Origin of the sequence: Flavobacterium sp. FlaQc-48 (genome assembly GCF_044007335.1) — a bacterium.
In the GTDB taxonomy this organism is placed as follows: Bacteria; Bacteroidota; Bacteroidia; order Flavobacteriales; family Flavobacteriaceae; genus Flavobacterium.
Window position 1 is genome coordinate 1 of record NZ_JBIPCR010000007.1, and the last position, 57,671, is coordinate 57,671.

Genomic DNA, 57,671 nt, shown 5'->3' on the forward strand with positions numbered 1-57,671 from the left:
ATGGTTCAGACTTATCCAGCAAAGAATATGCAGCACCACGTAATGAAACGGAAGAACAGTTAGCTGTAATCTGGCAGGAAATATTAGGGATTGATAAAGTAGGAATTCATGATAATTTCTTTGAATTGGGCGGTCATAGTTTATTGGTTATAAAATTAGTTTCCCTTATTAATGAGGTATTCTCTACAGATATCAGTATTAATATGGTCTTTGAATACTCAACGATTTCTGAGTTTGTTGATAATATGCATTCAGTGAATCATTTTAAAAATAGTCTTATGGTTCCTTTGCAAGAAAAAGGAACTCTAAACGCTATATATCTAACTCCACCAGGGAGCGGAACAGTTAATTGCTATATTGAACTGACAAAACGATTAGGAAAAGATCAACCTGTTTATGCATTTCAATGTTCAGGATTATATGGAGAAGCCCCAATTTCAAAATCTATCGAAGAAATGGCCTCAGGGTTTATTACAGAAATGCAAAAAAAGGATCCGCATGGTCCTTATCGACTTGGAGGATATTCATTTGGAGCGACCGTAGCTTATGAAATGGCAGTGCAATTACGAAATGGCGGATTTCACGTCGAAGAACTAGTGATTTTTGATGGAAGAGTTTCATTTGAAGATAATAGTAAAATTGATGAAGACAAATTATTTCGGGAATTTTTAGAAAACCAAACAGAGGTATTTGGGGAAGACTTTAATTTTTCAGATTTAGCTCTTGAAGATAAATCTAAAGAAGAACAACTCGAAGCAGTGAGTAAATTGCTAAGGGAGTCAGAATTTAAACTAAGAGAGAAGGAAGTAAAAGGACGTTTAGAAGTTAATTTCTACAATGAAAATTGTTCCTATTTATACAAGGTAGAAGAAAAACTAAATACAAAAGTTATTTTGTTTAAAACAACATATGCAGATTTGGATGGAAAAATAGTTTTTAACGATGATGATGTTTATGGATTTGACTATGGGTGGAATAACTATACTAATAAAGAAGTAATAGTACATTCAATATCTACAACCCATGATGCAATTTTAAATAGAGAAAATGTTGAGCAAATCGCATGTATCTTAAAACAGTAAGTAATAATAATTAAGCAGATAATTTAAAAAAGTAAAAATACATGGAATTTGGAATTATGTTTTTCGCTAGTAGTGAAGATTCCTTATCGGGAAATATTTATGATTTGGTAAAAAAGTGCGCCATTTATGGTGATGAAAATAATTTCTCATCTATTTGGGTTCCGGAACGTCACTTTACAGAATTTGGAGGAATATTTAATAATCCGGCAGTACTTCAAGCAGCTCTGGCAAGTATAACCACAAGAATAAGACTAAATAGTGGAAGTGTAGTTATGGCACTTCACGATCCCATACGTGTGGCAGAAGAATGGGCAATGGTTGATAATTTATCTAATGGACGTATTGGATTATCAGTGGCTTCAGGATGGAATCCAGATGATTTTGTTTTTTTCTCACAAAATTATAAAGACAAACATAAGGTAATGTATGAAGGAATATCTACAGTTAAAAAGTTATGGAGAGGAGAATCTATAGAGCGATTAAGTGGTAATGGGAAAAAGGTAGATGTCAAAATATATCCATCTACAGTCCAAAAAGAAGTGCCATTTTATCTAACGGTAAGCGCAAATTCTGAAGGATTTAAAAATGCAGGAAAATTAGGATTTAATATCCTGACTTCAGTTCTAGATCAAACAGTGGAAGAGTTGTCAGAAAAAATAAACCTCTATAGACAAGCACGTAGAGAAAACGGTTTTGATCCTAAAACAGGTAAAGTTACTTTGATGTTGCACACATTTATTGGGTTAGATAATGAAGCTATAAAAGAGGAAGCAAGAAAACCATACTGTAATTTTTTAAAACGAAATAAAAAATTATTTGAAGGAATGGCCTATAATAGAGATAGTGGTTTTTCATTGGATTCTTTGTCAGAAGAAGATCTGGATGATTTTTTGAATTTTCTATATGAAAGATTTGCTAATACCAAAGGATTAATAGGCAGTAAAGAAGCGTGCATGGATATGGTGCGAAAAACAGAAGAGGCAGGAGTAGATGAAATAGCCTGCTTGCTTGATTTTGGTCCGCCATCTGATAGAATATTGGAAAATTTAAAGTACATAACTGAATTAAAGCAATCCTGCTAAAATATTCGGTAATGTATTAGACATGTTGGTGGTCAATTCTTAGATCTTGCAGCTGCAGATCAGGAATTAATATAGTATCGCACCAACAAAAAAAGAACCTTCGGGTTGTTTTTTTGTTCTCCAATTGTGTCTGTAGTGCAGACACAATTGGATTGATGCCGGAGTAGCTGTTGTTTTTAGTAATGCAGAGCTAACTTTAAAACCAAATTAGGAAAACCTTACTAGTAATAATAAATAAGTAAATAATTTAAATAATTTAAAAAAATGGATAAAAGTCAAATCGAAAGCTATAAAGAGAATGGTTATATTATACTTGAAAAAATGTTTACTCCCGAGGAAGTGAATAAATACAAGAATGAAATATCTTATTTTGAAGATAAAAAAAAATTACCAAATGTTATTTGTGAGGATAATAAAATCCGTTCCATATTTGCGCCTCATATGGATTCTCAAGTATATGCAGACTTATACAAAGACTCAAGGTTATTGAATGTAGCCCAAAAATTAGTAAAAGAAAATTTATATTTATATCAATATAAATTAAACCTTAAAGAGCCATTTTTAGGAAAATGGTGGGAGTGGCATCAGGATTATCCCTATTGGCACTTCGATGATGGAGTGGCATCTCCAGATATGACTTCTGCAATGATTTATTTAGATGATGCAAAATCGTTTCAAGGTCCTTTAATGGTTATTCCGGGGTCACATAAAGAAGGTATAGCAAAATTTAAAGAGAAAGGGACTCTTGATAAAAATGATATATTAAATTCACTTAGTTCAAACTTAAAATTTACTGTTGATGATAGCATTGTTAAGGCATATGCAGACCAAAACGGTATTGAGGTTTTAGAACTTAAAGCCGGATCAGTTGTTTTTTTTCATCCCAATTTGTTTCATGCTTCTACAGGTAATCTTTCTCCCTATGAGAGAGATACGGTCATAATAACTTATAATAGTATTAATAACTTACCGTTTTCAGAAAATAAGAGACCCGATTATATTTGCTCTACGGATACCACTGTTTTGACTGAAAATGAATTAATTGTGTAATTTATAATTTATCTTTATTCCAGAAAAACAATATAGATTAATGAAACAGCTGTAATACTGCCCTTACAGCTGTTTTTTTAAATAATTTGATAATTTAATTTAGATTAAAAGATTTAATGACAATGAACAATAGAGCAATAGATCTGCCACCTTTGATGTTTTTAAGAGAATTACTGTTCTATTAATTTGTAGTAATATTTTCTAAGAATAAATTAACCCAGTGGTTGGATCAAAGTTATTAAAAACAATATAGTTCTTTATTAGATCATTTAGAGTGTTAATAGTTTCAAAGCCCTTTTGACTTTCAAAATACGAAACTGGAAATAACTTTTTATGGAACGGAGAAAGAAGCTCCAAAAGCTTACAGCCTAATGTGCAATCTTTTTAAATGATTTAAAAAAAAAGAGAGGATTTTAAATGCTCTCTTTTTTTAATTTCTTAAATACGAGTTGTACTTAAAGTACTTTTTGATATTCCAAAGTTCCCAATTGATCTGTTGTTATTATTCTTTTTTTGGAATCAAAATAATCAATTTTAAAAGGTATCGTAAAAAGTCCGGAAATAATAGTAAGCTCATCATTGTTTTTAGATAGCTTCCATTTTCCGTCATGGGTTTTATCGCCAACAATACTTTGAAAACGGTTATTTTCTTGAAAGACCTGATATACCTGATCTGTTTTATAATATTCTGTAATATCTTTATCTTTCCCTCTTTGTGTCCATTTCACTAGTTTCCATTTTCCAATGAGTTCGGTTGATGTTTGTGAATAAGACGTAAGGCCATAAATGAAAAACAAAAAAAAGATAAATTTTCTCATTATATTGTATTTTAATATGAAATCTAATTTAAGCTTTTTTTTTAATAAAATTACATTGTACAAGACGTCCATAATAACATAGCAATACACATCTCACTACCTATAATGAAATAAGATTTATTTAGGCTGATTTCGATAAACATACCCGGGATTATGGATTTAGATTTTTTTTAAAATTTATTAAAGTGACTGGCATCATTAAAATAGCCGCCTCAGGAATTAGAAATGAGGCGGCTTTTTTGTTTCTCCTGACGGAATGGTTTAAAAATTAGCCCATTCTAAATTTAGCATAAACTCCAGTTTTTATCCAGAAATTCATCTTCTCCAGGCTCCTCTGTCTTATAAGCAATTGCTTCTGGAATAGACGTCTTAAGTATGTTGACATGTACAATGGTATTTTCCTTAATGCTGTCAAGCTGTGTCAAAACCTCTTCGAGCTCTTCGAGACTGCTGACTTCAAAACCTTTACCTCCAAATACATCAACGAGTTTCGCATATTTCCAAGGGTGCATTTCGTTGTAATCATAAACGTTGTTTAAATCGGGAACGCTATATTCTACCTTGTCTGCCCCACGAAACGGATTTGGATTAACGAGCATTTGTTCAATACCATAAATACCATTATCCAAAACAAAAACAATGGTGTCGTGTTTCAGTTTATTCTGTGTAGATATGGCCTGACAGGTTTCCTGAAAAGCACCATCCCCAACAAATACTACCGGCCTTTTATCAGGTCTGGCACATTTTATTCCGGTTGCTGCCGGAACAGAATAACCTATGGAAAGCCACGATGCCTGTGCTATAAATCCGTTAGGTTCTGCAATACGAATGCCCTGGGCGCCCAATAAGGGGAAACCCGCATCGGCAACCACTATATGTCTCTCGTCTATAAAATTATTGATTCTCTTAAAAAATGTATCATAAGTAAGTGCCGGTTTCCCTTTTTTCATTATCCTGTCATCCGCTACAAAAAATGATTCAGGCAGCTTCTTTGCATCATACATTTCATAAGCACTAAATTTAACTTTGGTAAGCTCATCTTTCAGGAATATCATAAAATCTCTTAGCGATACATTGGCCACATAAGAAGCGCCAATCCTTACACCGCTGTGATTGGCAAGTACAGTATCTTCTTTCCAGACATCAAACCCTCCCAGGTTTTTGCCGGTGGTCCATACGCCAAGGCCAATTTTTAGCTGGGCTTTTTCGAATTGTTCCTTGACATCTTTTGGCGATGCCTTGCCATTAAAAACACCTTTGAACTTAGGATGGTTTTCGGATACGATTGATTTCCCGAGTATAGAGGTCACAAATTCGGTATCGGTACTTTCGATCAGGTCCAGGAATTCCTTTTGAATACCGTAGCGCTGGATCTCAATACCGCCCCAGAAAATAATTTCTTTTCCGCTTGCCATTGCAGCTACTCTTTGAGCAGCCTTGCGTGCACTTGCTTGACATTTAGAGGCCTCTCTTTCTGCCAGTGGAGTAACAGGCGGATTGCATTCCATTCGCCATACATCTTCAAAAACCTCAAGATAAACCGGTCTTCCATATAAAATACAGGCATTCAGCACTGCATCAATTTTATAAGGAGCATCTGATGAACCTGTGATTTGTTCTGCTGCAACGGTAACGTTTCGAAACACATTAATGTTACTGTACATATCACCTGTCATATGGGATGCCAGCATGCCCTGAACAAGACTTCTTTGCTGGTCCTTGTTAGTCGGAGCTCCATTAATGACAAGCACGGGACAGTGCTCTACATAAGAACCTGCAACGGAATTGAGCAGCGTAAAAGCTCCCACACCATACGTTACCGCTACTGCAGCGAAACCGTTTTGACGTGCATAGGCATCAGTACAATGTCCGGCGTTTATTTCATTTGTGTCGTTAACGATTTTAATTTTTGCATTTTTGTCTTCGTGAATCGTATTTAAAAAAGGAGCGGTATAATTGCCTGCAATTCCAAATAAATGCGTAAGTCCTAATTGTTCCAGACGTATTTGCAGGTATTTTGCAACGGAGATTTTTTTCTGTGACATCTTAAATTGGGTTATTCAGGTTACCAGTATTTTCGTTGACTTCGAGTGCAGTGCGTATTCCGGACTCGATGGCGCCTTCAATCCATGCATGTTTCAGGGAAGTATGCTCTCCGGCAAAATGTGCTTTTCCATTCCATTCGGTTGAGATGATATGACGCTGCAATAATTGTAACTGTCCAGGATTAAATATTGCCGCTTCACCATAAGCATACGGGTCTCGCATCCAGCTTTGTGTTGCGGCACCAATTAATTTTCCGGCTTTGTCTTTGCGGTTCCTGATGCTCGAGCTAATTACAGCAAGGTCGATAATGCGCTGCTGTTCCTTCTTGTCATCGGAGTGCATGATGGCCAGGTTTTTAAGTGCATAAAAGTACCTGTCGTCGTCATCCATAGAATCCCAGCGGCTTGCTTCGTCAGACCAGCAATAAGATGCCAGCACGACACCATGTCCTTTACTTCCCAAATCATTGCTCGGATAATAGGTGAAACGGTTTGAAAAATCAGTAATCGTACCACCGCCAACAATATTATAAGGTGCTTCCTGCCACCATTTCTCACGAAATTCCAGCAATATTTTAGTAGCAGAATCGTAGTGCAGTTCGCGGATTGCTTTTCTTTTAAGCTGCTTGAATTGTGGCGTTACGTACACATGTCTTAATGCCGAAAAGGGTATGGTGACAATCACTTCATCAAATTCCAGGTCACTGACCGGCGTTTTTAATGCTTTGAATCCTGCGTCTTCATAAAACTGAAAGTCGCGCTGCACTTCAATATCGACCTCTATCTTTACCTTGTCGTTAATGAGCGTCATTTTGGTCATCCTGCAATCAAAATAGGTGTTTTCTTCGAGACCGTGAGCTTTAAAGAATGCATTTGGCAGCATGTCGCTTCCGCCGACAATTTCTAGAAACCGAGTAGAATCCTTGATGATATTTTGCTCAATAAAACTCTGGATGAAATCATAGGCCATCCGGGACTCCAGATTTTGCATAACCCCAATCATCTCGATGGCATTCTCTGAATACATCGAATTTTCCTTTAAGAAACGTCGCATCGAATATTCTCCGTAACGCTCGATCAGCAAAGGCCAGTTTTTCTCTGGATCTTCTGCAATAAAAGCCTTAAGCGGATTAATAAGATTGGCCATTAACTGGTCGGCACGCATGTTTTCACTGCTGCCCAGATGAAAGTCCAGTAGTTTGTTGACATCGACAATCGTAGTTTTATTTTTTGGGATATATTCATTTTGGACAACACGTTTGCGGTTAACGTAGAAAAGTGAATTTCTGGTAACCTCCGGCTCTGGTTTAGTGGGGTCTGCCTGATGTGCGATTGCCTGTTCCTTATCGACAGACAGATAATAAAAAGGCTCAGTTTTGAGTCCGAGTTTATCAATGTATTTGAGCACCATCTGGTGTATGGTCGGGATGCGCATCGCACCGGCTTCGCCATAAACACTGTCGTCTTCAAAATATTTTTTGTTTTTAGAATTCCTGAAAGTCTTGATCCTGCCACCAACACGGGTGTTTGATTCGACTATTGTAACATTATGGCCGGCCTGTTTTAACAGACCTGCGGCTACCATTCCGGCCATTCCTGCACCAATAATTAATACGTCTTTTGGTTTATCCGTACGAGGGATTCCCTCGTCAATGTATTTTAAGTATTGCTGGACAATAAGGTCGTTGTCTTCGTCGAGTAAGCCGTGTAAATAGTTTTCCATGATCAGGTGATTTAGTTATTGGTTTATTCTTTTTGCGAATGAAATTCTTAACAAATAAAGTCAGTAAAATCCGAATTTTTAAGCGTAATTCTACCTGTTTTTATATTGTAGAACAGAGGATTTTTAATTCTACAGATCAAAAGCACTGTTTTTTGTATAACAGCCATCTTATTTTATTCTTTTATTCAGTTTAAGTTTTTCAATCCATAACGAGCAGAATTACTCTTCTGTTTAATTGTCTGTTTGTTATTGGAAGATTTGGAACCAAAGGATTGCTTTCTCCTTTGCTGAATAAGTGCATGCGATGAGATTCAATGCCTTTATTTTTCAAATATTCTTCTACTGCCTGAGCTCTTTTCATTCCTATTTCCAGATTGTGGGCTTCATCACCAATGTCGCAGGTATATCCTGTAATAGTAAGTTCTGTAGTTTTATCTCGTTTAAGAATTTCCGCAATTTTATCTAGTCTTGAACCAAGTTCTGCAGTTACATCTGTGCTGCCGACTTTTTCAAAAGGCAGAGGTTTCTCAATAATTTTTCGTTCAGCAGTTGTTATTTTATTTTGTACTGCGGTATTTTTTGGAGTCTCCTGTACAGGAGGATATATATCTTGAGACTCTGCATATTTTAGCTGAGGTTCATCTTTCACAATCTGAAGTGGTTCGTGTTTTTCTTTATATAATGAAAAACCTAATTTTACCTGTAGACCCGCTGCAAAATAGCGGCTTTCGTGTACAGTTTTTTTATTTCCAATTATACCTTGTGCCTGAATATTGTCGATTCCATTAGGGGTATAGGAGACAATATTTTGATCCACAGTATTTCTGGCCATATCAGAAAGGCCGTAATCAAGATATATCCCGGTGTAAAGTTTTGTTTTTTCTTTTAGTGTAAAAGACAGACCCGTTTCCAGACTCAGCAAAAATGAGGTCGGCAGACTTACGGAAGTTTTGTCCTGCCAATTATTGACTGTACCTAATCCATGGGCGGGCAGTTCGTCAACCAGAAGATTTAAATCAGGGTAATAACCGCTTAACTGCAGTTGTTCAGCAGAAGCTTTTACATTTTGCTTTCCCGGAAATAAAACTTTAGCGCCTGCAGCTATGTACCACTCCGACTGGGTGGAAACAGCAGCTCTGTACTGCACAAGTAATGGAATAGAAGCAGAGATGAAGCTCTGGCTTTCTTTATATTTTGATGATGTTACACGATATTCAAAAGCAGCGGTTTGGTCATCAACTTCATAATTTGAAATAATGGTTCCGTCATTCAATTCAAAACTATTCTGGCTGTAAGCAGCATCAATTCCTGTTGAAATCCCCCAGTTCTTGCTAAAGAAATAGGTGTAACCAAGACCAAAGCCAGCGCCAATTTTTGGTTTTCCATTTCCTGAAGTACTGTTATAACGAATTCCAGATGGTCCTCCGTTAATTTTAATATTAAATTCCTGGGCATTTATAAAGGCATTTGCCAGTATTATTGTTGCCAGTGTGATTTTAATTTTCATTTTTTTTATTTAAAATTAATCTCATTTTTTACTTAACCAGTATGTTGATTGTTTTCTGCTCGCCGTTACTAAGTTTAAGCATAATAACATATACACCTGCCTGATTGGGAGCAGTAATTTGATTTTTGGTTTTTACATTATAAATAGTCTGCACTAATTTTCCTGTACTATCAAAAATGGTCATCTGTGCTCCATTTAATTGAGATTCGTTAAAATCGCATTCAAAAGTAAACTCGTTTAGCGGCTTGACTGGATTGGGATAAATTCTAATTTTTTTAGAAAATGTTATTCCCGTTAAATCAAGCGGACATGATTTTATTGATTTTCCATCTTTATCCGTGGCAATCACATAATAAGATCCATTTAAGGGTTGGGTTTCACTGTAATACTGGCGGTTTGCTCCAGAGACGGCATTTCCGTTTTTATACCACTGCCAAAAGACAAAATTTGTGCTTTTGTTATTAGAGAATAATACATCTTCCCATTTTTGAGAAATAAGTCCAGATTGGGTGACCTCAAGGGGTTTAGTCAGCACAGCAGCTGGATTATGATTTTGATCACCGTTTTGATAAGCCGTAACAGAGGTACTCCCGGAATTTATAATCTGAAGATTTGCTTCGGAAATTAATCCAATTACAGGATTTGCTATAGTATACGAAATTAGCAGTCCGCTGCTGGATGATGCGTTTAAGTTTACTTTATCATCATTATTACAGCCAAATTCTAAAGATTGATTCCAGGTAATGACCTGATCTGCCTTCATAATTTCAAATTCAGTGCCGGTAAATGTTATAATGTAATCTGGTCCGGCATTTATACTGCCGATAGTAATATTATATTTTCCGGCATTTTCTCCAATTTCCCTTGATAAAGACCCGGAAATAATAGCGTTGGTATCTCCGTTTGCAAATCCCGAAACAGTATAATTAAAATCCGGATCAACATTGCCATATATTTTAGTTTGATGGGCTAAGGCAGTAATATAAAGTATATACTGTTTGGTAGTAAAACTAATTTCGTCGCCATAGTTAATAAAACCAGCAGCATTTATGGCATAAGTTCTAACATAGTAAGTAGTATTGCCTTTAAGTCCCGATAAAGAACTACTGTAAGTTCCCAATGAGCTTCCTGTATTAATTTTATTATCGGTTATCAATGGCATAGAATGCAGTGCATATACAAATCCTCTTTCGGTTAGACATTGTCCGTTATCATTATTTACATCAGAAGAAGCAGTTCCCGAAAGCATAACACTGTCAATGGTAATGTTTGATACTGCTAAGGTCTTAAGACTAACCGGCTCTAAAGGTTGTAATATCACGATTGTTTCATTTGTAGTACAGCTGTTTGCGTCTGTAATTGTCACGGTATAAGAGCCTGCGGTTAATTGTGCTGCAGTATTTGAGTTTCCGCCAAAGGGTGCCCAGGAATATGTATAAGGACTTATTCCTCCTGCAACATTTACGGTAGCAGATCCATTGTTGCCATTATAACAAGAAACGTTGTTTTGTGATTTTACTGTTGTTAGTGAATCAGGCTGTGTTATGTTGAAGGATTGCGTTGTCGAACAATTGTTGGCGTCTTTTATCGTCACAATGTAAGTTCCCGCTGATAATGCTGTAGCAGTTGCCGAAGTTTGAATTGGATTTGTATTCCAGCTATACGTATAAGTTCCTGTTCCGCCGGAAACATTTACTGTTGCAGAACCCGTCGCAGAACCATTGCAACTCACATCGGTTTGAGTAGGAGTTGCTCTTAGCGCTGTAGGTTCTGTTATGATAAAGGATTGCGTTGTCGAACAATTGTTGGTATCTTTTACAGTCACGATGTAAGTTCCTGCTGATAATGCTGTTGCTGTTGCCGAAGTCTGAACCGGAATTGTATTCCAGCTATAAGAATAACTTCCTGTTCCGCCGGAAACATTTACCGTTGCCGAACCCGTCGCAGATCCGTTACAGGTCACATCAGTTTGAGTAGGAATTACAGTCAGCACTGTAGGTTCTGTTATGGTGAAAGATTCTGTTGTCAAACAATTGTTCGCATCTTTTATGGTCACAATATAAGTTCCCGCTGATAATGCTGTAGCAGTTGCCGAAGTCTGAACCGGAATTGTATTCCAGCTATAGGAATAACTTCCTGTTCCGCCGGAAACATTTACCGTTGCCGAACCCGTCGCAGATCCGTTACAAGTCACATCGGTTTGAGTAGGAGTTACCGTCAAGGCTGTAGGTTCTATTATGGTGAAGGATTCTGTTGTTGAGCAATTATTGGCATCTTTTATGGTCACAATATAAGTTCCTGCTGATAATGCTGTAGCAGTTGCCGAAGTCTGAACCGGAATTGTATTCCAGCTATACGAATAAGTTCCTGTACCACCGGAAACATTTACCGTTGCCGAACCCGTCGCAGAACCATTGCAACTCACATCGGTTTGAGTAGGAGTTACACTTAGCGCTGTTGGTTCTGTTATGGTAAAGGATTGTGTTGTCGAACAATTGTTGGCATCTTTTACAGTCACGATGTAAGTTCCTGCTGATAATGCTGTTGCTGTTGCCGAAGTCTGAACCGGAATTGTATTCCAGCTATAAGAATAACTTCCTGTTCCGCCGGAAACACTCACTGTTGCCGAACCCGTCGCAGAACCATTGCAACTCACATCGGTTTGAGTAGGAGTTACCGTCAAGGCTGTAGGTTCTATTATGGTGAAGGATTCTGTTGTCGAACAATTATTTGCATCTTTTATGGTCACAATATAAGTTCCTGCTGATAATGCTGTAGCAGTTGCCGAAGTCTGAACCGGAATTGTATTCCAGCTATACGAATAAGTTCCTGTACCACCGGAAACATTTACCGTTGCAGAACCCGTCTCAGAACCATTGCAACTCACATCGGTTTGAGTGGGAGTTACAGTCAGCGCTGTCGGTTCTGTTATGGTGAAAGACTGCGTTGTCGAACAATTATTTGCATCTTTTATGGTCACAATATAAGTTCCTGCTGATAATACTGTAGCAGTTGCCGAAGTCTGAACCGGAATTGTATTCCAGCTATACGAATAAGTTCCTGTACCACCGGAAACATTTACCGTTGCCGAACCCGTCGCAGAACCATTGCAACTCACATCGGTTTGAGTAGGAGTTACTCTTAGCGCTGTAGGCTCTGTTATGGTGAAAGATTCTGTTGTCGAACAATTGTTCGCATCTTTTATGGTCACAATGTAAGTTCCCGCTGATAATGCTGTAGCAGTTGCCGAAGTCTGAACCGGAATTGTATTCCAGCTGTAAGAATAACTTCCTGTTCCGCCGGAAACATTTACCGTTGCAGAACCCGTCGCAGATCCGTTACAAGTCACATCGGTTTGAGTAGGAGTTACCGTCAAGGCTGTAGGTTCTATTATGATGAAGGATTCTGTTGTCGAACAATTATTTGCATCTTTTATGGTCACAATATAAGTTCCTGCTGATAATGCTGTAGCAGTTGCCGAAGTCTGAACCGGAATTGTATTCCAGCTATACGAATAACTTCCTGTTCCGCCGGAAACATTTACCGTTGCAGAACCCGTCTCAGAACCATTACAATTCACATCGGTTTGAGTAGGAGTTACACTTAGCGCTGTCGGTTCTGTTATAGTGAAAGACTGCGTTGTAGAACAATTGTTGGCATCTTTTATGGTCACAATATAAGTTCCTGCTGATAATGCTGTAGCAGTTGCCGAAGTCTGAACCGGAATTGTATTCCAGCTATACGTATAAGTTCCTGTTCCGCCGGAAACATTTACCGTTGCAGAACCCGTCGCAGATCCGTTACAAGTCACATCAGTTTGAGTGGGAGTTACCGTCAAGGCTGTAGGTTCTGTTATGGTGAAGGATTGTGTTTTTATTGTATTAAGGGCATCTGTTACTGTTACCGTATAAGTGCCTGCCGTTAGATTGCTGGCAGTTGCAGTAGTCTGTATAGGATTTGTATTCCAACTGTAAGAATAGCTTGCTGTACCACCAGTTACATTGACAGTCGCCGAACCATTATTATCACCATTACAGCTCAAATTGGTTTGTGCTCCGGCAGAAGTAACAAGTGGTAGCACTTGACTTTCATAAGCACCAATATCGATAATACCAGCGTTAGCATAATCAAGCACCCTTGGATTGCCGGCAAGATCTTTAGTATTGAAGTCTAGTCCATTATAAAGACTGTTAGACCCCTTATTTACAACGGGACTGTTTGCTTTTAAAGCATAATTACCAGCGTTAGAGGGTGCATTACTGTAAGCGTTTGGACTTACAAATAAAGGATCGATGGAACCATTAATAGTGTTATTCGCTAAATTTGCATTTACCCCCTGCACGAGGCTATAAACAATAACGGGGGTAGCAGAAATACCATTGGGGGAAATACCGTGACTATTGCCATACATAATGCTATTTCGCATAGCAACGTTGGCGGTGAGCATAAAAATAGTTCCATCACTGCTGGCATTACCACTAAATACAGTATTGAGAAAAATAATGGTATATGCCATATTATCACCTATAAAGACAGCGCCTCCATTACGTGTAGCCTTATTACCAGTAATCTGTACGTTTTTAAATGCAGGAGTAACAGAATTTAATAAATTGATAGCCCCGCCATCTGATGAAGCGCTGTTGCCACTGAATGTAACTCTGTCAAAAATAGAGGTATTACCGTAGCGTATAGTAACGGCTCCCCCGAAGGTAGCTGTGTTATTTTTAAATACCGCATCCTGTATGGAAGCATTGGATCCCGTGAGTAATGCAAGTGCACCTCCAGAGTTTGCCATGTTGGATATAAATTCAAGATTGGCCAGTACCGGAGCTGCAGACGCCAGATGCATACCACCACCAAAAGATCTGGTTACCGCATTACCATTCGTTGTTATTAAAGTACCGGATCCGTTGGCATAGCCTCCTGTAATAGTAAAACCATTCAGTTCGGCAGTGCCCGCTTCACCTGTCATGACTACAACGTGATAAGCATTGTCTGCAGCAGTATTCAGCGTACCCAGGTCGCCACTTAATATGGTTTTGTTGGCGGTGAGCGTAAGATCACGGTTGGCAAGGGTTTTTTCTGTTCCTGCAAAACCGCCATATATTTTTACATCGGCCTGCATTAAAAATGTTATGTCTCTGTTATCTGCGCTGCTGAAATCAGCTGCATATTTAGGATAATAAGTTCCACCCGCTACCCAAATCTGTTTTACAGTTCCGGCAGTGCTTGTATTTAGTGTTTGTGCCATACGTAAAGCTTCACCCAGATTGGTAACTGCATTCGTCCAGCTGCTGCCTGTACCTGTGCCGGTAGCATTAGTATTTACATATATAATGCCCTCTGTATTTAATCTCTGGTATTCATAAGCGCCAATGTCAATAGCACTCAAATTATTATAATTATATACACGAGGGTTGCCTGCCAAATCTTTAGACGACGCGGTTAAACCAGAGTAAAGGCTGTTGCTGCCTGCATCTATACCGACACTGCCAGAGCTTAATCGAAAATCACCGCCACTGAAAGGAGCGGTGGTATAACTGGGCGCATTTACAAAAGATACTTCTGATGAACCGTCAAGAATATGATGGTTCGCATCTGCAGCTATACCTTGCACGAGGCTATAAACAACAGTATTGGGATCAGAACCGCCGGTGCTCAATATACCATGGCTATTGCCATACATAATGCAATTTCGCATATCAATATTGGCTGAATTCGTAAAAATAGTACCATTAGTACCATCAGGACTAGCATTACCACTAAGTACTGTATTGAGAAAAGTAACAGTATAACCTGAGTTATTACTTATATATACACCTCCTCCTTTAGCTAAACTGAAACCTGTAACACTATTACCTGTAATCTGTACATTTTTAAATACAGGAGCAACGGAAGATGATAGTGCCATAGCCCCGCCATAGATGGAAGCCGTGTTGCCACTAAAGATAACCCTGTCAAAAACAGAAGTATTACCGTTGCTTATATAAACAGCTCCCCCATAAGTTGCTGTGTTGTATTTAAATACCACATCATTTACGGAAGCATTCGCTCCATTGAATAATGCAAGTGCCCCTCCATACAATCCCGTGTTGTATATAAATTCAAGATTGGCAAGTACCGGAGATGCAGACACTAGCTGCATACCAGCACCATAAGGTCTGGCTACCATATTACCATTTATTATTAAATTACCGGATCCGCTGCCGGTAAAACCTCCTGTAATAGTAAAACCATTCAGCTCAGCAGAACCAGCAGCACCTGCCATTACTACCACATGATAAGCATAGGCTACAGCCTCCGGCAGAAAGCCACTTAATGTTGTTTTGTTAGTGGTAAGTGTAAGATCACGGCTTGCCAGAGCAGTTTCTGTTCCGGCAAAACCGCCATATATTTTTACATTTGCCTGCATTAAAAAAGTCTTATCTTTGGCATTTGAGCTGCTAAAATCGGCTGCGTATTTAGGATAATAGGTTCCGCCAGCTACCCAAATTTGTTTAATAGAAGTATTAGTAACAGCCTCTAGCAATGCATCGGCGAGTTCACCGGTAGCGCTGGCCCAGCTGCTTCCGTCGCCGGCAGCACCTTTTTTAACGTAAACAACGCCATCAGCATTGGGAGTAATAGCATATATAGGTAAAACGCGACTGACAGGCACTTTATGTAGTATTGCTGGATCATAGTTGTTTTTAATAGAGTCTTTTAATCCAAATCGATCATAGGCAACATCATTATTCCAACCCATATCATAATTGTATGCGGAGATTGGAATAGTAATCAAAGTATCGTTGGATAAACCTGAATTATTAGTTTTCCAAGCCGGTATAAAAGTATTTGTATTTGAATCCGGAGCTGTTATTTTAGCCTGAATCTGAACAATGACAAATAAAAAAAGTAATAAGGAGTAAAGTTTTCTCATAAAAACTACGTTTTGAAGCACAATAAAGTGTATTTAGTGCTGCAAAAGTATAGTTGAAAATTTAACAATTTGGCTTTATAAATACGAAGCAAATTGAAGAAGTAAAATTAAATTGTTAAAATTATTATTTGTAATAATTTGATTTTCAATGTTTTGATAGTGTATGCGAAAAATAAAGAATAAAAAACAGGAATGCAATTATTTGACAATTGTCAAACATTATTTTTCAGATGTGTTACGAATTTGGCTACGAACCCGACTCAGGGTTTCGAGATTAATACCTAAAAAGGAAGCAATATACTTTAAAGGAATGCGTGTTGAAAGATGTTTATACGTTTTTAGAAAATATTCGTATTTTGTTTCGGCTTTACTTAATCTTCCCATTAAAGCTCTAATTTCGGCATCAGAATAGTATTTTTCGTAAAAACGTCGAGCCGTTATATTAAATTCGGGTTCAATATCGTACAAATGCTGTAAGTCTGAGTGCTTCATACCCAGAAGGGACGAATTTTCAATGGCTTCCATATTTTCGTAACTTGGAATTTGTAATATGAAACTATGAATTGAGGCTACCAACTCATTTTCTACTGTAATCCAGGTTGTAATTTCTCTATTAGAATCTTGTACATAACCCCGAATAGCCCCTTTATTCACAAAATAAATCATATCGCAAATCTCTCCCGCCTTATGCAATTTTCGGCCTTTTCTTAGCTCAAGTGGATAGGTGTTTTCGATAAGAAATTTTTGAGAACCCGCACTAATAGGATAAACACTGTTGAACACGTATAAAAGTGTAGCAGCTTCCTCGGGAGTGCTATGGCGTACGTAATGATTCAATTGATTCATAATTGGCTTAAAAACGTTATCGGTTCGTATGGGTTTCTTATTAGGCAAATGTATAATTCTAGTTAAGAAAAGCAACCCAAATGTTAAAAAAAACTTTTAGTTAAATTAGTTGAAATTGCTATCGTAATAAAAGCTGCGGATAATCTTCTTTTAACTAAAAAGCTTAAAAATTCATAAACAAGAAACATCCAGCAATCCACAAAAAAAGGAGTTAAAATATTTTTATTAATACTTTAACTCGTTTATTGTTATTACGAAAAACTAAATTGAACTGCTTTAAAAGTCTTGCCTTCCAATAATGATAATAATCTCTATCCGTTTATCTCCATTGATTTGGTACTAGATAGAAAAAAAACTAAATAAACAGCCGTTTAATGTATTTTAAATCAATGTTTTTCACTCTTGTAGATACAGTATTGATCAATTTTTAAAAACCACTTTGCCACGATTTTGCTAAAAAACTGAAAAAGGTCTAAATCGAAATAATAAGCACCTTGCCTGCCTTAAGTTTTTGTGGCAAAAAAGACAGCATTCTACGAGGAGAAAGTCCTTGCCTGTGAATCAGTCGCACATTCTGGATTTTTCATACACTTTATGCTCATTATTAGATGCTTGAGATTATAGAATTGGAATTATTCTTTTTAAAAAATTATTTTTTAAAGTATAATTTAGCATTTTAAAATGTATATTATTTAGTCAATTGATATCCAATTACTGTTTTATTTAAAGTGGGTACTATCAATAAGTTTTCATTTGCAATATATTCAATGTCGGCAGTAATGATTTTTTCTTTGCTTAAATCCATAATTAGTTTTTTATTCCCTTCTGAATCGATATGAAAAAGCTGTCCTTGCCAGGCTCCGGAAACTATATATCCGTTTTCGCCGTCACTAACAATACCATCTAAATTAGCAATGCCATTAAAAATTTCATGAGACTTTTTAGTCCGTTTGTTTATAGCAAAAGCGGTTTGGTTTTTCATATTCAGCACTAAAACATCATCTTTTGTACACCATAATCCGTTTGGCTTAGAAAGAATATCAGAGTTAAGCCATACTTTTATTTTCCCATTTGATATTTTATAAATCTTATTATCAAAACAATCAGAAATGTAAATATCTCCGTTGGTATCGGATGCTATGTCATTCAAGAATTTGGCAGAATCAACTTTGTATATTTTTTCTATTTTAGCGGTATTGGTATTTATCTGAATCACTCTGTTAATGTCTGCAACGTACAATTTGTTTTTATATAAGCCCATGCCTTGTGGGTTATCTAATCCATCGACCCATTTCAGTAGCTCTATTTCTCCATTTGTTTTAATTCTCGAAATAAATCCATTTCCATCTTTAGCAAGGTATTCACCATTGATATTTGAAATGTAGATAATCTTTTTCGGAGGATCATAAAGTGCCGATTCTGGTTTAAGAAACAAGGAATCCGACTCCCACACTTTTGTGATTTTTTGACTAAAAACGATGACAGGAATTAATCCAACAAATATCAAGAGACTATTTTTTTTCATTATTCGATATTTAAATGGTAGCACTATATTCTGTGGTTACCTTTTGTTATGGAAATTGTTGAAATTTTATTTTGAAAACTAAGGTTGAATCTTCTATTTAGATATTTTAGAATAATCTGTCAATCCCAATTTATTTCCGAACGGGTCTTTGAACTCAACAGAAAGTCCGGTCGTAATCTCGAACGGCTCACTTAAAAACTCAATTCCTTTTTGTTTTAGGTCTTCGTAAGCATCTTTAACATTGTCAACGGTGAACCAAATTGCTGGTTTCGCATTTTGGATAGTGGTGACAATAATTGCAGGTTCATTACTGCCAACTTTAAAAGCAGTCATACCTTTATCAGCAAAGTCAAACTTGATACCAAGCCCAAGCTTGTTTTTATAGAACTCCTTTGCCACGTCAAGATTGTCGACAGGCAGAAAGAAATTATCGTAGTCGTTAATGATGCTCATAATTTTTTGATTTTATTTGTGAAAGGGTATGCCCAGTTTTGTAAATTCTTCCTGTCCCTTTGCGATGATGGAAAAAGTGTTTGTTGGCTTTGATTATCCTTGCAATCTAACTTGTATCGACGAAATGGTCTAAAAGAAGCATTCCAGATTTCTCACCAATATAGTTCGAAACAGGTTTTAACCGGTTTTATTTTTACTAATTTACTGATTTGCTTTGTATTTTTAATTCAAGTTAGCCTTATCATTTTCCGATCTGAATTATTTTAGAAACGATATTACTTTTTGTTTCATTTTTTTCATCTGGCTGAGAACCCCCAACAGCAAGTTTAACTTTCCCGTCATATTGTTTCAAATTTCCTTCGGCAGTAACATACGACAGGTCCTTAGAAGAAAGATTAAAGGTGATTGTTTTGCTTTCGCCTGATTTTAGGTTAAGCCTTTCAAATCCTTTTAACGTTTTTATTGGTGCTTTTACAGCTGAATTTTGGTTTATTACGTATAATTGGGCGACTTCTTCACCTTCAGTTTTACCGGTATTGGTGATTCTTACAGAGACTGAAATATTTTCATTTCTTTTTATTTTCGAAGAAATATTCAATTGATCATATTTGAATGAAGTGTAGCTCAGACCATACCCGAAACCGTAAAGAGGACTTCCCTTGAAATAACGATACGTTTTGTTATCCATGTTGTAATCAACAAAAGCCGGTAAGTCTGAATCGCTACTGTAAAAAGTGACAGGCAACCTTCCGGCAGGATTATAATCTCCAAAAAGAATATCAGCAACTGCAGTTCCTGCTGCCTGACCTCCGTACCATGCATTAAGTACGGCAGGAATATTTTCTGCTTCCCATGGAACGGCAATTGCACTGCCGGTCATCATAACAAAAACAACTGTTTTTCCTGATGTTTTTAGCGCTTTCATCAATTGGGTTTGTACTTCCGGGAGCAGGATAGAGGTGCGGTCGCCTCCCGAGAATCCGGGAAAGTTCACAGGCATTTCTTCTCCTTCAAGCTGCGGAGATATTCCGCCCACAAAAATAAAGGCGTCTGCATCTTTATTACGATCTACTAAGGTTATAAAATTAGTTTTTTCAAAATTTCCGGCATTTAACGCTACGTTTGCTTTTCCTTCTCCCTGCCAGTATTCTAAAACTAAATGATAAACCGTATCCTTTTTGGTCATTAATTTAAATGTTTTTTCTCCCCATCTGTTTTTTTTCCATGCGTTTATTACTTCTTTCCCATCGATTAAAAAACGATATCCATCATCAGCATTGACTTCAAAAGTAACGGAACCATCATGTTCGGCCTTAAAATCAGTGGTATAACGGGCAGAAAAATGGTTTGCTTTAATAGTATTAAAGACAGTTTCGCCTTCCTGCCAAAAGTTATTTATTTCTGATTCTGTTCTTAACGCGGCCGGATTTCCAGACAAATCAACATTGTCATAATATTGTGCTTTAAAACCTTGCTTTCCTTCGTAAGAATATTGATTTTTAAGATCTTTATATACTAATAAAGTGTCATTAGTAAAATTAATGGCTTTTTCATAAATGACTTCTGTGTTTTTACCCAGTTTTTCTTTAATCCCTTGTAAAACAGTTGTCAATTTACTTGGAGTTCCGTTATAATTCCCTAAAATAGAAATTGAATTATCTGCATTAGGCCCCAGAACCACAATCTTTTTTAACTTTTTACTCAATGGCAGGATGTTTTTTTCATTTTTCAGCAGGACTATTGATTGTCTGGCCATTTTTAAGGCGTGATTGCTATGTTCAGTGCTTTCGAGAACAGAATCCGGAGTTTGGGCATATTGTACCATTGAAGCAGGATCAAACATTCCAAGTCTGAAACGGATCATAAAAAGGCGTTTTACAGAAATATCAATTTGGTCTTCACTTATTTTTCCGTTTTTTACAGCCTGAACCAGAGCTTTATAAGCATCTGTGCCACAGTCAATATCTGTACCATGAAAAACAGCATCGGCTGAAGCTGATTCTGCATCGGGATGCGTTTTATGATTCTTAAAAAAGTCGTCAATTGCCCAGCAGTCTGAGGTTACATAGCCATCAAACTTCCATTGGTTACGAAGAATATCCGTCATAAGGATGTCACTGGCACAACAAGGCTGTGTTCTAAAAGCATTGTAAGCGCACATAACTCCGGCCACTTTTGACTCGGTCACTAATTTTTGAAATGCAGGAAGATAGGTATCCCACAGTTCATAAGGAGTTACATCAACATCAAAGGTATGACGCAAAGATTCGGGTCCGCTATGTACGGCATAGTGTTTTGCACAAGCAGCAGCTTTTAAATATTTGGGATCATCTCCCTGAAGCCCCTTCACAAATGAATCACCTAACATACTTGTCAGATAAGGATCCTCACCGTATGTTTCCTGTCCGCGTCCCCAACGTGGGTCACGAAAAATATTAATGTTGGGTGTCCAGTATGTTAATCCCAGATAACGCTCGTTTGTCCGGTTTAGCTTAACGGCCTTGTTGTAAATTGCTCTTCCTTCCAGTGCTGAATAATCAGCCATTTTGTAAAGAGAATTTCTATCAAATGTTGCCGCCATCGCAATTGCCTGAGGATAAACAGTGGTTTTAAAAGGAGTCCGTGCTACACCATGTAATGTTTCATTCCACCAGTCATAAGCTGGTATTCCAAGCCTCGAAATTGCAGGGGAAGAATTCAGCATCTGAGAAACCTTTTCTTCCAGTGTTAAATGTTTTACAAGATCATTTACCCGTTCTTCAAAAGTTAATTTAGGGTTCTGAAATAAAAAATTTGCTGTTTTTTCTTGTCCATAACAATAAGAAGTTATGATCAGCGCGATTATGTAAGTAATTTTTTTGGGTACCATTTGCTTTTTCTTTAGTGATTATTAAAGTACTGAATTTGATTTATTTCTATAATTTAAAAACAACCGATTGTGTAAAGAAATACTATTTTTCTGAAAGTAAAAAATAATGTTTCAAAAATAATTAAAGAAGATTTCGGTGTATCAAAATATTTATGGTGCAAGTGATGCAATAGGCTTAATTTTTAAAGAATCTTCTATTATATCACTAAAATAATTACATTTACTAATTATAGTATTTTAATTTATGGAAGAGCACAAGCATGTAACGATTTATGATATTGCCAAGAAACTGAATCTTGCTACATCAACAATTTCAAGAGCTTTAAAAGATCACCATAGTCTAAGTGATAAGACAATAAAAAAAGTAAAGCAGACTGCCAGAGAAATGGGGTTTGTTCCTAATACTTTAGCGGCTGGTTTGCGTGGTAATAAGTCTAAAACTATCGGTATTTTAATCCCAACAGTTACACAGCCTTTTTTATCCTCTCTAATCAGCGGTATCGAGATTGCAGCCCGTAAATCAGAATATTCGGTTATTATTATGCAGTCGCATGACTCTTATGAGGTCGAAGTAGATCTGGCTAAATCCTTATATAGTAACCGTGTAAGCGGGGTTATCTGTTCTCTGGCAATGGAGACAAAAGATACTTCCCATTTTAAGCAGTTTTCCAATAATAATATTCCGCTTGTATTTGTTGACAGGGTTCCCAGGGATTATGACACTTTTCGGGTTGTAATTAATAATCACCTGGCCGGTTACAAGGCAACTAAACATTTAATAGAACAAGGATGCAAGAGAATAGCCCACTTAACTGCCGGGTCAGAATTTGGCACTCTTTATAATGAAAGAAAAAGAGGTTATATTGATGCCTTACTAGAGCATGATTTGCCTATTGATGAGAATCTAATCATCAGCTTAAAACAAATGACCTATGAAGAAGGGGTAAAGGCCTGTAATCATTTATTTGATCTGAAAGAAGCGCCGGATGGCCTGTTTGCTCCTGGAGATATTCTGGCGGTAAGTGCTGTTCAGACGGCTAAAAAAAGAGGTATTAAAGTACCCGAAGAGTTTGCAGTTATAGGATTTAACAATGACCCAATCTCAGAAATAATTGAACCTAACATTTCGACTATAACCCATCCTGCGGAGAAAATGGGTAAGGCTGCTGCCGAGTTAATTATTAAAAATCTAAAATCTGTCAAAGATGAGGACGAGGATGCAAAAGAAATTACTTTTTTGAATACGCAAGTATTAATTCGTGAGTCCTCAAGGAAAATTTAAGCAGCATTTTTATATCTAAAAAAAACCTGTTAATATAATTTATATTAGCAGGTTTTTTTTTGCCAAATATCCCAATGATCTAAATATTGAAGGATGATTTAATATGCCAAAGCAGTAAGTAAAATATTTTTTTATTTTTTTATTGTATAATTTTTGTATTTTAGCACAACCGATTGCGATTCTTGTAATATTTTTAATAACATATTTTTTTAGTATTTTTTCTACTGATAGGTTTGTTTTAAATAGGAATAAGTGATTTATGTTTAAAATTGAATGCAAAAAAAGATAAAATTAAATGACCAGCCTAAAAAAGACTTTTTTAAGATTAGTAGCACTATTTTTTATGATTTCCTGGACTGCATCAGCACAAAAGGATTATAAATTATGGCTTCAATACGATACGATACAAAACGCTTCAATTGCTTTAGAATACAAAAACAATCTTCAGGGAATTGTTTCTTTGGGACGTTCTCAAACTTCGACTATTTCTATAACTGAATTAGAAAAGGGAATATCGGGTATGCTCGGATATAAACCGGAAATTCGATCAGCAATCAGTGGAGCAAATAATTTAATTGTGGGTTCTCAAACTGCCTTAGATGCTGATTTGAAAAAAGTGCTTGCATCTGATTTCGATAAAATAAACAACGAAGGTTTTATCATTAAATCCATTTCATTAAAAAATAAAAAACAGATTGTCATTACTGGTAAAAATGATGTAGCTGTTTTATATGGTGTTTATAGTTTTTTAAGATTAATACAAACGAATAAATCGGTCACAAGTTTAAAAATTGTTGACTCGCCAAAAACGAATATCAGAATCTTAAACCATTGGGATAATTTAGACAGAACAGTAGAACGCGGTTACGCCGGATTCTCCTTGTGGAATTGGCAAAAACTACCTGATTTTATCGATCAGCGATATATTGATTACGCCCGTGCAAATGCTTCAATAGGAATAAACGGAACGGTTTTGACGAATGTAAATGCAAATGCTTTGATCCTAACGCCACAATATTTAGAAAAAGTGGAAGCGTTGGCGAATGTATTTCGGCCTTACGGAATAAAAGTATATTTAACCGCAAGATTTTCAGCACCAATAGAAATTGGAGGTTTAAAAACAGCCGATCCAAAAGATGTGGCAGTTGCCAATTGGTGGAAAGATAAAGCAAAAGAAATCTATAAAAGAATTCCTGATTTTGGAGGATTTTTGGTAAAAGCCAATTCAGAAGGTCAGCCCGGACCTCAGAATTATGGCCGGGATCATGTCGACGGTGCCAATATGCTGGCCGATGCCGTAGCGCCTTTTGGTGGCGTAATTATGTGGAGGGCATTTGTATATTCTGAGCATGATGCTAATGATCGTGCAAAACAGGCTTATGCTGAATTTCAGCCTTATGACGGAAAATTTAAAGACAACGTAATTGTTCAGGTAAAAAACGGAGCGATAGATTTTCAGCCCAGAGAACCTTTTCATCCATTATTTGGAACAATGAAAAAAACGCCAATAATGATGGAGTTTCAGATTACGCAGGAATATTTGGGTTTTAGCACGCATTTGGTTTATTTACCAAAATTGTTTCAGGAAGTTTTAGCATCAGATACGTATCAAAAGGGTAAAGGGTCTACGGTTGCCAAAGTAATTGACGGATCTTTAAGTCCGCACAAACTTACCGGAATTGCCGGGGTTTCGAACATAGGTAATGATCTCAACTGGACCGGACATCCTTTTGCGCAGGCCAATTGGTACGGCTTTGGGAGATTGGCCTGGGATCCCTATTTAGATTCAGAAGTTATTGCTGACGAATGGTTACAAGCTACATTTTCAAACGATGAAAATTTTATAAAACCGGTTAAACAAATGATGCTGCAATCACGTGAAGCGGTGGTTAATTATATGACACCGCTTGGTTTGCATCATATTATGGACACCGGACATCACTATGGCCCGGGCCCGTGGGTTTCTAATTTATCAAGACCGGAATGGAATCCCACTTATTATCACAAAGCAGATAAAAACGGAATTGGTTTCGACCGATCAAAAACCGGAACAAATGCCACGGCACAATATGCACCAGAAGTAGAAAAAGTTTTTGACAATCCCCAAACTTGTCCTGAACAGGATTTATTATGGTTTCATCATGTTTCGTGGGATTATAAACTCAAAAACGGTCAGACACTCTGGAATGGTATGGCTCTAAAATATCAGGAAGGTGTCAGTCAGGTTCAGGAAATGCAAAATATCTGGAATAAAACTGAAAGATATGTTGATGGCGAACGATTTAAAGAAGTGCAAATGCTATTAGAAATTCAGTATAAAGAAGCAAAATGGTGGCGTGATGCCTGTTTGCTGTATTTTCAGCAATATTCAGGTAAAGAATTGCCTGTAGGAGTGGAGAAGCCAACACAAACATTAGAGTATTTCAAATCATTAAAATTTCCGTTTGCCCCTGGAAATTAATTATATAATAAGAAAATAAAATGAGTACAAAAACAGCCATTGTAACCGGAGGAAATTCGGGTTTGGGTTTTGCAACCGCAAAGAAATTATGTGATAACGGAATCAAGACGTATATCATTGGAAGATCAAAAGAAAAAACAGAAGAAGCCTGTAGGGAAATTGGAGAAAATGCTATTCCGGTTCTATATGATCTAAATGATATCGCCGGAATTCCTGCTATGATTGAAACCATAACTAAAAATAATCAGATTGATATTTTGGTGAATAATGCCGGAATCAATCTAAAAAAAGAATTTCTGGATGTAACTGATGAAGATTTTCTATCGATCATTCATACCAATCTTTTGAGTGTTTTTGCAGTAAGCAGAGAAGTTGTAAAAAACATGAAAGTAAATGGAGGAGGAAGTATCGTAAACATTAGTTCAATGGCATCACAATATGGGATTCCGAAAGTCATTGCATATTCGGCAAGCAAAGGAGCAATAGAATCTATGACAAGGGCGATGGCAGTAGAATTAGCACCGTTTGGTGTTCGTGTAAATTGTATTGCACCTGGTTTTATCAAAACAAAAATGTCTTCTACAGCGCTTGATAATGATCCGGAACGAAAAAATAAAGTACTTTCCAGAACGCCAATGGGATTTTTGGGAGAACCCTCTGATATTGCAGATGCCGTTTATTATTTCGCTTTAAACGAATCAAAATATACAACCGGAACTATTTTGCCTGTCGATGGCGGAAACAGTATTGGTTTCTAATTTTAAATCATCGATCATGATAAAAATGCAGCAAGCAATGCGATGGTTTGGTCCTCAGGACAGCGTTACTTTAATGGATATTAAACAGGCAGGAGCAACCGGAATTGTAACGGCTTTGCATCAAATTCCGGTTGGAGAAATCTGGACTGTTTCAGCGATCAAAGAAAGGCAACAGGTAATAAAACAAGCCGGATTAGAGTGGACAGTCGTAGAAAGTCTTCCGGTCCATGAAGAAATAAAAAGAGCCACCGGAAAGTATTTGCAATACATAGAGAATTATAAAATGAGTATAAAGAATCTTTCAGATTGCGGTATTAAAGTGATTACATATAATTTTATGCCCATTTTAGACTGGGTTCGAACGAATCATAATTTTATTAATGAAGACGGAAGTAAAGCTCTTTTATACGATCAGGTTGCTTTTACCTATTTTGATGTTTATCTTTTAAAAAGACCAAATGCTGAAAATGATTATTCAGAAAGAGAGAAAGAAAATGCGCTGAAATTTGGCAACCAACTTTCGGAAGAAGAGAAAGCATTACTTTTTAAAAATGTATTATTGGGATTACCGGGAAGTAAGATCAATTTTACGGCAGAACAAATTCTGTCATTATTACAGGATTATGCTGATATAGATAATGCGAAACTAAGAGAAAACCTCATTTATTTTTTAACACAAATAGCTCCAATTGCTTCAGAATATGGTGCGAAATTGGCGATCCATCCTGATGATCCGCCATTTTCGGTTTTGGGCTTGCCAAGGATAGTTTCTACCGAAGATGATCTAAAAGCTATTTTTGAAGCAGTTCCATTCAATTTAAATGGTTTGTGTTATTGTACGGGTTCTTTAGGAGCGAATCCGGATAATAATCTGGAGAAAATTATAGCGGATTATGGAGACCGAATTCACTTTTTGCATCTTAGAAATACCTTCCGCGAAAGCAAAACTATTTTCAGGGAGTCAGAACATTTAAAAGGCGATACTAAGATGGAAGTTATTGTAGAAAAGCTTCTGTTGTTAATGAACAAAACAAAAGTAAGTTTACCCATGCGTCCGGATCATGGTTTCCTGCATTCGGTTGATGAAACCAAAGAAACTTATCCTGGATATTCTCTTGTGGGAAGATTAAAAGGTCTTGCTGAATTACGAGGTTTAGAAATGGGAATTGCTTATAAATTAACCCAATTGTCAGCCGAATAGAAAAAAATCTAACTATTAACCTAAAACCATAAAAATGAAATTTACTAATTATTATTTACTGCTGCTGTCTCTGATACTATTAAGCAGTTGTAATGCGAAAAAACAAGAAGTAAAAACAGCCTCTTTGAAAGATAGCTATAAAGATGATTTTTATATCGGGACAGCTTTGAGTGCAGATCAAATCGAGGAAAAAGATGCTAAAGTAGATTCGTTAGTCAAAAAAGAATTTAATGCTATAACAGCAGAAAACATTATGAAGTCGATGTTTGTACATCCTGCTCCAAATAAATATGACTTTAACCTGGCAGATAAATTTGTAGCCTATGGCGAAAAAAACAAGATGTTTATTCATGGTCACACTCTGATCTGGCACAGTCAATTGGCTCCGTGGATGGAAAAAATTAAAGACAGTACAGAGATGAAAGCTTTCATGAAAGAGCATATCACTACAATTGTTACTAAATATAAAGGAAGAATTAATTCCTGGGATGTTGTTAACGAAGCTTTAAACGAAGATGGTACTTTGAGAAAGTCTGTTTTTTTGAATACACTTGGAGAGAGATATCTTGTTGATGCTTTTAAACTAGCTGCTGCTGCAGATCCCAAAGTCGATTTGTATTATAATGATTATAATATCGAAGAACCGGCCAAAAGAGAGGGAGCTATTAAGTTGATAAAAAAAATAAAAGCAGCAGGCGGAAAAATTGACGGCGTTGGTATTCAGGGACATTGGCGACTTGCAAGCCCTTCTTTAGATGAAATCGAAAAAAGTATTCTGGCCTATTCTGAGCTTGGTATTAAAGTGGCGATTACTGAACTTGATATTACAGTGCTTCCAAATCCATGGGATTTAAAAGGAGCAGATGTGAATCAGAATTTTGAAGGAAGTGCAAAAATGAATCCTTATCCGGAAAAACTTCCAGATTCTATTCAGGTTAAACTTGCGGATCGTTATGCTTCAATCTTCAAGCTATTCTTAAAGCATAAAGATAAAATCAGCCGTGTGACATTTTGGGGAGTTCACGACGGACAATCCTGGTTGAATGACTGGCCTATAAAAGGACGTACAAATTATCCATTATTGTTCGATACCAGACTGCAGCCTAAAAAAGCATACAATAGTGTTCTGCAATTAAAAGAAATAAAAGAATAATTTTCGAGGTCAAAACGAGCTGTTTTTTACGAATTGTTTTACAATCGGTTGTTTTTAAAATTATTCTAATAATAAAGCAGAGTATATTTGCATAATATGTTTTTTTAGCTAATTTTACACAACCGATTGTTTGAAATGAAAAGGCTTATTTTAAAACATTAGATCAAATAAAAGGAACCGGCAAAATGATAAAATAAATTCTTATTATTATAAAATCAAAAGTTGTTTTTGATTTTAAATTAACCAAAATAACCACAAACCAATAATGAATTACATTTCTCAAAAATTATCCATTAAAGAAAAAATCGGATACAGCTTAGGCGATCTGGCAGCAAATTTAGTTTTCCAGACCCTAATGACCTATCTGGCTTATTTTTATACGGATATCTACGGATTATCGCCAACCGATTCTTCCATAATAATGCTCGTGGTGGGATTAATTGCAGCCTTTATTTTTAACCCTATTATTGGTGTTTTGGCAGACAGGACGAGTACCAAATGGGGAAAGTTCAGGCCCTGGATTTTAATTACTGCAATACCCTTAGGTTTTATTGCGCTATTAGCTTTTACGACTCCTGATTTTTCTTATCACGGAAAAGTAATATATGCCATCGTCACTTATACTTTATTATTGCTTTTTTATGCCGGTAACAATTTGCCTTATTCCGCTTTAAGCGGAGTCATTACAGGTGATATGCGTGAACGAAATAGTATGTCGTCGTATCGTTTTGTGGCGGTTATGTTTGCACAGTTTTTTGTTCAGGTTTTCATGCTGGGTATCATTAAAAGTGCCGGAAACGGAGATAAAGCGGTGGGGATCGAAAAAGTGATGACCGTACTGGCTATAATAGGAACAATCATGTTGTTAATCACATTTTTAACAACTAAAGAACGTATTATTCCAAAGCCAGAACAAAAGTCAAGTATTAAGGAAGATTTAAACGATTTAAAGAAAAATACGCCATGGCTGATCATGCTTGCTCTTACGACTTTGGTTTTTATAACCCTGGCAATGAAAGGCGGTTCGTATGTGTATTATTTTGAAAACTATGTCAATAAAGAACAGTTGGCTCTTTTTATTCAGCCCATTTTAGAAGTCTTGTCTAATATTGGATTAAATTATTTTGGAAGCGATCCCGTGTCAGCTGGATTTGGATTGTTTAATGCCGGTGGTATTATCTTTATGATTGTCGGAATTACATTGTCTAAAAACCTTGCTGATAAATACGGAAAGCGAAATGTATTCAGATTGTTTTTATTTATTTCGACCCTGTTTGTACTTGCATTTTATTTCTTTCCACCTCAATCCATCAGTTTGATGTTTTTCTCCCAAATCCTGCACGGATTTTTCTACGGAATCACAATTCCAATTCTGTGGGCAATGATTGCAGATGTTGCGGATTACTCAGAATGGCTAAATAATCGTCGTGCCACAGCAATCATATTTTCGGCCATGATGGTGGGTTTAAAAGCGGGTTTGAGTATAGGAGGAGCCTTGACGACTTTGTTTTTAGGATATTTTCATTATGTACCAAACTCCGCAACACAAACAGATATCGCGATAAATGGAATAAAATTATTGGTGAGTATTTTTCCTGCTATTCCATTTTTGGTTGGGGTTGTCTTGTTATTTTTCTATAAAATCAATAAGAAAATGGAAGTAGAAATAGAAACCGATTTAAAAGAAAGAAGAACTTAATTATTTAAAATAAACCTAAAAACAACTATGCCTGAAGATAGTATTGAACAAATTAATTTTGAAGAAATTAATAAATTAGCCATTTCGAAACCTTTAGTATCACATATTTATACGGCTGATCCATCAGCGCATGTATTCAACGGTAATATTTATATTTATCCTTCGCATGATATTGATGCCGGGATTCCATTTAATGATAATGGCGATCATTTTGGTATGGAAGATTATCATGTATTCTCGATGAAAGATATTCAATCAGAAGTGGTAGATAATGGTGTTGCTTTGCATGTAGATGAAGTTGCCTGGGCAGAAAAACAAATGTGGGCACCAGACGCGGCTTGCAAAAATGGAAAGTATTATTTGTATTTCCCGGCGAAACGTGCCAACGGGATTTTCCAGATTGGTGTTGCTGTAAGCGATTCTCCGGTTGGGCCTTTTTTACCGGAACCCGATGCCATAAAAGGAAGTTACAGTATTGATCCGGCTGTTTTCGAGGATGAAGATGGAAAGCATTATATCTATTTTGGCGGAATTTGGGGCGGACAGCTTCAAAAATACCGCGGAAATCAATACAATGAAGATTATGAGGAACCAACGGGTAATGAACCTGCTTTAGGTCCCATTGTTTCCTTATTGAGAGAGGATATGCTGGAGTTTGCCGAAGAACCAAAAGAAATCAAAATTCTGGATGAAAAAGGAGAGGTTTTGTTGGCAGGAGATAATGACCGTCGTTTTTTTGAAGCTTCCTGGGTGCACAAATACAATGATAAATATTACTTCTCGTATTCTACCGGAGACACTCATTTTATTTGCTATGCGACAGGCGATAATCCATACGGGCCATTTACCTATCAGGGACGAATCCTGAATCCTGTTGTAGGGTGGACTTCACATCATTCGATTTGTAAGGTGGATAATGATTGGTATCTATTTTACCACGATTCAAGTTTGTCAAAAGGAGTAACGCATTTAAGAAGTATGAAAATGACTAAAATTGATTATCTCGAAGATGGTACAATTGTAACTATAGATCCTTATGGTATAAGGAGAGTGATCGATTAAGATTTCAGTTTATTGTGAAGATAATAGTAATATGCTAAAATTTTTTTTTCTATGGAAAGGGGAGATGAAAAAGGAAAAAATAGTACCAGCCAATATAGCAGAAGCCCAATAGAAATTGATTGTGTAATCTTTAATTTTGAAGGTGAAAGTCTGAAAGTCTTGCTGGTCAAGCATAAAGACGGTCAGGGAAATTTAAACTTTGAACTCGCTAATGATTACATAAAAGAAGGGGAAACCATTTCGAGTACCGCACAAAATATTTTAAAAAAGTATATTGGTATTGATAATTTCTTTTTCGAACAATTGAAAGCTTTTGGTTATCCGTCTCCATCATCCTCTCAGGAAGACATTTCTATAGGATATTATGCGATGGTAAAAAAAGATATCGAAGAAGACGTAGAAAAGGATAGTTTTAACCCGAATGTTGCATGGATTGGTATTAACGAAATTGCTGGTTTAAGCGATAAACACAAAGTAATTTTAGATTATAGTTTGAAAGAATTGCGAAAGAATATTTGCAAAAGTGCCATTGGATTTAATTTATTACCGGAGAAATTTACTTTATTACAAGTCATACATCTTTATGAAGAAATCCTCGGAATAGAAATCAATAAATCTAATTTTCGAAGAAAGATACTGCAAATGGATTTAGTGCATGATTCAAATGAAAAAGAAGAAGCTGTTTCGCACAGGGCTGCTAAATTTTACAGGATCAATTTAAAACAGCAAGAAATGCTATCGCAAAGAGAACTTAATTTTAATTTTTAAAGAACTGATGAAGATGAACTTAGATTTAACGTTTAATTGATATTTTGAGCGATAAAGGGAATGCCGGGGATGTTTTTATAATTTTTTTAATAAGATAGAAAAGCTAACATTTTTATTATAAAAGGTGTTTTTTTATAAAAGATGTTTGCTTATATTAGCATACCAGAACAGAACAGTATGATAAGCGAAAATATAGAGAGATTTGTCTTTACCATAAATCACGAAAGTGACATTCCGAAATACCAGCAATTGGTCAATGGAATCAATAATGCCATTGCAGAAAATATTTTGCAGAAAGGAGATTTGCTGCCGTCAGTAAATAGTATTTGCAAAACGAATCAGTTGTCGAGAGATACGGTTTTTAAAGCATATTCTATTTTAAAAGACCAAAACAGCATTGATTCTGTGCCCAACAAAGGCTATTATGTATCGGGCGAAACCAGAAAAGTGCTTTTGGTATTGGATACTTTTAAGGCGTATAAAGAGGTTTTGTACCATTCGTTTGTGAACAATTTGGGAGATAATGTGATTACGGATGTACAGTTTCATCATTATAATATTGATGTTTTTAAAACGATCATAAATAATAGCGTTGGGAAGTATTATAAATATGTGGTGATGAATTTTGATCACAAAGAGGTGTCGCCCACTTTGTCTGTAATTGCAAATGAAAAGCTGTTGCTCATTGATTGGAATACTCATACGAAGAAGCAAAATAATTATGTTTTTCAGGATTTCGGGAAAGCTTTTTATAAGGCTTTGGAAGAGGCGGCCGATTTGTTTAGAAAGTATAAAAACATACAGTTTATTTATCCGGATTATACGAATCATCCGAAAGAAACACTGGATTTTTTTAAGAGGTTTTGTACCGATTTTAAATTTGAATATGAAGTTATTACAGATGCAAAGAAGTTCAATATCGAAAAAGGAATTGCATATATCAGTGTGAGCGATCGAATTCTGGGACACTTTCTGGAACAATGCAAAGAGAAAGATTTAGAGCCCGGAACAGATGTTGGTTTTTTGTCTTACAACGAAACACCAATGAAGAAATTTATATACAAAGGCATTTCAGTTATTTCGACTGATTTCAAGGAATTGGGAACAAAAGCGGCAGGATTTATCACGAACGATGAGGTAGTTCAGTGTTATGTGCCAACAAGTTTAATAATAAGAGAATCATTATAAGTTATGTATTATATAGGATATGATATTGGAAGTTCTTCGGTCAAGGTTGCTTTGGTCGAAGCCGAAACAGGAAAAAAAATAATCGTTTTGCACGAACCGCAAAACGAAATGGAAATCGTGGCATTGCATCCGGATTGGGCAGAACAGGATCCTGAAATCTGGTGGCAGCACATTTGTGTGGCAACCAAAAGAGCCATTCGCGAAGCTAATATCGAAGCTTCAAAAATTCAGGGAATCGGAATTTCATACCAAATGCACGGATTGGTGATTGTAGATAAAGACGGAAATGCACTTCGAAATTCTATTATTTGGTGTGACAGCCGTGCCGTTGAAATTGGCAATACCGCTTTCGCCGAAATAGGACAGGAAAAATGTATGGAGCATTTATTGAATTCTCCGGGAAATTTTACCGCATCAAAACTAAAATGGGTTAAGGAAAACGAACCTGAAATTTACAATCAGGTGTACAAATACATGCTGCCTGGAGATTATATCGCCTATAAATTGACGGGAGAAATCACCACCACAAAAAATGGTTTGTCTGAAGGTATGCTTTGGGATTATAAAGAGAACAAAGTAGCTGACTGGCTGTTGGATTATTACGGGATTGATTCCTCATTAACGCCTGATATTGTAGAAAATTTTACCAGTCAGGGTATATTAAACGAAAAAGGAGCAAAAGAAACAGGATTGCCAATAGGTATTCCGGTGGTGTACAGAGCGGGAGATCAGCCCAATAATGCCTTATCGTTAAACGTATTGAATCCGGGAGAAGTGGCTGCAACAGGCGGAACTTCGGGTGTTTTTTATGCAGTTGGAGAAATGTCTTCAGGAAAAAGTACAAGGGTAAACAATTTCGTGCACGTGAATTACGAATTAGAAACACCACGAATTGGTAAATTATTAAACATCAACGGAGCCGGAATTCAGTATCGATGGCTGCGAAATAATATGGGCGATGAAACCTATGAATCAATGAACCGAAAAGCATCGAAAATTGGAGTTGGTTCAGATGGAGTAGTGGTGATCCCGTTTGGAAATGGTGCTGAACGTATGTTTAATAATAAAAACATTGGAACGCACTTTTTGAACCTGAATTTAAATATTCATAATAATGCACATTTGTTCAGAGCTGCCCTGGAAGGGATTGCTTTTTCGTTTGTGTACGGAATGGAATGTTTAAAAGAGGATAATGCCACAATAAATGTGATTAGAGCGGGGAATGATAATTTATTTCGTTCAGAGATTTTCTCTAATACGGTTGCAACATTAATTGGGCATGAAATCGAAATTTACAATACAACAGGAGCCGTAGGAGCAGCAAGAGCTGTAGGTTTAAAAGATGGTGATTACAATAAATTTGGTTCAAGCATCACCACCAACGATCACGTTATGACTTTTTTACCTCTTAAAAATGCAGAACCCTACGAGAAGGCGTATCAAAAATGGAAACAAGAATTAGAATTTATATTAACACATAAAAAATAAAAAAATGATAGTTTTAGGCAATAAAGAATACTACAAAGGTATTGGTCAGATTAAATTTGAAGGAAAGGATTCTGATAATCCATTAGCATTTAAATATTACAATCCGGATCAGGTTGTAGCAGGAAAAACCATGCGCGAACACTTTAGATTCGCCATCGCATACTGGCATACCTTCTGCGGACAAGGAAGCGATCCTTTTGGTCCGGGAACACAAAAATTTGCATGGGATCAATCCTCAGACCCAATTCAGGCAGCGAAAGATAAAGCCGATGCCGCTTTTGAATTTATCAGCAAAATGGGCTTTGATTATTTCTGTTTTCACGATTATGATTTAATTGCTGAAGGGCCAACTTTTGCCGAATCAGAAAGACGTTTGGCAACGATTACAGAATATTTAAAAGAGAAAAAAGCAGCGTCAGGAATTAAATTGCTTTGGGGAACTTCAAATTGTTTCTCCAACCCAAGATTCATGAACGGAGCTGCCACAAATCCTGATTTTAATGTAGTAGCAAGAGCAGGAGGACAAGTAAAACTGGCTCTGGATGCGACAATTGCTTTAGACGGAGAAAACTATGTGTTCTGGGGCGGACGTGAAGGATATATGTCTTTGCTAAACACTGATATGGGAAGAGAATTAGACCATATGGCACAATTCCTGACGATGTCAAGAGATTACGCAAGATCACAAGGTTTTAAAGGAACTTTCTTTATTGAGCCAAAACCAATGGAACCCTCAAAACACCAATACGATTTTGACTCGGCAACAGCCATTGGGTTTTTAAAAGAGTACGGTTTAGATAAAGATTTCAAAATCAATATCGAAGTCAACCATGCAACATTGGCACAGCATACTTTTCAGCATGAATTAGAAGTAGCCGCAAAAGCCGGAATGTTAGGAAGTATCGATGCCAATAGAGGAGATTATCAAAATGGCTGGGATACAGACCAGTTCCCGAACAACATTCAGGAAACTACAGAAGCCATGTTGGTATTCCTGAAAGCAGGAGGATTACAAGGCGGAGGAGTGAACTTCGATGCTAAAATCAGAAGAAATTCAACAGATTTGGAGGATGTTTTCCTGGCGCATATTGGCGGAGCTGATACTTTTGCAAGAGCATTATTGACGGCTGATAAAATCATTACTTCTTCTCCTTACGAAAAACTGAGAAAAGAAAGATACAGCTCATTTGATTCCGGAAAAGGAAAAGATTTTGCTGACGGAAAATTAAACCTGAAGGATTTGTACGCGATCGCAAATGAAAATGGAGAATTAAATCTTCAAAGTGGAAAACAAGAATTGTTTGAAAATATTATTAATCAGTATATCTAGCACAAGAAGACCTAACAGGTTTTTAAAACCTGTTAGGTCTTGTTTTTTTAAAGAGTAAGCAAAAATCATCACTAAGAAATTATTATATTGATGTGATAGCTATAGAAAGTGAATCTCTTTAATCCTTTTTTAAAAGATATTATTTTTTCTTGAGATCAAAACTATGAGAATGTGTATTAAGATTGTGATTGAATTTTAAACGTATGAATTCTGGAATAGATTAGGGTTAGTTACTATTTTTTTAATTCAGAAATTTAAAACAAAGTCATTTTAATAAAATAAGGAATAGGTTATTTTTATTAATGTTTTTTGAAGAATAAAATCGAGATACACATTTTTGCTTACTACCCTACAGGAAATCTTTGTAAAAGTCTTAAGCTTTGACAAAGATAATTATGCATATTCTTAGTTTTCAACTACTAAACTTTACTACTAACCAATAAACTTAAATTAACCAATATGAAATTTTTTATTGATACCGCTAATTTAGAAGATATTAAAGAAGCTCAGGCCTTAGGCGTTCTGGATGGCGTTACGACGAATCCGTCCTTAATGGCTAAAGAAGGCATAACCGGAAAAGACAATATTTTAAAACATTACTTAGACATTTGTACTATTGTAGATGGCGATGTTTCAGCAGAAGTAATTTCGACAGATTTTGAAGGAATGATCAGAGAAGGTGAAGAATTGGCAGCTTTGCATCCGCAGATCGTGGTCAAATTACCTATGATTGCAGATGGTGTAAAAGCCTGTAAATATTTCTCTTCTAAAGGCATCAGAACCAATGTTACCTTAGTATTCTCGGCAGGGCAAGCTTTGTTAGCGGCAAAAGCCGGAGCAACGTATGTATCGCCTTTTCTGGGAAGACTGGATGATATTTCGACAGACGGCATGCATTTAATTGCTGAAATCAGAGAAATTTATGACAACTATGATTATCAGACCCAAATACTTTCAGCCTCCATCAGGCATACCATGCATATTGTAAACTGTGCAAAAGTAGGATCAGATGTAATGACAGGACCGCTTTCTGCGATTAAGGGATTGTTGAAACATCCTTTGACAGACATTGGTTTAAACCAATTTATCGAAGATGCCAAAAAGATGAAATTATAAATTTATAATAATGAGTACTGTATCGTTTTTTACAGTGAAATATTATAATAAAGAAGCCTTAAAAACCTCCTTTCAATACAATTTTGAAAGGAGGTTTTTTGTAATACAGGAACAACCGATTGCTTATTGGGTTTAATTTTATAATTATTTTTAAGAACGTCGCTTATTTGTTATGTTATTTTTTAAGCAACCAGTTGTATTTTTCTGCTTTTTAACAATACTTATATTTCAATAATGACCATTTTCTGCGCATAATAGGTTTTTTGTTTTTTTTATGATTTTTTTAATAAACAGTAACTAACGTCTTTAACTTTTTAAATTTTTGTTTAAAACAAGTCTATTGTATGTGAATAATTTATTTTTTTAGTACTAAAAATATAGAGAATGTTTTTTATGGCAATCTTTTTTTAGTAATTCGTAAATAAAAACATAAACAACCGATTGTGTATTAATTGTTTTTTTTATATTTGTTACTAATACACTTATTAACTAACCAAAAAAAAATTAACTATCTAAATCAATTTTTATGACTAACTTTTTTGTTACAAGTAAATTGAAGCATCAAAAATGCTTTTATTTTTTGATCTTAATGTTTGCGCTGTCGCTCCATTCGGGTGCACAGACAAAAGTTACCGGAACCGTATCAGATGCCAATGGTCCAATTCCTGGTGCTAATGTAAATTTGAAAGGAACAAAAACTGGGGTAAGTACCGGTTTTGACGGTACTTATTCTATCGATGCGCCTTCTAATGGTATTCTTGTTTTTAGTTTTATAGGTTTAAAAAACAAAGAAATAGCCTTAAACGGACAAACTCAGGTGAGTGTAAAACTAGAAGAAGATGCGGGTATTCTAAAAGAAGTAGTTGTTATTGGATATGGAACGCAAAGAAAAGAGGCCGTAACAGGATCTGTAGCATCTATTGGAGGAAGCGAATTGAATGAAGTACCGGCTGCCAACGTAACTCAGGCACTGCAAGGAAGACTTGCGGGTGTAGATTTAACGCAGACTTCGACAAAACCGGGAGCTGCTATGCAAATTCGTATACGTGGTACCAGATCTTTAACCGGAAGTAATGACCCATTAATCGTTTTAGACGGAGTTCCGTTTGCAGGTTCTATCGGAGATATAAATCCTGTAGATATCAAATCTGTAGACGTTTTAAAAGATGCATCGGCAACAGCAATTTATGGTTCGCGTGGTGCAAACGGGGTAATATTAATTACAAGTAATAAAGGACGTAAAAATCAAAAAGCGACATTTACTTATAACGGGTTCAGTGGTATCAAACAGGTTTTTGGTAAATACGATATGATGGATGGTGCCAAATTTGCGGCACTTCGCGATTATTCCACTTTATATACAGATGGTATTGATGAATCAAGAGATACCAATACAGACTGGCAGAAGTCGCTTTACGGCGCTGGTGAAATGGTTAGTCATGACTTAAGTGTTTCCGGGGGTACGGAGCGTGGAGCATATAATGCAGGTTTGGGTTATTATAAAGAAGAATCTGTTTTGCCTGGCCAGAAATACGAGCGTTACAGTATTAGAGCAGGTTTAGATCAGCAGTTAGGTGGAGCTTTTCGTATGGGATTTAATACCAATAGTAACTATGCTGTTACTAACGGAGATAACATAGGTACAGGAACAGTTTTAGGTACTTCTCCGTTAGCCAATCCTTACAATCCTGATGGATCCCTGAAAAGAACCGTTAGAATGGGAGCAGATGAAAACTGGGTGTATACCAGAGAATCCATTAATAATTTAGGAGAATCGTATGTAAACCAAACCAGAGCTTTTAGTTCATATAATAATATTTTTGCCGAGGTAAAAATACCGGGAGTCGAAGGCTTGAAATATCGTATGAATACCGGTTTAAATTTACGTTTGTCTAACAGCGGTTATTATGAAGGACAAGGAGTATTTGATGTAAATTCTACTACTATTTCTAATGCCTCTATCAGCAATACATTATCGACACAATGGCTTATCGAAAATCTGATCACATACGATAAAACTTTTGCTGAAAAACATACTGTAAATTTTGTTGGATTATATTCGAATGAGCAGTTTACAGGAAATACTTCTCAAGTGTCAAGAAACGGAATTACTTCGGATGCATTTCAGTTTTATAACTTAGGCCAGAGTGAAGAAGAAGCAGTAATAAACCCTGCCAATCAGGATTACACGCAATGGGGATTAAGTTCTTATATGGCCAGAGCGATGTATTCATACGACAATAAATATTTTATTTCCGGAACAATACGTTCAGATGGTTCATCAAGATTAGCCAAAGGGAACAAATGGGTAACATATCCCGCTGTTTCTGCAGGATGGACAATTTCAAATGAATCTTTTATGAAAAAAGTTTCATGGGTTAATTTAGTGAAGTTACGCGCAGGATACGGAGAAACATCCAATCAGGCCGTAGATCCATACCAAACTTTGGGAGCTTTAAGTACAAGGCCATATAATTTTGGAACAACAAATTCCACCGGTGTATATGTTACAACATTGCCTAATCCGGATTTAGGATGGGAATATTCAACCACATGGAATTACGGATTGGATTTTGCATTTTTGAACAATCGTTTGTCAGGAACAATCGAATATTATAAAACAAATACAAAAGATTTGCTGCAAAGAGTAAATCTTCCGGCAACAGCAGGAGTTAGCAGTTATGTTGGCAATGTTGGTGAAACTGAAAACAAAGGTTATGAAATAGCTTTAAACGGAGTTATCCTTGATAATCCAAAAGGGTTGAGCTGGAGCGTTGGGGTTAATTTATATGCCAATCAAAACAAGTTAGTAAAACTGGCTTCGGGAGCACAAAGAGACGAGTCAAATTCCTGGTTTGTAGGTTATAATATCAATTCTATTTATGATTACGAAAAAGTAGGTATATGGCAGGAAGGTGATCCGTATATGTCTACATTAGAACCGGGACCAACGGGTATCAACCAACAGGGAACCGTAGTAGGATCTATCAAAGTTAAATATACAGGAGATTTTAATCCTGATGGTACACCTACACGAGCTATTAACGCAAGTGACAGACAAATAATCGAAACAGACCCGGATTTTCAGGGAGGTTTCAATACCAATCTAACCTATAAAGGTTTCGATTTTTCTGCTGTTGGAGCATTCAAAAGCGGCGGTGTATTAATCAGTACACTTTATGGCGGTAATAGTTACTTAAACCTTTTAAATGGCCGAAGAAGTAATGTTGATGTAGATTATTGGACACCGGAAAACAGAGACGCTGAATTCCCTAATCCAAGAGGAATTAGAAGCGGGGATAACCCAAAATACATGTCAACAATGGGGTATTTTGATGCCTCTTACGTAAAAATCAGAGCTTTAACACTTGGGTATACTTTAGATCAGGAATTTATGAGAAATTTAGGTATCGAAAAACTGAGACTTTATTTTACGGCTCAAAATCCTTTTGTATTCTTTTCTCCTTACAACAGAAAATCTGGAATGGATCCTGAAACAAATTCTTTTGGAGATGAAAATCAGGCAGTAAATTCATACCAACGCAGGTTTTTGGTTATTGGAACAAATACACCTTCAACCAGAAACTTTTTATTCGGACTTAATTTAACATTTTAATCAAGAAGAACCATGAAACGACATATTTTTAAAAATTTAATTATAGGATCAGTAGTTTTGTTCTCCTTTGCGGGCTGCTCTGATATTTTGGAAGAAAAACCACATGATTTTTATGAGCCTGGTTATTTTAAAACGGAACAGGGAGTTTTACAGGGATTAACCTCGCATTATGCACATTTGCGCTGGATATACGGACAGGCGTATTATTACAATTCTGTTCAGACCGGTACAGATGAAAATACATATGGTCAGCAAGCCGACGGAAATTTTAAAGATCATGATTTATCAGGAGTTGGTGTTATAAATGCCACCTCGAGCAGAGCCGATGTTGTATGGAATAATTCATATAACGATATCAATACAGCAAGCGGAATTATTGAAAATGCGGCTGCAGTAGGCATAGCAAATAGTCTAATTGCGGAATCTAAATTCTTCAGAGCTTTTGATTATTTCTTATTAGTACAGACCTTTGGAGGAGTGCCTTTAGATTTAGGTGCTGGCGAACTAAAATTTAACAGTAAGCCGTCGCGATCTTCAAAACGAAATACGGTAACTGAGGTGTATACTAAGGCTATTTTTCCAGATTTAGTGGCAGCAGTAAATGAATTACCCGATGCTCCCAGATTAACGGGTACTGCAACTAAAACTTTAGCCCGCTTAATGCTGTCAAAAGCGTACCTGACATACGGATGGTGGTTAGAAAATCCAAAAAATATACCAACGTATCCTGAAACTCCAAGAACAGATCCTGATGGACACAATGCACAGTGGTATTTTCAACAGGCTTATAATTTAGCTTTAGAGGGGATAAATAATCCCGGATCATATGCATTATTGCCCTATTACTATGACGTAAATTTAGGATCTAATGACCGTAATAAAGAATTAATGCTTTACGCAGACCATACAGAGGAAAGCGAATATTATAACGGTGCAAGCCTTACTTACGGAAGCGGAGGTTCACCGGATAATTTTGCAGGCTGGATGGGAACATTTAACTATACAGCTATTAGAAGTAAAAATGCTGCCGGAGCTTCAGTTTCTACAGTACAGCGTGCAGCTGATCAGTTTCTGGGCCGTCCATGGGTAAGAATGGTACCGCCAATTGAAATCTTCACCAAAACGTTTGCTGATAAAACAAATGATTCAAGATATGATGGAACCTTTGCAGCTGTTTACCATGGAAATTGGAACTTGATTGGAACTGGATTAACCGATGTTCCAACATTGTATAATGCCAATGGATTACCAGTAAAGCCAGGGGATGCTATTATCACTTTTCTTAACGACGAACCGTCTACACCTATTGTATATCCTTCGGGAGCAGGCGATAATGGTATAGGTGCAGGGGTTTTACCAGGCAGGGCTGATTATGTAATTTCTCCGTTAGGAATAAGCCGAATAGTATATCCGGGTTTATGGAAATTAGGACCATATCGTACCGATAATGCCGGAGGATTAGGACAGCCTAATGCCGGGAGCACCAGACCATTTCCGGTGGCTAAATTTTCAGAACTTTATTTTGTAGCTGCAGAAGCTGCAGTAAAGGGAGCTACTGGTTCTATGACGGCCAGAGATCTTATAAATGTAATAAGAGCACGTGCAGGGAAATGGCGTTGGGATAATAACCGTAAAGTAGCAAAAAGTGCAGATAACAGTGCCTTGCTGACAAGTACAACTCCTGCTATAATTGACATTAATTATATTTTAGCAGAACGTTCACGCGAATATTATGGTGAAGGTTATCGCTGGTATGATTTAGTAAGAACTCAAAAGTGGAACGAACTTGCGGGAACCTATTCAATAGGAGGATCAAATTACGGTCAGCATACACCACAGGTCGTTACAAGAACGATAGAACCGCATCATTATTTGCGACCAATACCGCAAGGCCAGTTAGATGGTATGGAAATGTCAGATGCTGATAAGAAAACGTACCAAAATCCAGGCTATTAATATTATACTAGAAGCAAATTTTACCGCAATTGTAAGTGTTGATTTTACAGAAGAACTTCTGTAAGTTGGTTTATAAATTTGCTTTAGTAAGAAGCCGGGGGATAATTCCCTCGGCTTTTAATTATGAATTCAGTTAGAATATTTAAGAGATATTAATCATAAATGGACAATTACAAATGAAGCTTTCAAAAATAAATTTCTTACTATCGTTGTTGTTTCTTTTTAGTTTTAAAGCAGTAGCAGCCGGCGATACGTTAATAAAAAAGCAAAATAAAAAACCACCTGTTTTTTCGAATGTTATTTATCAGGGAGATGATCCCATTTATAAAAAGAATCCATTGAAATCAGATGAATTTTATTCTCCGGTTTTACAGGGATGTTATCCGGATCCCGCTATAACCAGAAAGGGAGATGATTATTATATGGTATGTTCGTCATTTGCCATGTTTCCGGGAGTACCTATTTTTCATTCTAAAGATTTAGTGAATTGGACTGACCTCGGAGGGGTATTAAATAACGTTTCAGAATTTAATCCGCATGACACCGGTATCAGTCAGGGTGTATATGCCCCTGGTATTACTTATAATCCGCACAATGATACTTTCTATATGATTGTGACAGCATTTTCAGGAGGTTTGGGCAATATTATAGTAAAAACAAAAGATCCTCTGAAAGGATGGGGAAGTCCTGTAAAGTTAGCTTTTGACGGAATAGATCCCTGCATTTTTTTTGATGATAACGGAAAAGGATATGTAGTACATAATGATGCTCCGGATAAAGGAAAAGAATTGTATCAGGGCCATCGTGTAATTAAAGTTTGGGAATATGATGTTGAAAATGATAAAGTGATTCCGGGTACTGACAAAATTATAGTGGATGGAGGTGTAGACCTTTCTAAAAAACCAATATGGATTGAGGCACCTCATTTGTATAAAAAAGACGGACGTTATTATTTAATGTGTGCCGAAGGCGGTACAGGAGGTAACCATAGTGAAGTTATTTTTGTGAGTGACAGCCCAAAAGGACCTTTTAAACCCGCATCAAATAACCCGATTCTTACACAACGATATTTCCCAAAAGACAGAGCTGATAAAGTAGACTGGGCCGGACATGCAGACCTGGTATTAGGTCCGGATAATAAGTATTATGGCGTGTTTTTAGGTATCAGGCCAAATGATAAGGACAGAGTAAATACAGGGCGTGAAACCTTTATGCTGCCTGTAGACTGGTCAGGAGTTTTTCCGGTGTTTGAAAACGGATTAGTTCCTTTGGAACCAAAAATTAAAATGCCCAAAGGAGTTACTGAAAATAAAACCGGCAAAGATGGATTTTTTCCTAACGGAAATTTTACGTTTACCGAAAATTTTACGGCTCAAAAATTAGATTATAGATGGATTGGACTCAGAGGGCCGCGTGAAAGTTTTGCGTCAGTAACTAAAAAAGGATTGGAAATCAAACCCTTTGAAGTAAATATCAAAGAATTGAAACCAACATCTACACTTTTTTACAGACAACAGCATAATACTTTTTCATTTTCAGCAGCAATTGATTACAAACCAGCATCTGAAAAAGATTTGGCTGGTATTGTATGTTTACAAAACGAGCACTTTAATTATGTTTTTGGTGTAACAAAAAAAGGAAAAGACACCTATATCTTGTTAGAAAGAACAGAAAAAGGACAATCAAAAATTGTAGCAAGTGCTAAAATTGATATGAAGAAAAACATTCGTCTTCAGGTAAAAGCAGCAGGTGACAGTTATGAGTTTAGTTATGCTCTAAACGGGGGCGGTTTTGTAAACTTAGGCGCACCAGTTTCCGGAGATATTCTTTCAACAAATGTAGCAGGAGGTTTTACAGGAGCATTGGTAGGATTATATGCCACAGCTGCAAATGATGCTCAGCCGCAGTAAGACATTAGAGAAATGAATGTTTATCAAACCGTCACAGCTTTAAAGTATACATATTAAAAAAACTTTCATATTTGAGTTTATGAAACTGTAAGTCTAACAATAATGTACTATTTGCCAAATTCTAAATCAGTATAATAAAAATAGTTAACCATGATTCGATGCAATTTGAACTTTTACAGACTAATAGTAATGCTGTTCTTAGTGATCAATGCATTTGGCCAGTCAATTAAAAAAAGTGACTATAAAAGCCCTTCTGAGTATGTTTTACATCAACAAGAAGAGAAAGCTTTTACAATTGCTTCTACTGGTAAATCAGCATCAATTTTTGTTGATTCAAAAGATTGGAAAGGTGTTATTCGTGCAGCTAAAGATTTAGGAAATGATATTGGCAAGGTAACCGGTACAGCTTCTATGGTTCTTGAAAATGCCAGACCGCAAAACAACTCCATTGTTATAGGAACCATTGGTAAAAGTGTTATTATTGATAAATTAATTGCAGCAAAAAAAATTGATGTTTCTGAAATAAAAGGACAATGGGAATCCTTTTTAATTCAAACAGTAGAGGGTCAGTTAATAGTTGCAGGCAGCGATAAAAGAGGTACCATCTATGGAATTTATGATATTTCGGAAAAAATTGGAGTGTCGCCGTGGTATTTTTGGGCTGATGTTCCAATTCAAAAAACAGAACAGCTTTACGTAAAACAGGGCAGATACATTCAAAGTTCACCAAAAGTAAAATATCGCGGAATCTTTATCAATGATGAAGAGCCTTCATTTGGTCAGTGGGCAAGAGCAGCCTATGGTGGAATCAATTCTAAAATGTATGCTAATATTTTTGAATTGCTGCTCCGCTTAAAAGCCAATTATTTATGGCCGGCAATGTGGGGAAAATCGTTTAATGAAGACGATCCTCGTAATCCGGTAACGGCTGATGAATACGGAATTGTAATGGGAACTTCACATCATGAACCAATGATCCGTTCACAAAAAGAATATACAGATAGAAAAACAGAAATTGGAGAATGGAATTATGCGACAAACAAAAAAAATATTGATCAGTTTTTTTATGAGGGAATAGAACGCAATAAAAATTTTGATAATATGATTACCATAGGTATGCGTGGTGAAGGTGATGTGGCAATGGGCGAGGGAAATGACCTGGAAAATATCAAAACACTGCAGAATGTTATTAAAGGACAGCGGGAAATCATTCAAAAAATATATAAAGACAGTCCTGAAAATCATCCGCAGGTCTGGGCTATTTTTACAGAAGTACAGCGGTATTACGATGCGGGACTTACAGTGCCCGATGATGTAATCCTTCTGTTTTGTGATAATAACTGGGGCAATATACGCCGCACTTATCCCGAAAAAGAAAAGAATAGAAAAGGAGGAGGCGGACTGTATTATCACATTGATATGAATGGCGGTCCATGGAACGATCGCTGGATCAATACCACCACTATTCCTAAATTGCAGCAGCAGTTTAATTTAGCTTACCAGTCAGGAATCGATAAATTGTGGATTGTGAATGTAGGAGACCTTAAGCCAAAGGAACTTCCTATTGATTTTATTATGCATTTTGCCTGGAATCCGGATGCAATTCCTGCTGATCAGGTATGGAATTATACTGTTGACTGGGCGGGCAGAATCTTTGGAAAAGAACATGCAGAGGAAATCGCCGATATCGTATCAAAATATACTAAATATAATCTTTGGCGTAAGCCAGAAGCCCAGACAGCTAATATTTTCAGCGTTGTCAATTACCAGGAATCAGACCGTGTTTTGAAACTATGGAAAGAGGTAGCGGACAAAGCAGAAAAACTGCAGTCGAAAATACCTGCTGAGGCTCAGGACGCTTATTATCAATTAGTATTATATCCGGCTAAAGCTTCAGCCGCAGTGGCTGAAATTTATCTTGCAGCAGATAAGAATATGCTGTATGCGAAACAAGGCCGGGTTAGTGCGAATGATTTTTATAAACGGGCTCAGGACCTTTTTGAACAAGATAAAAAGTGGAGCGACTATTATAATGATTCAATAGCAAAAGGAAAATGGAAATACATGATGAGTGATGTTCATATAGGTTATAAAATGTGGTCAATGCCCAAGGCCAATGCACTGCCCGAAATGAAAGAAATAAAACCATTACCTGAACCAACGATTGGAGTAGCTATAGAGGGAACTGAATTGTCATGGCCTGATACAGCTGAAAAAGCAATATTGCCGTTATTCGATGTATTGGCTAAATCAAGCTATTATATTGATGTATTTAACCGTGGTACAGGAAGTTTTGAATTTACAGCAAAAGCCAATAAACCCTGGATTAGATTGAGCCAGTCTGGTGGAGTTGTTCAAAAAGAAACCCGTATTCAGGTAGCTATAGACTGGAATATTTTATTGGAAGGAACCTTTAATGGTAAGATCGAAATTAGTCAGGGAAAAAAAAGAGTTGAGGTACAGGTAACTGCTGTAAAAGCAGCGGTGCCGAAAGCGGATGAACCTTATTTTGGAAGTTTGACTGGAGAGTTTTCTATACCTTCAAACAAATACAATGCAAATATACCAGGCAAGAATGCAAAGTGGATTGTTCTCCCTGATTTAGGAAGATCAGATGCCAGTATGGGAATTAGCCCTGTGACTGCCCCAAGCGCAAGTCCAGATACAGCGCCCAGATTAGAATATAAAATATTTCTCCCGAAAGCTGAAAAGGTAAAAGTCTGTCTAGGCATTCTTCCTACTCAGGATATTAATCCGGAGAGAGGACTTAGGATTGCAGCATCTTTAAATGATCAGACGCCAAAATTTATGGATGCCAGAAAAGGACTCGTTGATACTTTTGGGGAGTATACGCCATCAAATTTAGCGCATTCAAAAGTACTAAAACCACTCCCGGCTTTAAATGACGACATTACTTTTATTGGCAATGGCAAACAGCGCCGAAATGAAGTTTTTGATAATTTAAGATGGCTCGATGTCGAGTTGGAGGTAGAAGAACCAGGTATGCATACCTTAAAAATTTTTATGATTGATCCGGAAATTGTACTGGAGAAAATTGTAGTGAATCCCGATAACAAACACCCGAGTTATTTTGGAGCTGTACCAATGCAGCATAATGTAAAATAATTGAGGTGGAGTCTGCTAAAATAACTGCGGATAAAAAGAATAAAAATTAGTATTCAATCTTTAAAAAAGAAACATGAAAAAGGAATATATCAAATTGTTACTGCTTTCAAATCTCTTCTTTTTGGTTTTGGGCTGTAAATCCGGCCAGACACCGGTAAAAGTATCAGCCAGGGCCGGCGTTGAGAACTGGACTGGCACATGGGCTACTGCCCAGATGCTTGTGGAGCCCAATAATATGCCTCCTGAACCGGGACTTTCAGAGAATACACTCCGACAAATTATTAAGGTTTCGATAGGAGGAAAGCAACTGCGTCTGCGTTTTTCGAACCTATTCAGTGATCAGCCAACTGTTTTAAAGTCCGTAAGTATAGCAGATGTTGCAGCTGCCCCGATTATTGACTTGAAAACCCAGAAGATCCTTCGTTTTAACGGAAGTTCCGGTACAACCATAAATCCCGGAGAGGAAGTGTTTTCAGATGAATTTAATTTTGATTTAAAGCCAGGCCAGCTTTTAGCAGTTACCATTTATTATGGAGCTACTTCGCAGAAAACATCGGGTCATCCGGGTTCTCGCACAACTTCTTATATACTAAAGGGAGATCATCTTAATGATAAAGATTTTGCCGGAGCAGTAAAAACAGACCATTGGTATTCAATTATGGGAGTAGATGTTAGGGCTTCTAAAAATGCAGCTAATATTGTCTGCATGGGAAATTCTATTATAGATGGCCGCGGATCCGGCACCAATAAGCAGAATCGTTTTACAGATATTCTGGCAGCACGTTTGCTGGCAGATAAAAAAACGGAACATATTGGAGTTTTAAATTTAGGGATTGGAGGAAATTGTGTGCTGCAGGGAGGTTTAGGTCCCACGGCGTTGAATCGTTTTGATAGAGATGTACTTTCTCAGCAAGGAACAAAATGGTTAATTCTTCTGGAAGGAATAAATGATATTGGAGGAATTAAGCGTGCTGAAGATGCACCTGTAAAAGCCAAAGAACTTATTGAAGCGTATAAAATAATGATAACTAAAGCACATGCTAAAGGTATAAAAGTGTACGGATGCACCATTTTACCCTTTCAAAAATCATTTTATGATGCGCCCTACAAACAAGATGCACGTGATATTGTAAATGAATGGATTCGTAATAGCAACAGCTTTGATGCCGTAATTGATTTTGATAAAGTAATGGCTTCAGGAGTTGGTTCAAAAACGATTTTAGCGAACATGCAAGACAATGACTTTCTGCATCCAAACGAACTGGGTTATCTCACAATGGGACAAGCTGTAGATTTGGATTTATTTAAATAAAAGTATGATGGGAACTAAATGTTTGAAAGCAATTTCTAAGTTCCCGCCGCTAAATGATTTTTTGACACTAAACAAATTATTTACTATGAAATCAATAATTAGATTTTTTGCATTTGCAGTCTTATTTTCAATCGGACAAAAAGGGTATTCTCAAGATCCTAATTTTCAGGTTTATTTAAGTTTTGGACAGTCTAATATGGAAGGCAACGCTAAAATAGAACCTCAGGATACCGTAGGGATTGATGATCGGTTTCAGGTTTTAGAAGCAGTAGATTGTCCGGAAATAGGACGTAAAATGGGGAATTGGTATAAAGCCGTACCGCCATTATGCCGCTGCACAACCGGATTAACGCCAACAGATTATTTTGGCAGGACAATGACAGCAAATCTTCCAAAAAATATAAAAATAGGCATCATAAATGTTGCCGTTGGAGGTTGTAAAATTGAACTCTTTGATAAAGATAAGTCTGAGGATTATACTGCAACCGCACCCGATTGGATGAAAGGCATGATCAAACAGTACAATGGCAATCCGTATCAAAGACTTGTGGATATGGCCAGAATTGCACAAAAAAAAGGAGTCATTAAAGGAATCTTAGTACATCAGGGTGAGTCGAATACAGGTGATACGCTCTGGACAAAGAAGCTAAAGATAGTCTACGACAATTTGATAAAAGACCTGAATTTAGATCCAAAAAAAGTGCCGCTGCTTTCCGGAGAAACGGTAAACGAAGACCAGAACGGGAAATGTGCCAGCATGAACAAAATCATTGCCACCCTTCCGCAGACCATACCTAATTCCTATGTGATTTCATCCAGCGGCTGTAAAGCAGCATCTGATAACTTACATTTTACTGCCGATGGTTACAGAGAATTAGGAAAACGCTATGCCCGCAAAATGCTTTCCTTATTAGGATATAAATTTTACAATGGGAAAGAATTTTTTCGAGTTCATGCCCCTATAGGTTTTGATCAGTTAAATTCAGATGTACCAGCTGGAAAAATTGAAAGTATCACTTATGAATCTAAAACGGTAGGTACTGTCAGAAAAGCAACTGTTTACACGCCACCCGGATTTGATAAAAAGAGAAAGTATCCTGTATTGTACCTTTTACATGGAATAGGCGGAGATGAAAAAGAATGGCTTAACGGAGGAAGTCCCCAGATAGTATTAGATAACCTTTATGCCGAGGGAAAAATGGAACCTATGATTGTGGTGATGCCAAATGGCAGAGCTATGAAAGACGATAGTGCTTCCGGAAATATAATGGCCCCGGATAAGATACAAGCCTTTGCAGTATTTGAGAAAGATCTGCTCCATGATTTAATTCCTTTTATTGAAAAAAAATACCCCACTTTTAAAGATAGAGAACATCGTGCTATTGCCGGATTGTCAATGGGTGGAGGTCAGTCCCTGAATTTCGGATTGGGGAATTTAGATAAATTTGCCTGGGTAGGTGCATTCTCGGCAGCTCCTAATACTAAAATGCCGGAGGAATTACTTCCTAATCCGCAAGAAGCAAAAAAGAAGCTAAAACTACTTTGGATTTCCTGCGGTGATGATGACGGTCTTATTGGTAACAGCAGGCGCACACATGATTATCTGTTTAAAAATGATGTGCCTCATATTTATTATATAGAGCCAGGTGTTCATGACTTTAAAGTATGGAAAAATGGTCTATATATGTTCTCGCAGTTTTTGTTCAAAACGGTCGATCAGTCCACTTTTCCCGAATATACTATTTTAGGAGAGGCAGCTCAAACTAATATCCGTAACAGTAAGTATCCTCAAATTCTGCCTGATAACAAGGTGATTTTTAAAATCAAAGCACCGGAAGCTTCCAAACTACAAATTGATTTAGGCAGGAAATACGATATGGCGAGAGATGAATCAGGATTATGGACAGTTACTACTGATGTCATAAATAAAGGATTTAATTATTATTCCTTAATTATTGATGGTGTAGCTGTAGCTGATCCGGCAAGTGAATCATTCTATGGTATGGGACGTATGGCCAGCGGGATAGAAATTCCAAATAAAGAAGGAGATTTTTATGATTTAAAAATGGTCTCACATGGCAATATTGTAATTAAAAAATATTTTTCAAAAGTAACTAATTCCTGGCGTGAAATGTATGTTTATACACCTCCCGGTTATGAAAGCGGTGCAGAGAAATTCCCTGTTTTATATCTCCTGCATGGCGGAGGTGAAGATCAGAGAGGCTGGACGGCTCAAGGTAAGGCTAATTTAATTTTAGATAATTTAATCGCACAAAAAAAGGCAGTACCAATGATAGTGGTCATGCTTGATGGTAACATGCCCGGTGGTGGAGGATTGAAGGGGTTTAACGAAAATAGCCTTAAAACTTTTGAAAGTGAATTGTTAACAGCAGTTATTCCTTTTGCTGAAAGTAATTTCAGGACTGCAGCAGGTACTGAAAACCGTGCTTTAGCAGGATTGTCAATGGGAGGACTACAGACTCTTTATACGGGAATTAAAAACACAGAAATGTTCAGTTATCTGGGAGTTTTTAGTTCTGGCTGGTGGGCTGATAATCCAGCTTTATCAGATCCTCAGTATGAGTTCATGAAAAATAATGCCACAAAAATTAATTCAAATATCAGACAATTATGGATTTCAATGGGAGGAAAAGAAGATATTGCTTTCAATAATTGTAAAATAATGATGGGTAAATTTGATCAGATGGGCATTAAATACAAATACAGTGAATATTCAGGTGGACATAGCTGGCCTGTATGGAGACACGATTTATTTATGTTTGCTCCATTATTGTTTCAATAATAGTCTTTTAGGTATGCTGAAAAAGAGATTATAAAAATAAAAGATCATTACGATTAATTGAATCATTTAATTTTAAAATACAATGAAAAGCCTCCCCATATTTATAATAACATTAATCCTAATCTGCACTTGTATTCCTTCAAGAGCAGCCCAGCCATTTATAACAAAGGAAAGAACTCCAGATGTTATTGTTCTTAAAGAAAAGAATTCAAGTCTTTCTTTTCTTGTGAATAATGGATTAGACGCAGGAATTTCTCGTGCGATTAACAATTTACAATCTGATTTTGAAAAAGTGACCGGCAGCAGACCGTTAATTTTTAATCAAAATCCAAATCAGTCTTCGCCGCTAATCATAATTGGAATGATAGGCACTAATTCGGTGATTGATGAACTAATAAAACAGAAAAAAATAGATGGAAAACTCCTTAAAGGAAAAAACGAAAAATTTATTATCCAAAACGTAAAAAATCCGTTTAAAGGAGTAGAAGAAGCAGTTGTAATTGCAGGCAGTGACAAGCGCGGAACTATTTATGGAATTTATGAATTATCCAGACAAATTGGTGTTTCACCATGGTATTACTGGGCGGATGTTCCGATAGAAAAAAAAGACAATATTTATTTTCTAAAAGGAATATACAGCGATGGGGAACCTGCGGTAAAATATAGAGGAATTTTTATAAACGATGAAGCTCCGGCATTAAGCGGCTGGTCCAAAGCCACATTTGGAGGTTTCAACAGTCGGTTTTATGAAAAAGTTTTTGAATTGCTGCTTCGTCTGAAAGCGAATTATATCTGGCCGGCAATGTGGGGAAATGCTTTTTATGATGATGATCTTGCCAGTGGGCCTTTGGCGAATGAAATGGGAATTGTAATGGGCACATCCCATCACGAACCAATGGCTCTGGCACAGACCGACTGGCATCGGTATATTAAAAAAAATAACCTTCCTAATATTTGGGATTACACCAAAAATAAAGAAGTTTTAGATCAATTCTGGAAAAGCGGAATCAAGCGCAGTAAAAACTGGGAAAAAGTAGTTACTGTAGGAATGCGCGGAGACGGAGATGAAGCAATGAGCGAAGGAACTAATATAAGCCTTCTGGAGAATATCGTAAAAGAACAGCGCCGTATTATCGCAGAAGAAACGGGTAAAAATCCTGAGAAAACCCCGCAGGTCTGGGCTTTATATAAAGAAGTGCAGGATTATTATGATCAGGGAATGCGGGTTCCTGATGATGTTACGCTGCTGTTTTGTGATGACAACTGGGGAAATGTGCGTAAACTCCCTGATCTCACCAAGCCGCTTCATAAAGGCGGTTACGGTATGTATTATCACTTTGATTATGTTGGAGGTCCCAGAAACTCAAAATGGATTAACATAAGTCCGATACAGAGAGTTTGGGAGCAGATGAATCTCACTTATTCGCATGGAGTTGATAAAATCTGGATTGTAAATGTAGGCGATCTTAAACCAATGGAATTTCCTGTCAGTTTCTTTTTAGATATGGCATGGAACCCTGAAAAATTTAACTCTCAGAATCTTTTTGAATTTACAGAGAAATGGGCAGCTGAGCAGTTTGGTACAAAACAGGCAAAAGAAATTGCAGGCATATTAAACACCTATCCAAAATTCAACAGGAGAGTTACCCCTGAAATGCTGGACAGCAGTACCTACAGTCTGGACAACTATAACGAATTTGAAACCGTTGTCAATGATTACAAAAATTTAGCACTCGATGCCTATCGAATTTACGACGATATTCCAACTGAATATAGAGATGCGTATTTTCAGTTGGTTTTATATCCTGTAGATGCCTGCAGCAACCTTTATGAAATGTATTATGCACAGGCCAAAAATAAAAAACTCGCTGCCGAAGGAGATGTCCTTGCCAATAGTTATGCAGATAAAGTAAAAGTCTATTTTGAAAGGGATTCTATTCTTCAAAATAAATACAATAATGAAATTTCAGGCGGGAAATGGACCCATATTATGGATCAAATGAGAATTGGATACAAAGCCTGGCACGATTCTCCTAAAAACATATTGCCACAAATCACTTATGTTTCTAAACCGGATAAACCTGCAGCGAAAGTATTTCGTGAAAAAGACGGTTATGTTTCCATAGAGGCAGAACATTTTTCTCAATTAAATAACTCAGAGAAAATCCATTGGGAAGTGATTCCTGATTTTGGAAAAACAAAAAGTGGTATTACTACATTTCCACAGCAAATTTATCCCGGTACAGGAGAAAATATTTTTGTAGAATATGAAATTGATTTTGTCTTAACAGGTGAATTTAATGTTGAACTGCTTCTGGCTCCTACACTTAATTTTAACAGTAATAAAGGCCTCCGTTATGAAATTTCTTTTGATGGAGAAAAACCACAGCTTGTAAATTTTAATGGAAAATACCGCGGAGAATTAGGAAAATGGCAGGCAGAGCATTTAATACATTCCCCGACCAGACATACTATTTCCAAAGTAGGAAAACACACCATGCGTTTTCGGGTTTTGGATCCCGGAATTGTACTGGAAAAAATTCTAATAGATACAGGAGGATTGAAACCAGCATATTTGGGAGCTCCGGAAAGTAGATAGTATTTACCAGGATAAATTCTATTTTTTTAATCGATTACTATTATTAACTAATACTATAAAGGATATGAGAAAATTATACCAATTAAGTTTAATATTGTTTGCGGTTTTATTTACGTCATCTGCTGAGGTAAATGCCCAAAATGCAAAAGTACAAATTGATAAAAACAAAACGTATCAAAAAATTACGGGTTTCGGAGGTTTTGTATGCAGCCCCCAATTTGGTTATAATTACATGTCTACAGATGAAATCAAAAAAATGTGGGGTACAAACAGTGCAGCGGGTTATAACATTATGCGGCTTTATATTCCGGCTGAGAATAACTGGCCGTCAACGCTTGCAACTGCAAAATTAGCCAAAAATGATTTAGGATTAAAGATTTTTGCCAGTCCATGGACCATGCCGGCAGAATGGAAAACGAACAATAGCGAAGTTGCGGTTTATACAGATGCAAATGGAGTTCAGCAAATTGGCTACCTGAAAGAAGAACATTATCAGGATTATGCTTTGTATCTTAATCGTTATGTAACCTATCTTCGGGATAATGGAGTAGAACTCGATTATATTTCAATTCAAAATGAGCCTGATGAAAGGGCAACCTATCAAGGTTGTATATGGACACCTGTACAGATAGCTGCTTTTGTTAAAAATTACGGACATCTGATTAATTGTAAAGTTATTGCGCCAGAAAGTGTAGGGTATTCAGATGCTTTTTCAAATGCTTTTTTGAATGCTGATACGATGCTGAACTTTGAAGTTTACGGAGTTCATCAGTATGGTGGTATTCAGTCCAAGTATAAAGAATTTCAGAATTATAACAAGGAGATATGGATGACAGAATATCTAATTAACTGGAATTCAGGAGGTATAGTTCGTGATTTCAATTGGGGAATTGATGCTTTTAGTTTCGCAAATAGTGTCAATGACGCCTTATTAGGAAATGTCAATGCCTGGATCCACTACGCCGCTAAACGATATTATGCACTAATGGGTGATGGTACAAACGGAACACTGGACGGAGAAATTACCAAAAGAGGCTATATTCTTTCTCAATATGCAAAATTCACTACAGGTACAACGCGCATCGAATCAACATGGAGCGATGCTACTGCCCAACTTAAAGGCTCTTCGTATATAAATGATGCCGGTGATAAAATTGTTCTCACCATAATTAACCCATCGCAAAACACCTATAATCTTACTGTAGATTTGCCATTTTATTCGGTAAAAGGCACTAAAACAATTACCAGTCAGAGCATTGATATGCAAAATACAGCCATTAGTTTTGCTGAAACATTTCGTCCGGTCATAAGTATTGACGCTTCGAGTTTTATTACATTGACATTTGAAAAGAATAAGGAAAGAATAGCGTCACAAATGAGCAGTAAAGAAGTTCATTACGCTAAAATTGAAAATCAGTCCGTTACAAATCCTTCATTTGGAACCACATATCAGATTAGTGGCAAAACAGTGACATTTTCAAATGCAAGTCCCCTCATAAGTGCCAATATGAATGATGCTAATGGATATTTGAAATTAGATAATCGTTACAATAAACTGATCATGCATGTTAAAAGTTTTACTACTGCAAATCAGGGCAATACTGATAATACAACACTGTATTATATCAATGATAATGGAGAAGTAAAGTCTAAAAATTATGGAAAATTTAATTTTCCTACGGGGGTTGAATTTGATTTGACATTTGATATTTCTAAATCCGTTCTTACAGATGGATGTACGGGAATTATTGGCTTGCGAAATTCTAATTACAGTTCAGTACTTACTTTAAATTTGGGTGATGTATATTTCAATATTGCTGATGAAAAAGCAGCCGAATTTGGAGGAATATATTCAGATGATGACAGCCTTCTGATGGATGCACTGCAAAGTATCAACTATGTATCATTAGATTTTAGAAACACCAGTGGTATCAGTTCATCCCAGGATTGGCACGCCAAATCTGCAAATAAAAACAGTATTTTTTATGTCACTGCCAATAACACTGCTGATAATGTAGTATCTGCAATGTCGTGTCAAAATTTAAATCTGATCGATCAGGGAGGTGATTTTAATGTTCCTTTTGGTTTTTCAGCTGTATCAGCATCTTTTACCAAAACTATTGCAGGTTATGATGTTTTAGTTCTTCCCTTTGAAGCCAGTATACCTCAGGGCGTAACAGCTTACACGATGCAGCCTTCATCTGCTAAAATTACCTGCGATAGAATTCAGGGTATAATTCCCGCAAATACACCTGTTTTATTGAGTGGCTCAGGTACATTTATTTTCAATGGAACCGGAAATGTTTCAACACCAAAAGCCTTAACGGTTAATCAAATGAATCCGGTTTACATTGGTGTTAAGGCGCCTGCAGGAAGTTACACATTAAAGACAGTAAATAATACGGCAGGATTTTATCCTGTAACAATGGGAAGTGAGCCGCTAGTTTCATCATTTCATTTTTACTTAAGTGAAAAAAGCGGATATAATGCCGCTGCGCTTCCGTTAGAGTTTGCCACATTAGGCACAGTTCAAAATGAATTAGATAATCAGGTTGGTTTCAAATTATATCCAAATCCTGCCTTGGACGAAATTTTTCTTGATAAGATGGCTTCTGATTTTGATTATAAAATATTTAATGCTCAAGGCAGTTTAATAAATTCAGGCACTTTGAAAAACGGCAATACCAGAATAAAAATAGAATCACTGCCTGCCGGAGTTTATTTTATTAACGGAATCAATGGTACATCACAAATAAGCAGGAAATTTATAAAAAGATAAGATTTCAGGTTGATGAAATACTTGTAAAGGTCTCTTAAATAGGGAAACATCAGGCTTTTAATTACAAAAAACTATTATGAGAAATCTTTTATTGAAATATAAAATTTCATATTGTCTGCTGGGATTATTCATTGGATCTTCTGCC

Annotated in this window: 33 protein-coding genes (1 of these 33 running past the window's edge); 24 read left to right on the forward strand and 9 right to left on the reverse strand. The window is 36.6% G+C overall.

Annotated elements, in window-relative coordinates:
- From ACHRWY_RS12835 to ACHRWY_RS12845, 3 genes are all read left to right on the forward strand, one after another.
- Positions 1 to 1,082: thioesterase domain-containing protein (locus ACHRWY_RS12835; RefSeq protein ID WP_395355096.1), on the forward strand; the 1,082-nt coding region annotated here is incomplete at its 5' end.
- Positions 1,083 to 1,123: 41 nt separating this feature from the next.
- Positions 1,124 to 2,164, forward strand: coding sequence for a MupA/Atu3671 family FMN-dependent luciferase-like monooxygenase (locus ACHRWY_RS12840; RefSeq protein WP_395355097.1), 1,041 nt, complete (start codon positions 1,124 to 1,126; stop codon positions 2,162 to 2,164).
- Positions 2,165 to 2,428: 264 nt separating this feature from the next.
- Entirely contained in the window at positions 2,429 to 3,214 is a 786-nt protein-coding gene (locus ACHRWY_RS12845; protein WP_395355099.1) for a phytanoyl-CoA dioxygenase family protein, read from the forward strand.
- A 455-nt stretch (positions 3,215 to 3,669) separates the two neighbouring features.
- Here the strand turns inward: ACHRWY_RS12845 and ACHRWY_RS12850 are convergent, their stop codons facing one another.
- From ACHRWY_RS12850 to ACHRWY_RS12890, 9 genes are all read right to left on the reverse strand, one after another.
- A complete protein-coding gene (locus ACHRWY_RS12850) occupies positions 3,670 to 4,032 on the reverse strand; it encodes a lipocalin family protein (protein ID WP_395355101.1) in 363 nt (120 codons plus the stop codon).
- A 284-nt stretch (positions 4,033 to 4,316) separates the two neighbouring features.
- Entirely contained in the window at positions 4,317 to 6,077 is a 1,761-nt protein-coding gene (locus tag ACHRWY_RS12855; protein WP_395355102.1) for an alpha-keto acid decarboxylase family protein, read from the reverse strand.
- 1 nt (position 6,078) lies between these two features.
- The gene (locus ACHRWY_RS12860) at positions 6,079 to 7,800 is read right to left on the reverse strand and encodes a flavin monoamine oxidase family protein (RefSeq protein WP_395355104.1); all 1,722 of its coding nucleotides are present in this window, start codon (positions 7,798 to 7,800) and stop codon (positions 6,079 to 6,081) included.
- A gap of 199 nt (positions 7,801 to 7,999) precedes the next feature.
- Positions 8,000 to 9,307, reverse strand: coding sequence for an OmpA family protein (locus tag ACHRWY_RS12865; protein WP_395355106.1), 1,308 nt, complete (start codon positions 9,305 to 9,307; stop codon positions 8,000 to 8,002).
- Between the two features lie 28 nt (positions 9,308 to 9,335).
- A complete protein-coding gene (locus ACHRWY_RS12870) occupies positions 9,336 to 16,226 on the reverse strand; it encodes a T9SS type A sorting domain-containing protein (protein ID WP_395355107.1) in 6,891 nt (2,296 codons plus the stop codon).
- Between the two features lie 219 nt (positions 16,227 to 16,445).
- The gene (locus tag ACHRWY_RS12875; protein ID WP_395355109.1) at positions 16,446 to 17,072 is read right to left on the reverse strand and encodes a Crp/Fnr family transcriptional regulator; all 627 of its coding nucleotides are present in this window, start codon (positions 17,070 to 17,072) and stop codon (positions 16,446 to 16,448) included.
- A 688-nt stretch (positions 17,073 to 17,760) separates the two neighbouring features.
- On the reverse strand, positions 17,761 to 18,597 hold the full coding sequence (locus ACHRWY_RS12880; RefSeq protein ID WP_395355111.1) for a hypothetical protein: 837 nt from the start codon (positions 18,595 to 18,597) through the stop codon (positions 17,761 to 17,763).
- Between the two features lie 93 nt (positions 18,598 to 18,690).
- Positions 18,691 to 19,050: a VOC family protein gene (locus ACHRWY_RS12885; RefSeq protein WP_395355113.1), complete on the reverse strand. Its 360-nt coding sequence runs from the start codon at positions 19,048 to 19,050 to the stop codon at positions 18,691 to 18,693.
- 241 nt (positions 19,051 to 19,291) lie between these two features.
- Complete coding sequence (locus ACHRWY_RS12890; protein WP_395355115.1) at positions 19,292 to 21,919, reverse strand: glycoside hydrolase family 3 C-terminal domain-containing protein; 2,628 nt, start codon at positions 21,917 to 21,919, stop codon at positions 19,292 to 19,294.
- Between the two features lie 244 nt (positions 21,920 to 22,163).
- On the opposite strand from ACHRWY_RS12890, the gene ACHRWY_RS12895 reads away from it, so the two are divergent.
- The 21 genes from ACHRWY_RS12895 to ACHRWY_RS12995 form a co-directional block, all read left to right on the forward strand.
- Positions 22,164 to 23,201 carry a LacI family DNA-binding transcriptional regulator gene (locus tag ACHRWY_RS12895; protein WP_395355117.1) on the forward strand — a complete coding sequence of 346 codons (1,038 nt, stop codon included), beginning with the start codon at positions 22,164 to 22,166 and terminating at the stop codon, positions 23,199 to 23,201.
- Positions 23,202 to 23,496: 295 nt separating this feature from the next.
- The gene (locus ACHRWY_RS12900; protein ID WP_395355119.1) at positions 23,497 to 25,662 is read left to right on the forward strand and encodes an alpha-glucuronidase family glycosyl hydrolase; all 2,166 of its coding nucleotides are present in this window, start codon (positions 23,497 to 23,499) and stop codon (positions 25,660 to 25,662) included.
- A gap of 20 nt (positions 25,663 to 25,682) precedes the next feature.
- On the forward strand, positions 25,683 to 26,420 hold the full coding sequence (locus ACHRWY_RS12905) for an SDR family NAD(P)-dependent oxidoreductase (RefSeq protein ID WP_395355121.1): 738 nt from the start codon (positions 25,683 to 25,685) through the stop codon (positions 26,418 to 26,420).
- Positions 26,421 to 26,445: 25 nt separating this feature from the next.
- Positions 26,446 to 27,621 (forward strand): mannonate dehydratase, encoded by a 1,176-nt coding sequence (gene uxuA / locus ACHRWY_RS12910; RefSeq protein ID WP_395355368.1) that lies wholly within the window; start codon positions 26,446 to 26,448, stop codon positions 27,619 to 27,621.
- A gap of 34 nt (positions 27,622 to 27,655) precedes the next feature.
- Positions 27,656 to 28,774 (forward strand): endo-1,4-beta-xylanase, encoded by a 1,119-nt coding sequence (locus ACHRWY_RS12915; RefSeq protein ID WP_395355123.1) that lies wholly within the window; start codon positions 27,656 to 27,658, stop codon positions 28,772 to 28,774.
- A 265-nt stretch (positions 28,775 to 29,039) separates the two neighbouring features.
- Entirely contained in the window at positions 29,040 to 30,473 is a 1,434-nt protein-coding gene (locus ACHRWY_RS12920; RefSeq protein WP_395355124.1) for an MFS transporter, read from the forward strand.
- Positions 30,474 to 30,500: 27 nt separating this feature from the next.
- Entirely contained in the window at positions 30,501 to 31,535 is a 1,035-nt protein-coding gene (locus tag ACHRWY_RS12925; RefSeq protein WP_395355126.1) for a glycoside hydrolase family 43 protein, read from the forward strand.
- A gap of 51 nt (positions 31,536 to 31,586) precedes the next feature.
- The gene (locus tag ACHRWY_RS12930) at positions 31,587 to 32,303 is read left to right on the forward strand and encodes an NrtR DNA-binding winged helix domain-containing protein (protein ID WP_395355128.1); all 717 of its coding nucleotides are present in this window, start codon (positions 31,587 to 31,589) and stop codon (positions 32,301 to 32,303) included.
- 177 nt (positions 32,304 to 32,480) lie between these two features.
- Complete coding sequence (locus tag ACHRWY_RS12935) at positions 32,481 to 33,491, forward strand: GntR family transcriptional regulator (RefSeq protein WP_395355129.1); 1,011 nt, start codon at positions 32,481 to 32,483, stop codon at positions 33,489 to 33,491.
- 3 nt (positions 33,492 to 33,494) lie between these two features.
- Positions 33,495 to 34,979, forward strand: coding sequence for a xylulokinase (locus tag ACHRWY_RS12940; protein ID WP_395355130.1), 1,485 nt, complete (start codon positions 33,495 to 33,497; stop codon positions 34,977 to 34,979).
- Between the two features lie 4 nt (positions 34,980 to 34,983).
- Entirely contained in the window at positions 34,984 to 36,309 is a 1,326-nt protein-coding gene (gene xylA / locus ACHRWY_RS12945) for a xylose isomerase (protein WP_395355131.1), read from the forward strand.
- A gap of 459 nt (positions 36,310 to 36,768) precedes the next feature.
- Positions 36,769 to 37,425, forward strand: coding sequence for a fructose-6-phosphate aldolase (gene fsa / locus ACHRWY_RS12950; RefSeq protein ID WP_395355133.1), 657 nt, complete (start codon positions 36,769 to 36,771; stop codon positions 37,423 to 37,425).
- A gap of 526 nt (positions 37,426 to 37,951) precedes the next feature.
- Positions 37,952 to 41,041: a SusC/RagA family TonB-linked outer membrane protein gene (locus ACHRWY_RS12955; RefSeq protein ID WP_395355135.1), complete on the forward strand. Its 3,090-nt coding sequence runs from the start codon at positions 37,952 to 37,954 to the stop codon at positions 41,039 to 41,041.
- Between the two features lie 12 nt (positions 41,042 to 41,053).
- Positions 41,054 to 42,997, forward strand: a complete 1,944-nt coding sequence (locus ACHRWY_RS12960) for a RagB/SusD family nutrient uptake outer membrane protein (RefSeq protein WP_395355137.1) — start codon at positions 41,054 to 41,056, stop codon at positions 42,995 to 42,997.
- A 176-nt stretch (positions 42,998 to 43,173) separates the two neighbouring features.
- A complete protein-coding gene (locus tag ACHRWY_RS12965) occupies positions 43,174 to 44,907 on the forward strand; it encodes a glycoside hydrolase family 43 protein (RefSeq protein WP_395355138.1) in 1,734 nt (577 codons plus the stop codon).
- 150 nt (positions 44,908 to 45,057) lie between these two features.
- Positions 45,058 to 48,033 (forward strand): glycosyl hydrolase 115 family protein, encoded by a 2,976-nt coding sequence (locus tag ACHRWY_RS12970; protein WP_395355139.1) that lies wholly within the window; start codon positions 45,058 to 45,060, stop codon positions 48,031 to 48,033.
- Positions 48,034 to 48,106: 73 nt separating this feature from the next.
- Positions 48,107 to 49,345, forward strand: coding sequence for an SGNH/GDSL hydrolase family protein (locus tag ACHRWY_RS12975; protein WP_395355140.1), 1,239 nt, complete (start codon positions 48,107 to 48,109; stop codon positions 49,343 to 49,345).
- Between the two features lie 85 nt (positions 49,346 to 49,430).
- Entirely contained in the window at positions 49,431 to 52,148 is a 2,718-nt protein-coding gene (locus ACHRWY_RS12980) for an alpha/beta hydrolase-fold protein (protein WP_395355141.1), read from the forward strand.
- Positions 52,149 to 52,230: 82 nt separating this feature from the next.
- Positions 52,231 to 54,747, forward strand: a complete 2,517-nt coding sequence (locus ACHRWY_RS12985; RefSeq protein WP_395355142.1) for a glycosyl hydrolase 115 family protein — start codon at positions 52,231 to 52,233, stop codon at positions 54,745 to 54,747.
- Positions 54,748 to 54,811: 64 nt separating this feature from the next.
- Positions 54,812 to 57,526 carry a T9SS type A sorting domain-containing protein gene (locus tag ACHRWY_RS12990; protein ID WP_395355143.1) on the forward strand — a complete coding sequence of 905 codons (2,715 nt, stop codon included), beginning with the start codon at positions 54,812 to 54,814 and terminating at the stop codon, positions 57,524 to 57,526.
- Positions 57,527 to 57,602: 76 nt separating this feature from the next.
- Positions 57,603 to 57,671, forward strand: partial view of a beta-L-arabinofuranosidase domain-containing protein gene (locus ACHRWY_RS12995; protein WP_395355144.1) — the 5' end (the start) only. Its footprint extends 2,229 nt past the window's final position; only the first 69 of its 2,298 coding nucleotides appear in the window; the start codon lies at positions 57,603 to 57,605; its stop codon lies off the right edge, out of view.

Bases quoted from the DNA above. Each gene is read 5' to 3' on its own strand.
- ACHRWY_RS12840 (WP_395355097.1), top strand. From the start codon at position 1,124: ATGGAATTTGGAATTATGTTTTTCGCTAGTAGTGAAGATTCCTTATCG.
- ACHRWY_RS12845 (WP_395355099.1), top strand. From the start codon at position 2,429: ATGGATAAAAGTCAAATCGAAAGCTATAAAGAGAATGGTTATATTATA.
- ACHRWY_RS12850 (WP_395355101.1), bottom strand. From the start codon at position 4,032: ATGAGAAAATTTATCTTTTTTTTGTTTTTCATTTATGGCCTTACGTCT.
- ACHRWY_RS12855 (WP_395355102.1), bottom strand. From the start codon at position 6,077: ATGTCACAGAAAAAAATCTCCGTTGCAAAATACCTGCAAATACGTCTG.
- ACHRWY_RS12860 (WP_395355104.1), bottom strand. From the start codon at position 7,800: ATGGAAAACTATTTACACGGCTTACTCGACGAAGACAACGACCTTATT.
- ACHRWY_RS12865 (WP_395355106.1), bottom strand. From the start codon at position 9,307: ATGAAAATTAAAATCACACTGGCAACAATAATACTGGCAAATGCCTTT.
- ACHRWY_RS12870 (WP_395355107.1), bottom strand. From the start codon at position 16,226: ATGAGAAAACTTTACTCCTTATTACTTTTTTTATTTGTCATTGTTCAG.
- ACHRWY_RS12875 (WP_395355109.1), bottom strand. From the start codon at position 17,072: ATGAATCAATTGAATCATTACGTACGCCATAGCACTCCCGAGGAAGCT.
- ACHRWY_RS12880 (WP_395355111.1), bottom strand. From the start codon at position 18,597: ATGAAAAAAAATAGTCTCTTGATATTTGTTGGATTAATTCCTGTCATC.
- ACHRWY_RS12885 (WP_395355113.1), bottom strand. From the start codon at position 19,050: ATGAGCATCATTAACGACTACGATAATTTCTTTCTGCCTGTCGACAAT.
- ACHRWY_RS12890 (WP_395355115.1), bottom strand. From the start codon at position 21,919: ATGGTACCCAAAAAAATTACTTACATAATCGCGCTGATCATAACTTCT.
- ACHRWY_RS12895 (WP_395355117.1), top strand. From the start codon at position 22,164: ATGGAAGAGCACAAGCATGTAACGATTTATGATATTGCCAAGAAACTG.
- ACHRWY_RS12900 (WP_395355119.1), top strand. From the start codon at position 23,497: ATGACCAGCCTAAAAAAGACTTTTTTAAGATTAGTAGCACTATTTTTT.
- ACHRWY_RS12905 (WP_395355121.1), top strand. From the start codon at position 25,683: ATGAGTACAAAAACAGCCATTGTAACCGGAGGAAATTCGGGTTTGGGT.
- uxuA (WP_395355368.1), top strand. From the start codon at position 26,446: ATGCAGCAAGCAATGCGATGGTTTGGTCCTCAGGACAGCGTTACTTTA.
- ACHRWY_RS12915 (WP_395355123.1), top strand. From the start codon at position 27,656: ATGAAATTTACTAATTATTATTTACTGCTGCTGTCTCTGATACTATTA.
- ACHRWY_RS12920 (WP_395355124.1), top strand. From the start codon at position 29,040: ATGAATTACATTTCTCAAAAATTATCCATTAAAGAAAAAATCGGATAC.
- ACHRWY_RS12925 (WP_395355126.1), top strand. From the start codon at position 30,501: ATGCCTGAAGATAGTATTGAACAAATTAATTTTGAAGAAATTAATAAA.
- ACHRWY_RS12930 (WP_395355128.1), top strand. From the start codon at position 31,587: ATGGAAAGGGGAGATGAAAAAGGAAAAAATAGTACCAGCCAATATAGC.
- ACHRWY_RS12935 (WP_395355129.1), top strand. From the start codon at position 32,481: ATGATAAGCGAAAATATAGAGAGATTTGTCTTTACCATAAATCACGAA.
- ACHRWY_RS12940 (WP_395355130.1), top strand. From the start codon at position 33,495: ATGTATTATATAGGATATGATATTGGAAGTTCTTCGGTCAAGGTTGCT.
- xylA (WP_395355131.1), top strand. From the start codon at position 34,984: ATGATAGTTTTAGGCAATAAAGAATACTACAAAGGTATTGGTCAGATT.
- fsa (WP_395355133.1), top strand. From the start codon at position 36,769: ATGAAATTTTTTATTGATACCGCTAATTTAGAAGATATTAAAGAAGCT.
- ACHRWY_RS12955 (WP_395355135.1), top strand. From the start codon at position 37,952: ATGACTAACTTTTTTGTTACAAGTAAATTGAAGCATCAAAAATGCTTT.
- ACHRWY_RS12960 (WP_395355137.1), top strand. From the start codon at position 41,054: ATGAAACGACATATTTTTAAAAATTTAATTATAGGATCAGTAGTTTTG.
- ACHRWY_RS12965 (WP_395355138.1), top strand. From the start codon at position 43,174: ATGAAGCTTTCAAAAATAAATTTCTTACTATCGTTGTTGTTTCTTTTT.
- ACHRWY_RS12970 (WP_395355139.1), top strand. From the start codon at position 45,058: ATGATTCGATGCAATTTGAACTTTTACAGACTAATAGTAATGCTGTTC.
- ACHRWY_RS12975 (WP_395355140.1), top strand. From the start codon at position 48,107: ATGAAAAAGGAATATATCAAATTGTTACTGCTTTCAAATCTCTTCTTT.
- ACHRWY_RS12980 (WP_395355141.1), top strand. From the start codon at position 49,431: ATGAAATCAATAATTAGATTTTTTGCATTTGCAGTCTTATTTTCAATC.
- ACHRWY_RS12985 (WP_395355142.1), top strand. From the start codon at position 52,231: ATGAAAAGCCTCCCCATATTTATAATAACATTAATCCTAATCTGCACT.
- ACHRWY_RS12990 (WP_395355143.1), top strand. From the start codon at position 54,812: ATGAGAAAATTATACCAATTAAGTTTAATATTGTTTGCGGTTTTATTT.